The organism is Nonomuraea sp. NPDC050783 (assembly GCF_040802095.1).
In the GTDB taxonomy this organism is placed as follows: Bacteria; Actinomycetota; Actinomycetes; order Streptosporangiales; family Streptosporangiaceae; genus Nonomuraea.
Map to the genome: position 1 here is coordinate 1 of NZ_JBFAHK010000025.1, position 57,671 is coordinate 57,671.

51 protein-coding genes and 1 pseudogene (1 of these 52 running past the window's edge) are annotated in these 57,671 nt (G+C 69.8%); 32 read left to right on the forward strand and 20 right to left on the reverse strand.

All coding sequences use genetic code 11. The features are described from left to right. The 6 genes and pseudogenes from AB0H75_RS41870 to AB0H75_RS41895 form a co-directional block, all read right to left on the reverse strand. Positions 1-276 (reverse strand): annotated as a pseudogene (locus AB0H75_RS41870) (transposase); the annotation flags it as partial. 63 nt (positions 277-339) lie between these two features. Beyond that, positions 340-675, reverse strand: a complete 336-nt coding sequence (locus AB0H75_RS41875; RefSeq protein WP_367805986.1) for a hypothetical protein — start codon at positions 673-675, stop codon at positions 340-342. A 190-nt stretch (positions 676-865) separates the two neighbouring features. Continuing rightward, on the reverse strand, positions 866-1,174 hold the full coding sequence (locus AB0H75_RS41880; RefSeq protein ID WP_367806197.1) for a tyrosine-type recombinase/integrase: 309 nt from the start codon (positions 1,172-1,174) through the stop codon (positions 866-868). Then, a complete protein-coding gene (locus AB0H75_RS41885) occupies positions 1,087-1,725 on the reverse strand; it encodes a hypothetical protein (RefSeq protein WP_367806207.1) in 639 nt (212 codons plus the stop codon). The genes AB0H75_RS41880 and AB0H75_RS41885 overlap by 88 nt, the downstream gene beginning before the upstream one ends. A gap of 185 nt (positions 1,726-1,910) precedes the next feature. Next, positions 1,911-2,648, reverse strand: coding sequence for a hypothetical protein (locus tag AB0H75_RS41890; protein ID WP_367805988.1), 738 nt, complete (start codon positions 2,646-2,648; stop codon positions 1,911-1,913). A gap of 55 nt (positions 2,649-2,703) precedes the next feature. Continuing rightward, entirely contained in the window at positions 2,704-9,378 is a 6,675-nt protein-coding gene (locus tag AB0H75_RS41895) for a DNRLRE domain-containing protein (RefSeq protein ID WP_367806199.1), read from the reverse strand. Between the two features lie 342 nt (positions 9,379-9,720). Here AB0H75_RS41895 and AB0H75_RS41900 point away from each other — a divergent pair, with 342 nt between their 5' ends. After that, on the forward strand, positions 9,721-9,843 hold the full coding sequence (locus tag AB0H75_RS41900; protein ID WP_367805990.1) for a hypothetical protein: 123 nt from the start codon (positions 9,721-9,723) through the stop codon (positions 9,841-9,843). A gap of 382 nt (positions 9,844-10,225) precedes the next feature. On the opposite strand, the gene AB0H75_RS41905 is transcribed toward AB0H75_RS41900, so the two are convergent. From AB0H75_RS41905 to AB0H75_RS41920, 4 genes are all read right to left on the reverse strand, one after another. After that, entirely contained in the window at positions 10,226-12,343 is a 2,118-nt protein-coding gene (locus tag AB0H75_RS41905) for a transposase (RefSeq protein WP_367805992.1), read from the reverse strand. Further along, the gene (locus tag AB0H75_RS41910; RefSeq protein ID WP_367805994.1) at positions 12,324-13,163 is read right to left on the reverse strand and encodes a DUF4158 domain-containing protein; all 840 of its coding nucleotides are present in this window, start codon (positions 13,161-13,163) and stop codon (positions 12,324-12,326) included. The genes AB0H75_RS41905 and AB0H75_RS41910 overlap by 20 nt, the downstream gene beginning before the upstream one ends. Further along, entirely contained in the window at positions 13,163-13,306 is a 144-nt protein-coding gene (locus AB0H75_RS41915; protein WP_367805996.1) for a hypothetical protein, read from the reverse strand. Before AB0H75_RS41915 ends, AB0H75_RS41910 begins: the two co-directional genes overlap by 1 nt. An 830-nt stretch (positions 13,307-14,136) precedes the next feature. Beyond that, positions 14,137-15,435 carry a hypothetical protein gene (locus tag AB0H75_RS41920; protein ID WP_367805998.1) on the reverse strand — a complete coding sequence of 433 codons (1,299 nt, stop codon included), beginning with the start codon at positions 15,433-15,435 and terminating at the stop codon, positions 14,137-14,139. A 332-nt stretch (positions 15,436-15,767) separates the two neighbouring features. Between AB0H75_RS41920 and AB0H75_RS41925 the strand changes: the two genes are divergently transcribed. From AB0H75_RS41925 to AB0H75_RS41955, 7 genes are all read left to right on the forward strand, one after another. Continuing rightward, positions 15,768-16,814: a site-specific integrase gene (locus AB0H75_RS41925; RefSeq protein WP_367806000.1), complete on the forward strand. Its 1,047-nt coding sequence runs from the start codon at positions 15,768-15,770 to the stop codon at positions 16,812-16,814. A 384-nt stretch (positions 16,815-17,198) separates the two neighbouring features. Beyond that, positions 17,199-17,792 (forward strand): PadR family transcriptional regulator, encoded by a 594-nt coding sequence (locus tag AB0H75_RS41930; RefSeq protein ID WP_367806002.1) that lies wholly within the window; start codon positions 17,199-17,201, stop codon positions 17,790-17,792. Between the two features lie 102 nt (positions 17,793-17,894). Then, positions 17,895-18,860, forward strand: coding sequence for an ATP-binding cassette domain-containing protein (locus AB0H75_RS41935; protein ID WP_367806004.1), 966 nt, complete (start codon positions 17,895-17,897; stop codon positions 18,858-18,860). After that, a complete protein-coding gene (locus AB0H75_RS41940; protein ID WP_367806006.1) occupies positions 18,857-19,702 on the forward strand; it encodes an ABC transporter permease in 846 nt (281 codons plus the stop codon). Before AB0H75_RS41935 ends, AB0H75_RS41940 begins: the two co-directional genes overlap by 4 nt. Before the next feature lie 103 nt (positions 19,703-19,805). After that, positions 19,806-20,228 (forward strand): DoxX family protein, encoded by a 423-nt coding sequence (locus AB0H75_RS41945; protein ID WP_367806008.1) that lies wholly within the window; start codon positions 19,806-19,808, stop codon positions 20,226-20,228. Between the two features lie 27 nt (positions 20,229-20,255). Then, complete coding sequence (locus AB0H75_RS41950) at positions 20,256-21,089, forward strand: alpha/beta fold hydrolase (RefSeq protein ID WP_367806010.1); 834 nt, start codon at positions 20,256-20,258, stop codon at positions 21,087-21,089. Positions 21,090-21,588: 499 nt separating this feature from the next. Beyond that, positions 21,589-21,957 carry an NUDIX hydrolase gene (locus AB0H75_RS41955; protein ID WP_367806012.1) on the forward strand — a complete coding sequence of 123 codons (369 nt, stop codon included), beginning with the start codon at positions 21,589-21,591 and terminating at the stop codon, positions 21,955-21,957. 367 nt (positions 21,958-22,324) lie between these two features. Here the strand turns inward: AB0H75_RS41955 and AB0H75_RS41960 are convergent, their stop codons facing one another. Then, entirely contained in the window at positions 22,325-23,347 is a 1,023-nt protein-coding gene (locus AB0H75_RS41960) for an NAD(P)-dependent alcohol dehydrogenase (protein ID WP_367806014.1), read from the reverse strand. Between the two features lie 116 nt (positions 23,348-23,463). Between AB0H75_RS41960 and AB0H75_RS41965 the strand changes: the two genes are divergently transcribed. Next, positions 23,464-24,294, forward strand: coding sequence for a helix-turn-helix transcriptional regulator (locus AB0H75_RS41965; protein WP_367806016.1), 831 nt, complete (start codon positions 23,464-23,466; stop codon positions 24,292-24,294). 160 nt (positions 24,295-24,454) lie between these two features. Continuing rightward, the gene (locus AB0H75_RS41970) at positions 24,455-25,123 is read left to right on the forward strand and encodes a hypothetical protein (protein WP_367806018.1); all 669 of its coding nucleotides are present in this window, start codon (positions 24,455-24,457) and stop codon (positions 25,121-25,123) included. Positions 25,124-25,305: 182 nt separating this feature from the next. Here the strand turns inward: AB0H75_RS41970 and AB0H75_RS41975 are convergent, their stop codons facing one another. Together AB0H75_RS41975 and AB0H75_RS41980 are read right to left on the reverse strand one after the other, a co-directional pair. After that, on the reverse strand, positions 25,306-25,794 hold the full coding sequence (locus AB0H75_RS41975; protein WP_367806020.1) for a signal peptidase II: 489 nt from the start codon (positions 25,792-25,794) through the stop codon (positions 25,306-25,308). A 427-nt stretch (positions 25,795-26,221) separates the two neighbouring features. Next, positions 26,222-26,671 (reverse strand): hypothetical protein, encoded by a 450-nt coding sequence (locus AB0H75_RS41980; RefSeq protein WP_367806022.1) that lies wholly within the window; start codon positions 26,669-26,671, stop codon positions 26,222-26,224. Between the two features lie 626 nt (positions 26,672-27,297). Between AB0H75_RS41980 and AB0H75_RS41985 the strand changes: the two genes are divergently transcribed. The 3 genes from AB0H75_RS41985 (at position 27,298) to AB0H75_RS41995 (ending at position 29,944) form a co-directional block, all read left to right on the forward strand. After that, positions 27,298-28,740: an MBOAT family protein gene (locus AB0H75_RS41985; protein WP_367806024.1), complete on the forward strand. Its 1,443-nt coding sequence runs from the start codon at positions 27,298-27,300 to the stop codon at positions 28,738-28,740. A gap of 11 nt (positions 28,741-28,751) precedes the next feature. Beyond that, the gene (locus AB0H75_RS41990; RefSeq protein WP_367806026.1) at positions 28,752-28,964 is read left to right on the forward strand and encodes a hypothetical protein; all 213 of its coding nucleotides are present in this window, start codon (positions 28,752-28,754) and stop codon (positions 28,962-28,964) included. A gap of 125 nt (positions 28,965-29,089) precedes the next feature. Next, positions 29,090-29,944, forward strand: a complete 855-nt coding sequence (locus AB0H75_RS41995) for a hypothetical protein (protein ID WP_367806028.1) — start codon at positions 29,090-29,092, stop codon at positions 29,942-29,944. A gap of 32 nt (positions 29,945-29,976) precedes the next feature. Here AB0H75_RS41995 and AB0H75_RS42000 read toward each other — a convergent pair whose 3' ends face one another. After that, entirely contained in the window at positions 29,977-31,305 is a 1,329-nt protein-coding gene (locus AB0H75_RS42000; RefSeq protein ID WP_367806030.1) for an alpha/beta hydrolase, read from the reverse strand. Between the two features lie 67 nt (positions 31,306-31,372). On the opposite strand from AB0H75_RS42000, the gene AB0H75_RS42005 reads away from it, so the two are divergent. Next, positions 31,373-31,948: a TetR/AcrR family transcriptional regulator gene (locus AB0H75_RS42005; protein WP_367806032.1), complete on the forward strand. Its 576-nt coding sequence runs from the start codon at positions 31,373-31,375 to the stop codon at positions 31,946-31,948. Positions 31,949-32,209: 261 nt separating this feature from the next. Here AB0H75_RS42005 and AB0H75_RS42010 read toward each other — a convergent pair whose 3' ends face one another. After that, entirely contained in the window at positions 32,210-33,778 is a 1,569-nt protein-coding gene (locus AB0H75_RS42010) for an MFS transporter (protein WP_367806034.1), read from the reverse strand. 54 nt (positions 33,779-33,832) lie between these two features. On the opposite strand from AB0H75_RS42010, the gene soxR reads away from it, so the two are divergent. From soxR to AB0H75_RS42030, 4 genes are all read left to right on the forward strand, one after another. Beyond that, positions 33,833-34,324, forward strand: a complete 492-nt coding sequence (gene soxR, locus AB0H75_RS42015; RefSeq protein ID WP_367806036.1) for a redox-sensitive transcriptional activator SoxR — start codon at positions 33,833-33,835, stop codon at positions 34,322-34,324. Between the two features lie 207 nt (positions 34,325-34,531). Continuing rightward, positions 34,532-35,752, forward strand: coding sequence for a riboflavin synthase (locus AB0H75_RS42020; protein WP_367806038.1), 1,221 nt, complete (start codon positions 34,532-34,534; stop codon positions 35,750-35,752). 97 nt (positions 35,753-35,849) lie between these two features. After that, complete coding sequence (locus AB0H75_RS42025; protein ID WP_367806040.1) at positions 35,850-36,686, forward strand: class I SAM-dependent methyltransferase; 837 nt, start codon at positions 35,850-35,852, stop codon at positions 36,684-36,686. A gap of 219 nt (positions 36,687-36,905) precedes the next feature. Next, complete coding sequence (locus tag AB0H75_RS42030; RefSeq protein ID WP_367806042.1) at positions 36,906-37,031, forward strand: hypothetical protein; 126 nt, start codon at positions 36,906-36,908, stop codon at positions 37,029-37,031. Positions 37,032-37,228: 197 nt separating this feature from the next. Here AB0H75_RS42030 and AB0H75_RS42035 read toward each other — a convergent pair whose 3' ends face one another. Both AB0H75_RS42035 and AB0H75_RS42040 read right to left on the reverse strand, forming a co-directional pair. Next, positions 37,229-37,768 carry a DUF2268 domain-containing putative Zn-dependent protease gene (locus AB0H75_RS42035; protein WP_367806044.1) on the reverse strand — a complete coding sequence of 180 codons (540 nt, stop codon included), beginning with the start codon at positions 37,766-37,768 and terminating at the stop codon, positions 37,229-37,231. Between the two features lie 100 nt (positions 37,769-37,868). Beyond that, positions 37,869-38,909, reverse strand: a complete 1,041-nt coding sequence (locus AB0H75_RS42040) for a LacI family DNA-binding transcriptional regulator (RefSeq protein ID WP_367806046.1) — start codon at positions 38,907-38,909, stop codon at positions 37,869-37,871. Positions 38,910-39,150: 241 nt separating this feature from the next. Between AB0H75_RS42040 and AB0H75_RS42045 the strand changes: the two genes are divergently transcribed. The 7 genes from AB0H75_RS42045 to AB0H75_RS42075 all read left to right on the forward strand — a co-directional run bounded on the left by AB0H75_RS42045 (position 39,151) and on the right by AB0H75_RS42075 (position 47,297). Continuing rightward, positions 39,151-40,422 carry an extracellular solute-binding protein gene (locus AB0H75_RS42045; protein WP_367806048.1) on the forward strand — a complete coding sequence of 424 codons (1,272 nt, stop codon included), beginning with the start codon at positions 39,151-39,153 and terminating at the stop codon, positions 40,420-40,422. Between the two features lies 1 nt (position 40,423). Then, positions 40,424-41,371 (forward strand): carbohydrate ABC transporter permease, encoded by a 948-nt coding sequence (locus AB0H75_RS42050; RefSeq protein WP_367806050.1) that lies wholly within the window; start codon positions 40,424-40,426, stop codon positions 41,369-41,371. Beyond that, positions 41,368-42,195 (forward strand): carbohydrate ABC transporter permease, encoded by an 828-nt coding sequence (locus AB0H75_RS42055; RefSeq protein WP_367806052.1) that lies wholly within the window; start codon positions 41,368-41,370, stop codon positions 42,193-42,195. The genes AB0H75_RS42050 and AB0H75_RS42055 overlap by 4 nt, the downstream gene beginning before the upstream one ends. A 105-nt stretch (positions 42,196-42,300) precedes the next feature. Next, positions 42,301-44,532, forward strand: a complete 2,232-nt coding sequence (locus AB0H75_RS42060) for an alpha/beta hydrolase (protein WP_367806054.1) — start codon at positions 42,301-42,303, stop codon at positions 44,530-44,532. 104 nt (positions 44,533-44,636) lie between these two features. Then, positions 44,637-45,086, forward strand: coding sequence for a hypothetical protein (locus AB0H75_RS42065; protein ID WP_367806056.1), 450 nt, complete (start codon positions 44,637-44,639; stop codon positions 45,084-45,086). A gap of 167 nt (positions 45,087-45,253) precedes the next feature. Next, a complete protein-coding gene (locus AB0H75_RS42070; RefSeq protein WP_367806058.1) occupies positions 45,254-45,661 on the forward strand; it encodes a hypothetical protein in 408 nt (135 codons plus the stop codon). Then, complete coding sequence (locus AB0H75_RS42075; protein WP_367806060.1) at positions 45,654-47,297, forward strand: multicopper oxidase family protein; 1,644 nt, start codon at positions 45,654-45,656, stop codon at positions 47,295-47,297. Before AB0H75_RS42070 ends, AB0H75_RS42075 begins: the two co-directional genes overlap by 8 nt. On the opposite strand, the gene AB0H75_RS42080 is transcribed toward AB0H75_RS42075, so the two are convergent. The 3 genes from AB0H75_RS42080 to AB0H75_RS42090 all read right to left on the reverse strand — a co-directional run bounded on the left by AB0H75_RS42080 (position 47,294) and on the right by AB0H75_RS42090 (position 50,741). Next, on the reverse strand, positions 47,294-48,307 hold the full coding sequence (locus AB0H75_RS42080; RefSeq protein ID WP_367806062.1) for a hypothetical protein: 1,014 nt from the start codon (positions 48,305-48,307) through the stop codon (positions 47,294-47,296). The two genes, AB0H75_RS42075 and AB0H75_RS42080, sit on opposite strands and share 4 nt — an antisense overlap. A 68-nt stretch (positions 48,308-48,375) precedes the next feature. After that, the gene (locus AB0H75_RS42085; protein WP_367806064.1) at positions 48,376-49,764 is read right to left on the reverse strand and encodes an alpha/beta hydrolase family protein; all 1,389 of its coding nucleotides are present in this window, start codon (positions 49,762-49,764) and stop codon (positions 48,376-48,378) included. Then, complete coding sequence (locus AB0H75_RS42090) at positions 49,761-50,741, reverse strand: alpha/beta hydrolase family protein (protein ID WP_367806066.1); 981 nt, start codon at positions 50,739-50,741, stop codon at positions 49,761-49,763. The genes AB0H75_RS42085 and AB0H75_RS42090 overlap by 4 nt, the downstream gene beginning before the upstream one ends. A gap of 332 nt (positions 50,742-51,073) precedes the next feature. On the opposite strand from AB0H75_RS42090, the gene AB0H75_RS42095 reads away from it, so the two are divergent. The 7 genes from AB0H75_RS42095 to AB0H75_RS42125 form a co-directional block, all read left to right on the forward strand. Further along, on the forward strand, positions 51,074-51,997 hold the full coding sequence (locus tag AB0H75_RS42095) for a PaaX family transcriptional regulator C-terminal domain-containing protein (protein ID WP_367806068.1): 924 nt from the start codon (positions 51,074-51,076) through the stop codon (positions 51,995-51,997). A 121-nt stretch (positions 51,998-52,118) separates the two neighbouring features. Further along, positions 52,119-53,012 (forward strand): transporter substrate-binding domain-containing protein, encoded by an 894-nt coding sequence (locus AB0H75_RS42100; protein ID WP_367806070.1) that lies wholly within the window; start codon positions 52,119-52,121, stop codon positions 53,010-53,012. Further along, positions 53,009-53,854 (forward strand): amino acid ABC transporter permease, encoded by an 846-nt coding sequence (locus AB0H75_RS42105; protein WP_367806073.1) that lies wholly within the window; start codon positions 53,009-53,011, stop codon positions 53,852-53,854. Before AB0H75_RS42100 ends, AB0H75_RS42105 begins: the two co-directional genes overlap by 4 nt. Continuing rightward, positions 53,851-54,672, forward strand: a complete 822-nt coding sequence (locus tag AB0H75_RS42110; RefSeq protein WP_367806075.1) for an amino acid ABC transporter ATP-binding protein — start codon at positions 53,851-53,853, stop codon at positions 54,670-54,672. The genes AB0H75_RS42105 and AB0H75_RS42110 overlap by 4 nt, the downstream gene beginning before the upstream one ends. Then, positions 54,669-55,790, forward strand: coding sequence for a CapA family protein (locus tag AB0H75_RS42115; RefSeq protein WP_367806077.1), 1,122 nt, complete (start codon positions 54,669-54,671; stop codon positions 55,788-55,790). Before AB0H75_RS42110 ends, AB0H75_RS42115 begins: the two co-directional genes overlap by 4 nt. Continuing rightward, on the forward strand, positions 55,783-57,021 hold the full coding sequence (locus AB0H75_RS42120) for a CaiB/BaiF CoA transferase family protein (RefSeq protein WP_367806079.1): 1,239 nt from the start codon (positions 55,783-55,785) through the stop codon (positions 57,019-57,021). The genes AB0H75_RS42115 and AB0H75_RS42120 overlap by 8 nt, the downstream gene beginning before the upstream one ends. 1 nt (position 57,022) lies before the next feature. Further along, positions 57,023-57,671: the 5' portion of a 2-hydroxyacyl-CoA dehydratase gene (locus tag AB0H75_RS42125; RefSeq protein ID WP_367806081.1), read on the forward strand. It continues 440 nt past the right edge of the window; only the first 649 of its 1,089 coding nucleotides appear in the window; it begins with the start codon at positions 57,023-57,025; its stop codon lies beyond the right edge, outside the window.

Here is a 57,671-nt window from a genome sequence, read left to right on the forward strand (position 1 = left end):
AGCCAGTCCGGATAGTAGGAGCCCGACCGGAGTTTCGGGATGGCCAGCTCGATCGTTCCGGTGCGGGTGTCCCACTCGCGGATGCGGTAGCCGTTGCGAGAGTTGGTCCGTTCGCTGCTTCGCTCGCCATAACCGGCTCCGCACAGGCTGTCGGCCTCAGCCGACATCAACGCTTCGGCCATGGTCTCCCGCCATGGATCGCAACAGATCCGGGTCGTCGGTCTCGATCTGCCGCGCCAGCCACTGCCCGGGCGTCACACTGTTGTCTACGGCCATCGCCTGGTTCTCCTTCGATCTTGATCTTGCTACTCGAAGGATCACGCGATGGCCGTCTTCATTTCACGACGCCACGCCTGTGACCAGGTCAAACTCGTACACCACTCCCGTGGACGCAGCCACGGGTCCGAGCACTCGCTGCATCTCGGGTACGGTCGGCAGGGTCTGCCCTGGGCCGCCGAGGTCGGCCACCACGGTGCCGTCGGCGTCCTTGGCCGGAATCCAGGCGAAGGCCACGGAAATGCGTTCAGAGGAGAAGTTCTCCCAATCGAGGGGGACATCGACGCTGCCGTCGCAACGTGTGGTCGCGTTCGCACAGTCATGCAGACTGGTCGAAGAGGCCGGGATGCTGGGCAACACGGCTGCGGCCAGTGCTAATCCGAGGGCTTTTGTGATCATGCCTTAAGTTTCGCTTCGTACGCTCCGGGATTTCCTCGGCCTCGGGAAGGGTTCTCCACCGGAGCCTGCTCCCAGAGCCGTCTGCGACCGTGAGATGCTGGGGTCCAGCCGAGATACGGGTAAAACCGGCCATGAGTCGATCTTGACGCCCGTTTCCGCAGGCAGGCGGGCGGTCAGCGGTCAACCGTGATCAGCTTGAGGGCGTCTTCCTTGTCCTTGTCGGATGGCAAGCTGTACCGGCGAGTCGTCTCCAGGCGAGCGTGGCCAAGGATTTCGGCGACCAGGACAGGTCGGTTTTGCCGCGGACCAGCGTGGTGGCGAGCGTGTTGCGCAGAACGTGCGCCGTGGTGAGATCATCCAGCCCAGCCGTCTGGGCGATCTCGGCGATGATGCCGCCCGCAGCGCGGGCGGTTAGCCGCCCGCCCTTGGCGTTGAGGAACAGGGCTGGGTTGTCGCCGGCGCGGGGCCAGTGGGGGCGTTCATCCAGCCAGAGCCGCAGCTCGCTGCGGAGCTTGGGTGGATGTCGACCTCGCGGAACTTGCCGCCCGTGCCGTACAGGCGCAGCCGGCCCTTGCGGGCCGACAACTGGACATCGCCGACGTCGAGGCGGACGACTTTGCTGATGCGCGCGCCGGCGTAGTACGGGATCAGCGCGATGCACCGGCCCCGGGGCGGCAGATGCGCCCCCACGGCGCGCAGCCAGCGGACGCGGGCGCGCTCCTCCAGGGCGCGGGGTTGCGCTTTTGGGCAGGTCTTCGCGGGCGACGTCGGCCTTGCCCAGGCCTCGGCGGACGTGGAAGTCGTCCAGTGCGGTGAGGGCGAAGTTGACGTAGACGCGGCTGCGCTTGGCGGGGCGTCGCGCAGCAGCCACATGCGGTAGTCGCGCACCGCCCAGTCCCACGCCTGGCGATCGGCGAGGGGATCGGTGGAATAGGTGGCGGCGTGGTCGGCCAGCCAGGACAGGAACATGCGCACGCGCGAGCGGTAGGTGCGCCGGGTCTCGGCCGACAGCGGCGCGCGCTCCAGCGCCGCGGCGTACTCGCCGAGCACCGCGTCGTAAGCGGGCGGCAGCCGAGTGGGGCGAGCACCCTGACGGCGCTTCGTAATCTCGGAAGCGGCTCCCGGCATTTGCGAGGGGTTGGAGCGCGCGATCTCGGAAGTATGGAGAAGACGGCCGGGTTGGTCGGACCACCAGTACCCTCCCGCCCGCGACTGCTGCCTCCCGATGCCTGAGCTCAGCCGTTGTGACTGGTCATCAGAAAACGGGTGTGGATTCCCCTCATCCAGCTCTCGTCCAGCTCTCGCCCTGTCACGCGTCCGACGAGAGTCAGCGCCGAGGTGACGGCAGTGGCCAGTGGCGGACTGTACCCGTTGATGGCAAGTGCCTGCAGATCCCACCACTCCGGCCGCATGTCCTCATAGTCGTCGTCGGACATGTCGCCTTCCCCACGTGCCTCCTCCCAGGCGGTGTATTCCATCCAGCCCTCCGGTAGGGCTGGATCGTTCTCCCAAGAGGAATCCTGGACGTCGAACAGCAGCCCTTCCGCGTACGCGTCGAGCGCGTCGGGCTGGGAGCCGCCACGCCGGTTCGGCCGGGTCACGCTGAAAAAGGTGGCGTAGGCACCGTCGACCGCGTACACGAGATCCCCGACCCCCTCGACGCTCCAGCCCAAGGACAGAGCCTGGCCACGACCAGCGGACAGTTGCGGCAAGGCGTCGGGGACGTCGGCACCTCGGTGGATGACTTGCAGCCATTCGTCGTTGAGGCGGCCGATCCAGACAACGCCCGCCCCGCCACTGACATCCACCCCTTTCAGCAGGTCGGCCCAGGCGCAGTCCCTGCCGGTCGCAGTGTCGGCACCCAATCGGACGGCGGTTTCCTCAATCCCCAAATTTCGCACCCACATGCCCATGAACGATTCGCCCATGCCATAGTCATATGCCAAATGCCACAGCCGCTCTACGTGCCTCATCGCAGTCTCCTGGTGTGCGCGCGGGCGCCGCCGGGGCGGCGCCCGCGCGGGCCTGTTACTTCACCGCAACCCAGAACGGGTTGCCGGACAGCACACGGTATCTCGCGTAGAAGACACCGAGGTCGTTCCCGGCACTCGTGTTCTGGCTGCCCAGAATGCTGAGCACGGAGAAGTTGTTCTTGCCGTAGGTGGGATCCTGGTAAGCGGCTCCCTGCTTCGTGGACGCGAACGGGAACTCATCACACTGTTCCCACTTCGCCTTGTCGGGTTCTCCTGTCACCTGTCGGGGGCGCTGGTCGAAGAACTCGTCGCATACCGCGTCCTTCGCCTTGACGTTCTGTTCGTGTCTGTTCGTGTTGGTGTAGATCCGCTCGAGCGGCTTCCCTTCCGGAGTGGAGTGGCTGGCGTTCCAGTTCCCCGGAATGTGTTTGGCGCCGTCCGTCTTGAAGGGCACGGTGTCCTGTGGTTTTGTAAATGCCAGGTTGATGTGCCTGGCCACGGCTCCGTTGTTCAAGTCGGTGGTGGACATGCGGTAAACACGGCTGGAGCCGTAGAAGACGCAGCCGCCGGCGTAGTTTCCGGCCACGGATCCCATCGGGATGTTGTCGCAGCGCACCCGCGGTGCGCTGTCTCGCAACTGCTGGTTTCCGGTGGTGAGCCAGGTACCCTCGCCCCAGCCCGCGACCACTTGCTGATCGCTGTTTCCCGGTGTCAGCGGGTTGTTGTAGATGAGCCACGGCATGATGGTGCAGCGACTTGGGCTTCCGTTCTCCGAGTGGAAGATGAAGACGTCGTCCCCATCGTCTATCCACTTCTTCATCCTCGCGGTACGGGTGAGCCCGCCGTTGTCCCCGGAGGAGTAGATGGTTGAACAGGCGGTCGACCCGCCGGTGACCTCGAGTTCGAGCTTGAGCGTGTTGTCGAGGTCTTCGGGGTCGGTGTTGTCGAGGCCGAGAAGCGAGTTGAAGAAATCGTCGTCTTCGGTCCAGAAGTTGTCGACTCTGGTCCACACCTTGATGTCCCGGGGACCTCGCCCGCTGCCGGCTCCGCCCACGACCGATAGGCCGCTGCTGTCACCGAGATAACTATGCATGACGACGGTCATGTCAAAGTTCAGGAAGTCATCGACATTTTCCACGGTGACCTTGCAGTTGCACGTCTTGTCGCGTTTCTCCGTCTTCTCGTAGATAACGAACAGCATATGGCGGCTCCAGCAACCTCCATACGGTACGAGCTTGTCCCAGCCTTTGCCGGTGTTCCACGTCCCGCTTTCCCCGACCCGATTGTCGCGTTCGGCCTCGCACTGTTCGAGCGTCATGTGTTCGTAGTCAAAGTCTGCCGCCTGTGCCGTGGAAGCCCGAGCGTCGGCCTTGGCCGGTGTCTCGGTGGGTTGCGGGTTCACCAGTTCGTTCACTTGTGCCGCGGTCAGCGCCTGCTGGTAGACGCGCGTCTCGTCGAGATCTCCGCGCATGGTGGCGCCGAGGCTCATCGCCGAGTCGCTGCTCCAGGCCGCTGAGCTGATCGGCGCTGAACCCACGAGTTGGCCGTTGAGATACAGGGAAGCGACCTTGCTGTCGGCGTCATAGACGCCCGCAAGGTGGAACCAGTCGTTAACCGGCGGTGGAACCTCAGAGAGCACACCTTCGCTCACCGCGTTCGCGGTGTCGCTATTGGTCAGTGTGAAGACCAGACCGTGATCCGGAGTATTGCCGAGGCGGAACGGTGACTGATAGGCACCCCTTTGCTCGATGACGCTGTAGTCCCCGTCGTGATCGGACCACCGTAGCCAGGCCGCGACGGTGAAGCTCTGATCGGTGTGGATCACCGGGCCTTCTGTGATCGCCAGTGCCTCCTCGCCTGGCTCGACGAGGTCAACGGTGACCAACTGCCAGTCGGACCAGGGTGAGGAGGACTCGCCCGCGACGGCGCGTGCACGCCAGCGGACCTTCCACCCGTTGGAGAGCTTCCCCTCGGGAAGAACGATGCTCGCCTGACCACCGTGCGCGACGTCATCGACGCCGCCGGTCCAGATTTGGCCGCTGCCCTGCCCGGCCGCGGCTGGATCGTGCTCGACCTCGAACTCCGCCCGGACGGGCTGGCCGGCCGGATTCGTCACCGTCGTCTTCAGCGTCGGCGTGAGCGTGTCGGTCACCGTCACGCCGTCCACCACCTTGGACGGAGTGATGGTCAGGCCGGTTGCGGTGGGCTTGGGCAAGCTGACGGTGAAGGACTGCCAGTCCGACCAGGCGGAGGCGGCGGTGGATGAGACCGCGCGGGCCCGCCAGCGCACCTTCCACCCGTCGGCCAGTTTGCCCGCCGGGATAGCGATGCTCGCCTGCGTGCCGACGGGTACGTTGTCGGCGCCGCCGGTCCAGATCTGGCCGCTGCCCTGCCCGGCCGCGGCCGGGTCGTGCTCGATCTCAGCCTCGGCCCGTAGTGGCTTGCCTGCCGGGTCGCTTATCTGGGCCAGCAGGGCTGGGGTGAGCGTGGGGGTGACGGTGGTGCCGTCCACCTGCTCGGACGGGGTGACCTGCAGCGCGCCGACGGCCGGTTCGGATACCGGGTCCGGCACGTCGATGGTCAAGGCCTGCCAGTCCGACCACGGCGAGCCGACAGTGGTGGCGGTGTTGATGGCCCGGACCCGCCAGCGCACCTTCCACCCATCGCTCAGCTTCCCGTCGGGAACGGTCGCCGAGGCCTGCGCGCCGGAGGCGACGCCGCCCACGGCGCCGGTCCAGATCTGGCCGCTGCCCTGCCCGGACGTGGCCGGGTCGTGCTCCACCTCGAACTCCGCCCGCACTGGCTGTGCGGCCGGATCGATGACCGTGGCACGCAGGGCCGGGGTCAGGCTGGTGGCTACGGTGATGCCATCCACCACCTGGGAGGGGGTGACCTGGAAGGCGCCGACGGTCGGGTTGGGTACGTCGACGGTGGCCGTCTGCCAGTCCGACCACGCCGAGGTGGTGGCGGCGGCGGCGTTGGCGGCGCGGGCTCGCCAGCGGACCTTCCAGCCGTCGGTCAGCTTCCCTGCGGGAATCGTCACCGTGGCCTGGCCGCCGGACGTGACCGCCAGCGAGGCGCTAGCCCAGATCTGGCCGGTGCCCTGCCCGGTGACTGCCGGGTCGTGCTCGACCTCGAACTCCCCGGTCAGATTGCCGCCGACCGTGTCGGTGACGGTGGCGGCCAGTTGCGGCGTGAGTGAGCTGGTCACGGTGACGCCGCCGACGTTCTGAGCCGGAGTGATGGCCGGGGCGGTGACGGTCGGGGCGGATGCCGGGCCGGAACTGGTGATGGTCAGTTTCGGCGGAATGTTAAAGTCGGGGTCCTCTGAGGCGGTGAACACCCGGTAGTTGTTGACGTTGGTCTCGGATGGGGACTGCAGCACCAGGCCGTGGTTGGCGGCTCCGGCGGCCCAGTCCTGGGCGATCCCGGTGACGTTCCACTCCATGGCGTCCGGCCATGTGGCGCAGTCCTGGTTGATGCCTTTGGTGTTGGTCGAGGCGTCTTCGGTGGTGGAGGCGGGCTTGTTGGCCCAGTAGACGTTGTTCGGGTCCCAGGCCCCGGTCAGGCGGCGCACCTGGATGCCGGCACCGACCGCAGTGCCGCAGGAGGGCGCGTCCAAGGTGTTCATCGATAGCCTGGCGTCGGTCACCGTGCTGCCCGCCAGGCCGGCGGTTTCGAACTTCAGGTGCACCCGATACTTGTAGCCGCCGGTTTGCGTGCCGGCCAGCATGGTCCAGCCGGAGGGGTAGGCGGGCCAGTCGGCGGTGCTGGCGCTGTCCACCCCGACGTCCGCGCTGAGCGGCAAGGTGACCGTCGGATCCACCCTCACCGGATAGATGGTGCCCGGGTCGGTGAGGAACTTGTGGTTGGGCTTGAGCACCAGCTCGGTGCGGCCGTCCTTGGTGACGAGGTCGGTGTCGACCTTGGCGCTCTTGGCCGGCGGAAGGTGACCCTTGGCGCTGCCATCCCACATCAGAGGCTGCGGCGCCGAGGCGACCAGCTTCTTGCCCCGGTCCTTCAGCAGCAGTTGTCCGCCCTTGCCCTCGGTCAGGGTAAGACCGTCGTTTTCTACGCCGATGCGCAGTTCGAGTGGTTTGGAGGGCTGGTGCCGCAGCACCACGTCGTGCCGGAAGCCGGTCGGCAGCACCGTCACCACCAGGTCAGCCCCAACACCGGCGGCGTCGGTGTATGTGGCGACGCTGCCCTTGACGGTCGGCTTGGGCAACGGTGTTGGCCAGCGCAGCGCGTAAGATTTCCCATCGGTGGTCATCTTGACGAAGGGATCCGTCCCCCCGGCCGAGAGCTCCACAACGGCGTCCTCGGCGAGCGCCTTGGGACGCAGCTTTTCGCCCTGCTCGGCAAGAGTGGTGTCGATCGGGACCCAGGTGCTGCCCTGCTTAGTACGCACCGGACCCGCGGCGATCTCCGTCTTGAACGTCTTCCCGTCGGGCTTGGCGAACGTGATGCTGGTCGCGGTCGTCTCCTCGACGACCTCAACGGCCTTTCCTTGGCGTGCCGCCTCGCGCGAGGCGACGGCGAGCGCCTGGGCAGGTGTGTTGGAGATGCCGTTGCTGGTCTTTCCGGCGATCCAGGACGCCGTCTTGTTGAGCGTCGCGGTGTGGCCATTGCCGGAAGAGTCGGCGGCTGAGGTTCCGGTTCCTTCGTCGAACGTCCAACTCGCCAACAGGCCGCCGACGGCGAAAGACCACGCGTGCTCGTCCATGCGGTTGTAGGAGGCGTCTCTTCCGTCGCGGACTTCAGCCCTGTACGTGCCCCCGACCCTCAAAAGCTGGCCGGGAGTGAAGGTCAAGGTCTTGCCGGTGGTGTCCATCTTGGCAGTGCCCTGGACAGGAGCACCGCTCGAGTCCTCGACCGAGATCACCGCGCCGGTGACGGGCTCGTCGAATGTGACCGTCACCTTCGTCGAGGCCGATGCGTCGGTCGCGCCCTCCGCCGGGGTGACAGATACCACCTGAGGCGCCTGCTCGTCCCCGAGCGGATCCGGGTGACTCCAGTCTTCTCCCTCTAGTGGCTGAAGCTGCTCAGGCCCGATCTCGTAGGGACGCCCACGCTCAATTTCCAGCCGGATGGCCTCGTCGTCGCTGATCGCAGGGATACTCGGCACATTCGGGTAGTGGTTCTGCGCGAGCGACAGCGCCTCTTGGGGGGACGGTGCCGAAGTCCGTGGTGGGCCGCTTTCCGACCAGTACAACAGCTCTCTCGTGGTCACGGACGGCGCGAAGTCCACGCTGAGCCTGGGCGCGTGCGCCGGGTACGGGTAGGTGGACTCCCGGGTGCGGTAACGCCGCCAGTTCGTGACGTCGGACTCGCTGCCCGCTGTGAGCTGAATGCCGTAGTTAGGCTCCCCGTCGGCCCATGCCTGCACGATGCCGTTGACCGAATGGATGAGATCCCACTCATAGTTGAACGACCCGGTGCAGTTGGCGCTGTTGTACCCGCCGTACTCGGTGTCCGCGCCCACGCTGGTGACCGACGGCTGGTTGGACCACGTCATCTCCAGTTCGTCCCAGTCGGAGATGACGCGGCGGGCGGTGATGCCTGACCCGACACGGAGCCCGCAGTCGTTGGACAGGTGGTTCCACAGCGTCAGGTCCGCGTTCTGGATCGTCGAGCCCCAGAACGGGTTGCTCTTGGCGGGCAGTGGGAACTGGATGTAGCTGCGCCAGCGCACGCTGCCGCTGTTGGACTTGCCGACCAGGATCCGGTCGAGGTTGAAGTTGGACCAGCTGTCGGGGTAGTCCGCGTTGTTGACGAAGGTGTCCATCGGCTCGCCGTCGTACGGCGAACTCACCCCGCCGGGGCAGTACGTGCTGGACGGCGTGTCGATCTCACACTCATACCAGTCGTCATCAACGGCGGCCATGGTCACCGGGTACGCCGTCGCCGGGTCGGCGAGGAACGCCGGGTCCGGCCTGTACACCAGAGTCGAATCGTCCAGAGCGACGGCCGCCCTGCCGACCTTGGCAGCATCGAGGTCGCCGCTGGGGTCGGCGGCGACCGCGTCCAGCAGCGGCGCCGGCCGGATGTCGAGGAACGGCTTGCCGTCCGCGCTCTTCAGCGTCGGCCGACCGCTGTCGCCCTTGCCGAATGAGAGCCCCTTGGGCAGATCCACAGGGATGCGGAAGGTCACCGGCCCGGCCGGGCGCTCCCGGATGACAATTTGCTGCCGAAACCCAGTCGGGGTGGCGCTGACCACGAGGTCGATGCCCTTGCCGTACGCCGACGGGTACGTGGCGGTGCTGCCCTTGAGAATCGGCTTGGGCAGCTCACGGATCGCATCGACGCGTAAGGTGGCCTTGGAGTCCTTGCTTTTGATCGCCGTCCTGTCGCCGCCTGCCGACAGTGTCAGGTCGCCCTTGGCCGCCTCGGGTTTGATGACGCCACCGGTTTCGACGAGGGTGGTGTCGATTGGGGTGAAGCCGTCGCCGTTGGCGTTCTTGACCCGGACGGGCTCAAGGTTCAGCTCTATGCGGAGCGTCTTACCGTCCGGATTGGCGTACAGAGTGGCGGTTTCGGTGTTACGTTCCGAGATCTCTACCCGCTTGCCCGACTTAGCCGCCTTGGCCTTGGCGGCCTCGAGGACCTTATCGACGGCCCTTTTCTCGCTGCCGGAAGGCTCCGGGGTGGTATCAGCGCTTGAGGACGGCTGGGGGGTCGGGGTGAGCTCCTCCGCCCACGAGGGAATAGCGGCGAGACTGACGACCATGGTGGTCACCACGCCGACGGTCGCGAGGCGGCTGCGTAAGCCGGCGCGTGGTGTGCGCGGCAGGCTAAGGGGTAAGCCTCGCTGCCAAGGATCCGGTGTCACCTAGCGTTTCTCCTTTTTGCAGGCATGGCAAGTAGACCCACACATAAGGTGCGCAGGCTGCAATAGGTGGCATATCGGACAGGAAGGTATCAGTAAAGATCACTTAAAAAAAGAGTAAGTTGAAAAGGTGATCCGACATGTAGTCGCGATCACCTGCATGTCCACGTGGCGCTCCGGGCGGTCGACCACGGCCTGCCGTTCCCGTGGGTGGCTCCAAGGACGAGTTCTGGGATCTGGCGCTTGGAATCAACCGAACCAACCGAGGTCTTCCGGCCCGACATGGGCGTGCACCTCCTTCTCGTCCGCGACGGCACGGTCCTGCTGCTGCTACGCGCCAGCACCCGCTTCGCCGATGGCTTCTGATCGGTGCCCGGCGGCTTGCCTAGACGCCGGCAAACCGGCGGCCCCCGAAGCCCGCAAGGAACTCGGCATCATCATCGACCCCGCCGACCTGGCCGTCGCGCACCTGTGCCACCACGCCGGCCCCGACGGGCAGTCCCGCATCGGCGTCTTCTTCGCCGCCACCCGCTGGACCGGGGAGCCCGTCAACGCCGAGCCCGGCAAAATGCGACAAACTCGATTGGTTCGGCCTCGACAACTTGCCCGACGACGTCGTCACCTACATCCGCACCGGCCTGGACACCTACAGCCACGGTCACGCCTTCAGCCTCGGCGGCTGGCCCGCCGGGCACAACGCCTGATACCAGGGCCGGGGGGCGCGCGGCGGCGCGCAGACAGGCTCGTGTCAGGCAGCCGCCTCCTCCCCGAGATCGAGATGGACCTCCATGCCCTCCAGCGGCGCGTTCAGGTCGTAGATGTAGTCGCCGAAGCGGCGTACGTTGTCTTCCTGGTAGGGCGACATGATGGCGACGTCGGCGCGATGCACCGTCTCGCCCTCGCTGCGCAGCTGGTTGAGCACCAGCGACATGTCCAGCGTGGTCTGATACATGACCAGGTCGGCGACCAGGGTGTTGAACTTGATCGCCTTCTCCTGCTCCTCCGGTTCGTTCTCGGCGATCACTCCGTTGTTGCCGAACCCGATCCACTTGGAGAAGTTGTTGTAGGACTCGACCATGTTGGTGGCCCGGGTGATGTTCTCCCGCAGCGTGGCGTCGGAGACGTACCGAAGAAGCACCATGGTGCGGATCACGCGGCCCAGCTCGCGGAAGGCGCGGTAGATCTTGTTGCGCTTGGAGTCGTGCCGCAGTCGCCGCAGCAGCGTGATCGACGACAGTTCGCCCTCGCGGATGGAGATGGCCACCTTCATCAGATCCTGCCAGTGGTTCTCGATCAGCTGCCAGTTGATCGGCTCGCCGAACAGCGCGTTGATATGCCGGTAGCGCACGCCCGGCTCGGGCCGGTGGAAGATCAGGTCCCGGAAGTTGCGGATACGCGGCAGCAGCTCGAACCCGAACAGGTGCGCCAGGCCGAAGACCGGGAACGACTGGCCTTGCGTGTCGGCGTGGATCTCCTTGGGGGCTGCCTCGCTCTCCTGCTCCAGCAGCCCTTCAATGATGTAGACCGCCTCCCACACCCCGCACGGCACGAATCTTAAGAACAGCGCGATGTAGTTGTCGGCGATGTGGTGATAGGCGACGCCGCCGTAGCCTCCGTACCGGATGTGGAACTCGGCGATCAGGTTGTCCACGTAGATGTCGTACTTGGTGCCGTCGGCGGCCACCGCGTTGCCCTCCCCCCACACCTTGGGCAGGTCGAGCCGCAGGTAGGCGTGGACCACATCGGCGACCGCCTTGTTCAAACTGGTCAGCGTGACGTGCTTGCGCACGGTGTAGGACAGCTCGTGCGCGCTGACGCGGCCGCCCAGATGCCGGGCGGCTTGAGCGGCGCCCAGGTTGCAGCCGTAGGCGAAGGCGACCAGCAGGTAGCGCTCCAGCGGGTCGGTCAGCTTGGCCTCCGATCCCGACAGCGGCCCAAAGTGCCGGAACCAGCGCAGGTGCCGGGTGGTCCGGGTCAGGATCTCCAGCCGGGAACGTTCCGGCAGCCGGTCTTTGACGGCCGTGGCCAGCTTGAGCGCCTCCGCGCTGTACCCGGCGGACTTGCGGGCCTTGAGCGAGGGCCCGCCCTGCTCGTCGATGAGAAGGTCGGCGTTGTCCGGGTAGCCCGCGTCCACGGTCGCGGCCACGTTCTTCATACGGGTCTTCAATTGCGCCACGAACTCCGAGGCCGTCGTGGGCAGGCCGACCTCGGCGCAGTAGGTGGCCAGGTGCGGCTGGCAGTCCTGCCAGCTCAGCAGTTGGGATTGCCAGTTGGCGTAGGCCTCTGAGCCGACCGCCACCACATCCCCGCGCACCAGCTCGTCCGCCAGGCAGGAGAAGACGCAGATTTCGAAGTGCCGGCGCACCAACTTGCCGGGGCGCCGCTTGTCGGCGATCACCTTCTGCCATGCCTCCGGCGCGAAGGAGACGTCAACGTGCTTGCGCACCGTCACAGTGGAGACCTCGCCGGTCGACTCATCGACGACCTCCTCCTCGGCGGTGTACTCGTCGCCGATGAACTCGCTGGTGCGGGTGGCATTGGCGCGTACGAACTCCAGCCCCTCCAGCAGCCTGCGGTCCGTGCTGGCCAGCTCCAGCACCAGTACGCCTGCCAGGCGCAGCAGCAGCCCGCGGTGTGAGCGGTAGAAGCGGTCCAGCAGCGGCAGGTAGTTGTCGCCGTGGAAGGCGGCCAGCGCCTCGTGCTCGGCCACCAGGCCGGTCAGGCCGCCGTTGATCTCGATCGTCTCCAGCACCGCCCGGCCGGTCTCATGGCGGCGCCGCACCGCCGTCCACGGGTTCGCCGCGTTCCGAGCCGCCAGATCGACCTCCTTGGCCGCGCTCAGCAGGTCACCGAGCACCGCCAGCATCCGCTCGTTGCGCTGACGCTGCCTCGGCCCGGATGGTCTCAAGCAGCTCGCGGGCCTTGTTGTGCATGGTGTTCATCCGCTTGCACAACATGGTCACCAGGTCATCACGGGCCCTCACCCGCGCCTGGTGCAGCAGACACGCCTCCAGCACGATTCGCTTGACCTCGCCGTAATCGCGCATCTCGGCAGCGTCCAGCGCCCGCGCCTCGGCCGCGAAATGCGCGATCTTGAAAGCGGGGACCCCCTTGAGCCACGCGTCGCTGGCCCCAGCCATGCCATCCAGCCAGGCCAGATGGTCCAGCTGCAGGCGCAGCTTGGTCACCGTGGCCCGCGGCGCGCTCTTCTTGGCCCGGTCATGGCCGCTGCGGCCGGTGGTCGGATCCACCTCCAGCATCGCCAGCAGGCGCGCATGGTCATCGAAGCTCATCCGGCCGTAGGCCAGGGTGAAGATGGCGCCGTTGACCTCCGAGCGCACCTGAGAGGCCAGGTCGTCCAGGGTGGAAAACGCCGGGAACTCGCAGCTGTTCTTGGCCAGATCCTCCAGCGCCACGTTGATCAGATCGGCAGGGTGGTCCTTGGTCTTGGCCGCCTGCCGGATCGCCTGCTCGGCCAGCTTGCGCGCAGCGGCCTGATCGCCGTCCAGCCCCAACCGGGCCCGCACCAGCGCCTTGTGGTTGCGTCCCGTCCGATCGGCCACATCCGTCATGACGACCTGCTCCGGCAGACCCAGCTCGCTCCGTACATGCTCGATCACCTGAGCCGGGATCTCGGCCAGCCGCGGGAACCGTCCCAGCCGCTGACAGCACTTCAGCCACACCATCAGCGACAGCCGAGTCTCGTCGCGTCGGTCATCTCCCGCGCCCAGTCCATCTCCGCCAAGCTCGGCGAGTACGCCGCGCGCAGTTCGCGCTCGGAGATGGTCCGCTTGAACCGCGGGTAGGCGGTCTTGTCGATCGAGGCCATCAGGCACAGCCTTCCCCAGCAGCCCCGATCACCACAGAACGGGTCGTACTGTAGCCGACCGAACACAATGCGCGAGACGGAACGCGGAATCTAGAATCGGCATTCCTCTACCGAGAAGCGGCGTCCGAGATTGCGCACCATCCGTCACGGAAGGTTCGCGCCGGTATCGAGCGCCCCAACCCCGGACGCGCAGCAGGCATGCCCTGACGTTCTCAAGATCGGCTCATGGCCGGTTTTACCCGTATCTCGGCTGGATCCGATGATCGGCCTTCGGGGAGGATTAGACCGGGTTTTGGCGCTCCGCGAGAAGGGCCTCATTCGGTACCTAGGTACCGAGGCCAGGGGCAGGGCATGCGCGATAAAGATCTGTTATCACGTACATAGCGCTTATGGTGGCGCGGCGACGCTCGCCGAGTCGTGGGGCGAGAGCGCGCCGGCGACCTGGACCGCAACCGCGCCACCGTGACACCTTCTGGCTGGCCTGGTGCCGCACCAAGAAGCACGGGCCGCCCCCTTGGTCCCGGCTGAGGCCGAACGCCGCGAGGAGAGCGCTGATGAGACCCGCCCGGGTCGCCAAGACCACCATTCCTCGGCTGCTGTCACGCCGCGACATCCCGCTGCGGGGGAAGGCCCTGAGGCGGATGCTGTCCGAAACGGCCCGCCCGGGTCGCGGAGATCCTGGCGCTGAACGTCGAGGACCTCGACCTGGAGCACCGCCGCGTCCCTGTCCGGCCCAAGGCCGGCGCGGCGGCGTTTGACCTGGATGGATTGGCGTCGGCCGCCCGGTGGTCAGCGGCACCACGCCGGCTGGAGCGTCGGAGGTGAGGCGGTCACCTGGAGCGCAGTTCCGCCGCCACCGCCCGCTCCCGTAGCTGTGCCGCCTCCGCGCGGGCGTTCTCCAGCTCCGCTCGCAGGTCCTCCAGGCGTACCCGCTCCAGCCGCAGCTCCGCCCGCGCCTGGTCCAGCTCCTTGGCCGCGGCCTCGGCCCGGGCCTTCTCCCGTGCTGCGGCCTTCCGCTCCCTGGCCAGTGCCGCCGCCCCCTTGGCCTCGGCCTCGGCGAGCTTCCCGGTGAGCAGTTGCACTTCGGCCGCGGCCTTCTCGGCCTCCTGGACCGCCGCGTCCCGGTCGCGGCCGGCCTCCGCCGCCGCCCGCTCGGCCGCGACGGCCCGTTCCAGGGCCCGCTCGCGCTCCTGCGCCGCGGCCTCCTCCCGCGCCCGGGCCGCGATCAGCTCGCGCTCGGCCCGCTCCTGTTCCCGAGCGGCCGCCGCGGCCTCCTGCCGTGCCCGGTCCCGCTCCTCGCGGGCCTGTCCGGCCTCCTCCCGAGCCCGGCCGACCTCGGCCCGTGCCGTCTCCTCGGCCTGCGCGACCTGTACGCGGGCCTCCTCCTTGGCCCGCTCCACCTCGGCCCGGGCGTCCTCCTGGGCCTGGGCCACCTCCGCCCGGGCCTCCGCCGCCAGCCGGTCGGCCAGCTCCACGCGCTCGGCCAGCTCCCGGACGGCCTGGTCGCGGGCCTGCTCGGCCAGCTCGGCCTGCCGCGCCGCCTCCGCGGCCCGCCGCTCGGCGAGCTTCGCCCGCCGCTGCGCGTCCGCGGCCGTCTGCAACGCCTGCCGCTCGGTGCTGGCCGCCTCCCGCAGCGCGGCCAGGGCCTGCTCCCGTGCCCGTTCGGCGTCGCCGAGCGCGGTCTCCTTCTCGCTCTCGGCCTCCTCAAGCCGGACCCGCATCTCGGCCGTCTGCCTGCGGGCGTGCTCGGCCGCCTCGCGTGCCAGTCGTACCTGCTCGAACGCCTGCTCCCGCTCCGTACGCGCGATGGCCACCCGGGTGTGCGCCTCGGCCTGCACCGCGCTGAGCTTCGCCTCCACCCCCGCCGGGCTCAGCTCCTCGGCCAGCGCCCGCGCGAGCGGCTCGATGGCCGCAGCCAGCCCGCTCTCCATGCGGTCGTACAGCTGCTCGGCCCTGGCCAGCGCCCCCTCCAGGCCGGGGGTCGCCCGCCGCAGCTCCCGCTCGCGCTTCGCCGCCGCCTGACAGTCCTTCTCGGGACAGTACGCCTTGGGCCGCCCGCGCCCCCGGCGCTGCTCGATCGGCGCTCCACAGTGCTTACAGGGCGTCACATAACTGGTCTCGGCAGTCACGTGCTCACCCTACCATTTTTGATTTTCCAGAAAATACAAATCAGAAAATCAAGTTCGTTGCGCGGCCGGGAGTGTGAAGTAACTTGCGAGAAGGAAAGATTCCCGCAAGTAGCTGACGAGGCCGGTTCGTTCAAGGGCTCAGGAGCCGAGAGGTGTGACTGGTCATTTCGTTGAACTGGGGTTTTGTCACTGGTGTCAGTCTGTTGGTCACCCGATGTCAGTGCCCAAGATCCGCCTGCGCCCTTCCTGCTGTCGAGCGCCTGGCTCATGTCGACTACATCGGAAGGGTTGAGTATCGATAACCTTCCTTATCGCTAACCAGAGAGTTGATCATGGAAAACCCTATGGACGCCCCCGAACGACTACCGGAACGCACCCCCGCGCCGCCCGCCCCGCAGGAGCACCTTCTGGAGGGCCGCACGGCCCGGCTGGTCGAAGAGGGCCTGGCCGCCAACACCCGCCTCGCCTACGCCCGCGACTTCGGCGCCTACGCCACCTGGTGCGCATCCACCGGCCGCACCCTGCTGCCCGCCACCCCCGCGACCCTGGCCAACTACGTCGCCCACCTGGCCGCCCAGCACTACGCCCCCTCCACCATCGACCGCGCGCTGGCTTGCGTGCTGGCCGCCCACGACCACGCCCAGCTCGCCAAACCCGCCACCACCGCGGCCCGGCTGGCCCTGCGCGCCTACCGCCGCGAGCGCGCCCAGCAGGGCCACCGCCCCCGCAAGTCCCCGCCGATCACCATCGACCGGCTGCGCGCGATGGTCGAGGCCCTGCCCGCCGGCACCCCCACGGGACGGCGTGACCATGCCGTCCTGGTGCTCGGCTTCGCCCTGATGGGCCGCCGCTCGGAGATCACCGACATCGACCTCGACGACCTCACCTTCACCGCCGACGGCCTGGAACTGTACCTCCCGTTCAGCAAGACCGACCAGGACGCCCACGGCGAGAGCGTCGCCATCCCCTACGGCCAGCACCCGCAGACCTGCCCCGTGCGGGTGACCCGCGCCTGGCTCACCGACCTGACCGGCGCCGGCGTGACAGCCGGGCCGCTGTTCCGCCCGATCGACCGCCACGGCCGCATCGCCGCCCGCGCCCATCCGGCCGCCGGGCGCGGCCGCCGCGAACGGCTGACCCCGCAGACCATCAACCTGATCGTCAAACGCGCCGCCGAGGCCGCCGGCCTCGAGGACGCCGCGGCCTACACCGCCCACGGCCTGCGCGCCGGCGGCGCCACCTCCGCCGCCAAGGCGGGCGCGCCGATGTCCGCGATCACCCGCCACGGACGCTGGGCCGACGGCTCGCCCGTCGTCGCCGGCTACATCCGCCAGGCCGACAAGTGGACCGACAACCCCCTGCGCGGCATCGGGCTGTAGAGGCGATGCCGGGAGGGTCACACCATTGCGGTGGTGGGCTCCCGGACCGCTTCTCGTGAATCTGCAGCAGGGGCTGGAGGGGCGAGGAGATCCGCGAAATCTTTGGATGGCGCTGAGGCCCGGCCGCCTCCAACGCCATGGCCATCGGCACCGAACTGGCCGGATCGAACGACGCGCCCTCAGAGGGACCCCATGTCGAGTCGCAGGGTGTGCAGGGAGTTCGGTGACAACAGGTTGGCTTTGGAGGTCTCCACCAGCACCGTTTGTAGGTCAGTGCTGACACCACCCGAACCAGGAGGGCACCCTAGTGTTGGTGGGAGTTGACACGACCCTGGCGGGCGCGCAAGCGGAGCGAGTCCGAGCAGGTTGAGCGAAGGTGGGCGCATGTCGGCGACGAAGCTCCTGGTACTCGGTATCGTGCACCTCTCCGGCGGCGCGCATGGCTACCAGGTGCGGTCCGAACTGCAGAGCTGGCGTGCGGAGATTTGGGCCAAGATCAAGCCCGGCTCGATTTATCACGCGCTGAAGAAGGCGGCGGCTGATGGCCTCCTCACCGAGCACGCCGAGCCGGGCAACTCCGGTCCGGAGCGCGTTCTGTACCGCGCGACAGCTCGGGGACGTGACGAGATAGTCGAACTGGTCCGCGACGGTCTGCGGCGCACCCATGACCCCACCATGCTCGACGCGGCCATCGCCATGTTGCCCATGCTGACCAGGACAGATGCCATCGCGCACGTCAACGAGCGGGTCGCGCGCCTGGAAGCGGAGCTCGTAGAACAGGCCAAGTGGCGGGAGAACCCGAACCCCGACATTCCCGAACACGTCCGCGATCAGGCCGAACTGTGGGCGGGACACGCACGCACCGAACTGGAGTGGGCGAAGAGCCTGAGCAAACGACTGTCTGAGGGCGCCTACACCATGGCCGATGATCCGGGTTCGTGGCGAACGGTCCCCGATCCCCTCAAGATGCGCTTCTAGTCAACCTTTACTAGTCGTTCCTCCTCGTGTACTTTGGCCAAGTAGTCAAACTTGACTAGTTGAATCAATCCGATCGCAACACCGAGAGAAGGAATCGAACCCATGGGAAAGCTCGCGATCGAGACGAGAGGGTTGAAGAAGAGCTTCGGCAAGACCCACGCGGTCGCCGGTGTGGACCTGGCCGTGAGCGCCGGGGGCGTGTACGGCGTGCTCGGTCCGAACGGGGCGGGCAAGACCACGACGATCCGGATGCTGGCCACGCTGTTGCGCCCGGACGCCGGGGAGGCGCGGGTGCTCGGCTACGACGTCGTGCGTGACGCCCGGGCGGTGCGGAGCAGGGTGGGCCTCACCGGGCAGTTCGCGTCGGTCGATGAGGATCTCACCGGTGTGGAGAACCTGTTGCTGCTCGCCAGGCTGCTCGGCTACTCGCGCCGCCGAGGCAGGGAGCGGGCGGCCGACCTGCTCGACGCGTTCGGTCTTGCCGAGGCGGCCGACCGGCAGGTGAAGAAGTACTCCGGCGGGATGCGCCGGCGCATCGACATCGCGGCGAGCCTGGTCGTCCCCCCGGAACTGATCTTCCTCGACGAGCCCACGACCGGGCTCGACCCGCGCAGCAGGAACCAGGTCTGGGAGATCGTCAGGGGCATGGTCGCCGAAGGCACCACCGTGTTGCTGACCACGCAGTACCTCGACGAGGCCGACCAGCTGGCCGACCGCATCGCGGTGATCGACCACGGGAAGGTGATCGCCGAGGGCTCGAGTGGCGAGCTCAAGGCATCGGTCGGTGCCGGCTCGCTGCACGTACGGCTACGTGCGCCCGAGCAGCGGGCCGAGGCCGAGCGGGTCCTCGCCGGCGTCCTCGAGGTGCCGGCCGAGCCGTCCGTTGACCCGGCCGCGCTGTCCGCAAGGATCTCCAACCCCGAGCGGGTCGCCCGGTCCCTGGCCGAGCTGTCCCGCAGCGGCATTGACGTCACCGAGTTCGCGCTCGGTCAGCCGAGCCTGGACGAGGTGTTCCTCGCCCTGACCGGACACGCCGCCGAGGAGACACCCCATGAGGATGCCGCATGAATGCCACGTCCGCCGAGCAGGCGTCGGCGCCGGTCACCGAGGACGCGCTGCGCAGTGTGCTGTTGGCCGGCGAGCGGCCGTCCAGCCCCGGCCCGGTGCTCACCTCGTTGACATTCGGCTGGCGCGCTTTGCTGAAGATCAAACACGTGCCCGAGCAGCTCGTTGACGTGACCATCTTCCCGATCATGTTCACGCTGATGTTCACCTACCTGTTCGGCGGCGCGCTCGCCGGGTCGACACAGGAATACCTGCAGTTCCTGTTGCCCGGCATCCTGGTGCAGGCGAACGTCATGATCACCATGAACACCGGCATAACGCTGAACACCGACATCCAGAAGGGGGTGTTCGACAGGTTCAGGTCACTTCCGGTGTGGCGACCGTCGCCGCTGGTCGGCGCCCTGCTCGGCGATGTGATGCGCTACTCGATCGGGTCGGCGATCGTGATCACGCTCGGACTGGTCCTAGGGTTCCGGCCGGAGGGTGGCGCCGTCGGCGTGGTGCTCTCGGTGGTGCTGCTGCTGGTGTTCTCGTTCTGCCTGTCGTGGCTGTGGACGATGCTCAGCCTGATCCTGCGCACGCCGAACTCGGTGGCGGGGATCAGCATGATGGTGATGTTCCCGCTGACGTTCGTGAGCAACATCTTCGTGGACCCGAAGACGATGCCCGGGTGGATGCAGGCGGTCGTCGAGGTCAACCCGATCACCCACCTGGCGACCGTGGTACGCGGCCTGATGGACGGCTCGGTGCCCGCCGGGGAAATCGGCTGGGTTCTCGTCTCGTCCGTACTTCTCGTCGCGGTCTTCGGTCCCATCACCATGGTCCTCTACCGCAACAAGAAGTAGATGCCGCTACCGCGAGCACTTGGTCGACATCAACTCCGACAACCCGGCCCACTCGGCCAACGCCATCACCGGTACCAGGCCCGGACACGACAAGGAGAGCCGCATGAGCACCATCCCCAAGAACAACTCGGAAACCGTTGCGCACACGCCCGGGCGGGCGAGCAGCATCGGGGTCTGGATTCTGCAAGTCGTGCTGGCGGCGATAATCGGCGGCGGCGGAATCTCGAAGCTCGCCGGCGACCCGGTCATGGTGGACATGTTCGCCGACATCGGGGCTGGCCAGTGGCTCCGGTACCTGGTCGGAGCGCTGGAGGTCGCGGGAGGGGTTGGACTTCTGATCCCGGCTCTGGCGGGCCTGGCCAGTCTCGGGTTGGCGGCATTGCTGACCGGTGCTGTCATCACCGATCAGTTCGTGCTCGAGCAGAGCCCTTGGCTGCCGCTCGCCCTTGTCGTCGTGGCGGCCGTGATCGCAAGGGCGCGGTGGTCGCGCACCGAGGCCGTCGTCGGCACGCTGCTCAGGCGCTGAGACAAACCTCTCGAACGGAGATGTGAGATGAACGAGATGGCCTTTCGCGTGACATCAAACGATGGCACCACCATCGCCTACGACCGGAAGGGAAGCGGCCCGGCTGTCGTCCTGGTAGGCGGCGGACTGGACGACGGAGCCGAGAACGCTCCCTTGGTACCTGCTCTCGCCGAGCACTTCACGGTTTACAACTATGCCCGTCGGGGACGCGGCGCGAGCGGCTTCACCGAGCCCTACGCCGTGGAAAGGGAGATCGAGGACCTGGATGCGTTGATCGCTGAGGCGGGCGGCTCGGCACACCTGTTCGGGGCGTCCTCTGGTGGCGCGCTGGCGCTGGAAGCCGCCGCGGCCGGGTCAGCCATCGACACGATCGCCGTGTGGGAGGTGCCCTATGCGGTCGGGGACGACATACGCCCGCGATTCGAGGAGTACATCGCGGACACCCGACGCGCCTTCGACGCCGGGCGAGACGAGGAGGTTCTCGAACTGTTCATGCGCGTGACCGGCGCCTCCGACGACAACATCGCGGCCAGGAAAGCGGCAGGCAAGCAGACGGCGCATTGGGCGGATTCGGTCGCCCTCGCGCCCACGCTGGTCCACGACAGCGTCTTCCTCAACCGCTACCAATTGCCGGCCGATCGACTGGCAACGGTCACCCAACCGGTCCTGGTCACCACCGGAGGACCGATCACGGTCCCCTACATGGCAGGCCTGCCCTCGGACTTCTTCGACCGCGCGGCCGACGAGCTCGCAGACCTCCTACCCCACGCTCAACGGGAGACCCTTGAGGTGCCGGATCACGTCGTCGACCCACAGACCGTCGGCCCGCTGTTGCTACGGTTCTTCAGCAGCGAACGCTGAGGGGCCCGCGAGGTGTTGCGGGAAGACCGATTAGGCACCGCGCAAGCAGATCTTCGTCGCGCCAGGGACACGGGGCGGACAGGTGGTGTCGAGGTTGATGTCGTCGGCGGCATCACAGGCCTGATCCTGGGCGTGCTCGTCACCAACGTCTTCGTCACGCAAGGTCGGGCCGTCGTACTGACCTGGGCTTCAGTGGGACTCGACCTGGCCTACTCGCGGCTCATCGGCTCCGTCGTCGGTCGTACCCCGCACTCCGGGCCGCCTCAGTACCGCCCACCGAAGCCCTGCGCAGCACATGACCAGGCACCTCGGTAGGGCCAGTGATTCCGGGCTGTGGTCGCATGCGGTCACCGTTCCCGGGCGGTGACCGGCGCTGAGTGCAGGGAGGACGAGAGATGGGCGATGTTCTCGCCGCCGATGAAGCCGGAAACCTTCTGACCAGTTTCCATGCGGTCGCGGAGGAGACGCGCTTCGAGGACGGCCCACGCCACTGGCGCTGGTGGCGGTGTGGAACGACGAGCGGCTGCTGCTGGCCTTCCATCACCTACGCCAGTGCTGGGAACTGCCCGGCGGCATGGTCGACCCAGGCGAGACACCACGCCAAGCGGCCATGCGAGAGCTGCGGGAAGAGACCGGCCTGGATGTCACCAGCCTCGTGTTCGCCGGACATGCACGCTTCGTCCTCGGCCCGGGGCGGCGCGTCGAGTACGCGGCCCTCTACACCGCGCACGTCGGCGCGCACCCGGACTTCACCCCCGACGAGGAGATCAGCGCGATCTGCTGGTGGGACGGCATCCAGCCCCTCACCGCCCGCGTCCAGCCGCTGGACGCCTATCTGGGGAAGCTGTCCAGGGCCAGGCGGCCCTGAACGCGCGGTCCCAGAACGTCAGTGAGGCAGCTTCACCGCGATGGCGGTCTCTCATCCAATGTGAGGCGCCACAGGTCAGGGCGCTCTTTGCCTCGTGATCGATGTGCTGTTCCGCTGCGACGGCGGGCGGCGACCGGACACCAGGGCCGGATCTTCACCGGCGGCCTCGGTCATCAGGCGGTCCGCCTCTTCATAAGGGTGAGACCGGAATACGAACGAAGCGTGCCATCCGGGTCTGAAGCGTCGAGGAAAACGAGAGCCGTCTCCCAGCGACGGTGCACGGCTCTGGTGACGCTGAGTGAAGTGGTGGCGGCGTTCACCCACCAGTGCGGGGCCGGATACAGGCGGATGCGCGGAGGTCGGGGGGTCAGGTGATGGTGATCACGACCTTGCCGAAGGCGCCGCGTTCGAGGTGGTCGAGGGCGGAGGAGAGGTCGTGCAGGGCGTATTCAGCCGCGATCACAGGGTGCAGGGCGATGTGGTCGGCGGCGCGGACGAGGTCCTCCAGCGCCCGCCGGTGGCCGACCTGCAGGCCGTCGATGCGGAGCTTCTTGCGGGCCAGATGGGCGACAGGGCCGGAGATCTCGTATCCCCCGAGAACGCCGATGAGCGAGATGTGGCCGCCGACCGCTGCCGCCTCGATCGAGCGGGCGAGGTGGTGCGCGCCGATGGTCTCCAGGATGTGGTCGGCCCCGCGGTCGTGAGTGGCTGTGTAGACGGCCTCGACCCAGTCCCGGGTCGTCCTGTTGATCTGATGGGTGGCACCCAGGTCCTTGGCGCGGGCGAGTTTGGCGTCGTCGCCGGAGACCACGATGACCTCGGCGCCGTGCGCTGCGGCGATCTGCAGGCCGAACAGGGCGACCCCGCCCGTGCCCAGCACGACCACCGTCTGGCCCGCGTGCACTCGCCCCTGCTCCACCAGGGCGGTCCAGGCCGACAGGCCGGCCATCGGCAGCGTGCTCGCCTCGGCGTCGCTGAGGCCGGCGGGTGCCTGTACGGCCCACTCCTGGTCGAGGGCGACGTACTCGGACAAGACCCCGGGGTAGTAACCGCTCCCGAGAGCCTCCGGGCCGCCCATCCGGGCATTGCCCGGGCCCGGCCCGTCGAGCCAGCCTGGCAGGCAGACGGAGATGACGCGATCCCCGGGCGCGAAGCGGTCGGTTCCTGCCCCCACGGCGACGACCTCGCCCGCCAGGTCGGAGCCGGGCACGAACGGGCCGTTGTCGGGGAAGGTCATGGTCAGGCCCTCGTCGATGGCGAGCCTGTCGCGGTAGTTGAGCGCGACCGACGAAACCCTGACCAGGATCTCGCCGGGCGCGGGATCCGGGATGGGGGCCTCGGTGAGCTCCAGGTCGGCCCGGCCGGTCGTCTTCATCGTCCATTGCTTCATGGCGTCCAGGTTCGCCACCGCGCGCGGTTGCTTCCAGACCCGGGCGTGGGTGGCCAGCGGCTGCCTGGCACCGGCAGGGTCAGGCAGCAGGGTGGCCTGCGGGGCACTATAAGAACATGGCAGACACCACGACGCTCGGGGAGTTTCTGCGCCTCCGGCGCGGCAGGCTCAAACCGCAGGACGTAGGCATCGCCTCATATGGCGAGCGCCGGGTGCCCGGGCTGCGCCGTGAGGAGCTGGCCCAGCTCGCGGGAGTGAGCGTCACCTACTACACACGACTGGAGCAGGGCCAAAGCCACCGCGCATCGGAATCGGTCATCGAGGCGCTCGCCCGGGCGCTGGAGCTCAGCGACGACGAGCGCATCTACCTGCACAATCTCGCCAGACCTAGAACGCCACGCCCGCACACCCCCACACCCGCGACCGTACGCCGCGCCACTCGGCAACTCATCGACTCCCTGCAGTGGCCCGCCGTCATGACCGGACCGCGCACCGAGGTGCTGGCCTGGAATCCTCCGGGCCACCGGCTCCTGGCCGGGCACCTCGACCAGGACGCGCCCGATCGCGTTGAACGGCGCCCCAACCTGACCAGGATGCTGTTCCTGGATGCCCACCATCGCGACCTCTACCCCCACTGGGACACCTCGGCATCCTGTGCCGTCGCATCGCTGAGACTCACCGTCAGCCGGCATCCCGACGACACCGAACTGGCCGCCCTGACCGGAGAACTGATCATCAAGAGCGAGGAGTTCGCCGCGCTGTGGTCCGCACACCCGGTCGCCGAACACGCCTCTGGACCTCGTCACCTTCAGCATCCCGAGATCGGCGAGCTGGATCTGGAGCTGGAGACACTGGTGCCGGCCGACGAGCCCGACCATCGCCTGCTCATCTTCAGCGCCGCGGAGGGAAGCTCATCCCAGGCCGCGCTGCGGCTGCTGTGGGTCTGAACCAAGGACGTGGGCCCGGTGGCCGGTTCCGGCCTTGCACGTGGTGAACACATCAGGGGGCTTCGGCATCTCACCTAACCGAGTGATGTCATCATCAGGAGGAACGTCAGTGGGTGCCCGGCGGGGAAGTCAAGGGTGGCCTGGCCCGGCTCGTAAGGCCGTGGCGCTGCCGACCGCCGTGATCGCCTTGACGACCGTGATCGGTTTGGCCACGCCTGCACACCCGGAGAACCAGACGCCGGCTGCGGCGAGCGTGGCTGTGGGCGCGGCCGTGGGGACGGCCATCCCCAAGGGTTTCCTGCTGTATGAGAGCAGGGCGGCGCGGAAGAGGCTGGAGAAGAAGGTCGTCCGCACACGCATGCGGTGGAAGGCCAGTGACCGCCTGGGGGAGCCGCTGCTGATCGACCCTTGTGCCACGGGGAAGCAGGCCGACAAGAGCCGCCAGGCCGCACGTACCATCACGGGGCGTTCGGTTCTGTGGGACGGTGATTACTCCGAACAGGTGATCGTCTATCGGAACGAGACGGCTGCACGCGCGGCCGTGAAGGGCCTGCGTTCGGATCTGCGTCGATGCGCCAGGCGAAACCGCTACCACTTCACCTACCGGGTGAAGGACACGCGCATCGGGGACGAGGCGTTCATGGTGAATATGGTTGAAGTCGCCTCAATGGATGGAGCAACCGTCATGCGAAAAGGCAGGACCGTGGCCATCTACGCCCTTCCGAACGACGGTGACTTGCCGGACGATCCTCCGGAGTGGCGGGAGGCGGAGTACGGAGGAGCCGAGGCCAGGAAGATGGCGAAGAAGCTCGCTGACACCCCTCTTTGAGTTCATCGCCATCAGGCGGGTGAGGCGCCGAACAGGACGCGCGGTTCCAGGTCCGGTCGGGCGGCGGGCACCTGCACGGCGTGGGTGGCGCCGGTGATGCCACAGGCGTTGGAGCAGATGACGCAGCAGCGTCACCGACGCCACCCGACCTTCCCGGATTGGGACGAACTGGCAAAGTACTGCTAGGCGGACTTCTCGCCCGGCACCTTGGCGAGCGGCACACCGCGCAGGCTGATCAATATCATCGCCACGCATCCGCAGGTGAGTGCGATGTCGGCGACGTTGCCCACGAACAAGCCGTAATCGATGAAGTCCACGACGTGCCCACGGGCGAAGCCGGGCTCGCGGAAGAGCCGATCGCCCAGGTGGGACAGCGCCCCGCCGAGCAGCGCGCCCAGCACGAGCGCCCAGCCGGGTGAGGCCAGCCGGCGCGCGGCGTAGAGGATGCCGGCCACCGCGGCTGCCGCCACCAGGGCGAACACCCAGGTCGCGCCGGCGCCCATCGAGAACGCGGCGCCGGCGTTGTACAGCAGCCGGAAGTGGATCAGAGGGGGGATCACGGCGACGCGCTCGCCGTCGGACAGCGCGGAGACCGCCCAGAGCTTGGTGAGCTGGTCCACGACAAGGACCGCCGCTGCCAGCACGAGCATCATGCCGTACAACCGGCTCAAGCCCCGCTCCGACCGCGCCATTCATGACCTCCGTGCCGCCCGTCCGACCGACCTTTCCCTGAGACTACTAAGGACCGTACGAGGGTGAGGAGGCCACGGTGGCGCGGCAGGCCGATCGCGCGGATGCGGATGCTGCATCCGCAGCTCAGCTTGGGCTGGGGTGACAACGCCTATGCCGGGACGCTGGCGGACTGGGCCCGGCGGTGGATCGTCGAGCGGTCGCTGTCGTGGCTGATGAGCTCCCGCCACAATGTGATCGATCAGGGGAACGTTGCCGTAGGCGACAGCGATGGGCGGCGGCAGTGCCCGCCGCCGGGTTCGGTCGGATGTCGGAAAGAGCCCGGCGCCCCCACTCCACTTCCGGCGGCGGGGATCGTTCGACGTTGAGCCGTACGGTCCCCGCCGTTTCACCCGCGGGCGCCGGTGCTCAGACCGCGCTCACCCAGTGCGCCATGACTCCGGTGCGCCCATCGCCTCCGCTTTCGATGACGGCTTCGCCGGTCCCGTTGCGGTAGGCGTGAAGCGTCACGACGTCTCCGGCGGCGAAGGTCTGCAAGAGCGTCTGCCCGCCGGTGGCGCGCAGTGTTGCATTCACGCCGGCGAGGCCGCTGTGAGCCTCGCTGCCGGGAATGAGCACGCCGTTGATGAACAGTGCTGTGTGGACATACAGATGCGGCGACACCACAGCCAGCGCGTGGAGGGCGTGATAGGAGACCTCCCACACGCCGGGGAAGGGGATCTGCAGGTCCGGGACTTCGGAGACCTTCTCGTGAACGCGGTCGGCGCCCTTGAGGGAATGGGCGAAGGCGAGCGGGCCTGTCTGGAGCCATACTTTCGAGGTTCCCTGCTGGGGGGACGCGGTGTTGGGTGTGGTCATACCTGGCACCTTCCGGATGGGGGGACGTTCCGCCCTGCTGGGACGAGGTCGCCGAACGAGCCGGCACTCGCCTCGACGTGTCTCCACGAGTATCCGTTCAACTACTGGGCGCATTCGAGCGAGAGGTCGCTGTCTCCCTGGCCACATAAGTGCCACCAGCCTCACCACGGCCGGGCTCCTGGACGGTCCGGCGCAGAAGCTGTGAGCGAGCCACCCGCCCGATCTGTGTAGTAGGCGCATGCCCATGCTGGTCGGCGCCATGAAGAATGCCGGCCTGGCGCGGTAAGTACAGGCGACCACATACGCCAGGAAAGGCCCGCACGCATCATGCGCCGCTCCTGCACCGCTACGTGACCAGGCCGATCGCGACGCGCCGGCCATCCCGCCGGGGACCGTCGCCTCGCGACCCGGCCGAGCCCGTCTCCAGATCCGTCAAGCCCTCAGCAGACAAGGAGAATGACCGTGGACGCACTCAAGGCCATGTGGCAGACCGTCCCCCCGGCCACCGCGGACGAACTCGCCGGGGTACGGCAGCGACTACTCGACGGGATGCATCTCCGACGGCGCGTCAGAGATTGACGAGCGTCGGGACGAGAGCCGTCAATCGACAGATCGGCTGGACCTCGATGTCGTTCGCCTCCCCCTTGTTCCTGTGGTTTTTCATGCCGGCCACACTGCTGGCCTACTGGGCGCTCCCGCGGCGTCATCGCAACGCGGTCGTCGCTGCGGCCAGCCTGCTCTTCTACACCTGGGGTGCCGGGCCGCACACCCCGCAGCTGCTGTCGGCCATCGCCGTCAACTACGGGGCGGGCCTTGTTCTGGGCTCGACGCGGCTGCGGGATCGGCCCCGGGCGCGCCGCGGTGTGCTGCTGGCGACCGCAGGGTGGAATCTGGCGATGCTCGCGGTGTGGAAGTACGCCGGCTTCGCCACCGAGCAGATCGACGCCCTGACGGGCGCGCTGGGACTGGGCGACAGCCCGATCGTGAGCCTGGCGCTGCCGATCGGGATATCGTTCTTCACCTTTCACCACCTGTCGTACGTGGTGGACGTCTATCGCGGCAGCACGCCTGCCCAGCGAAGCTTCGTCCGGTTCGTCACCTACATCGCGATGTTCCCCCAGCTCATCGCCGGGCCGATCGTCCGTTACCACGAGATCGCCGGGCAGCTCGGCGACACCCGCCGGGACCGTCTCGGTGACCTCGCCGCGGGCTTCCCCCGCTTCGCCCTGGGCCTGGCCAAGAAGGTGATCGTCGCCGACTCGCTCGCATCCGTCGTGGACGCCGCGTTCGCGCACGCCGGCGGCCCGATCACCACTGCGACGGCGTGGCTGGGGGCGTCGGCCTACGCGTTGCAGATCTACTTCGACTTCTCCGGCTACTCGGACATGGCCGTCGGCCTGGGCCTGATGTTCGGGTTCCGGCTTCCGGAGAACTTCGACCGGCCGTACTCGGCGTACTCCGTCACCGACTTCTGGCGGCGCTGGCACGTGTCGCTGTCTCGTTGGTTCCGTGACTACGTCTACCTCCCGCTCGGTGGCAATCGCGGCGGTGCGGCGAAGACCTACCGCAACCTACTGATCATCTTCGTGCTCTGCGGCTTCTGGCACGGCGCCGACTGGACCTTCCTGGTGTGGGGCCTGTACCACGGCGCCCTGCTGGTGGCCGAACGGCTGCTCGGCTGGGATCGCCCGCCAGGCACCGCCTGGGCCCTGGCGCTGCGTCGCGGGATGACGCTCCTGCTGGTCGTCGTCGGCTGGGTGTTCTTCCGTGCGGAGAGCATGACCGGGGCATGGGGCATGCTGCACGCGATGGTCATCTGGCAGCCGGGCGAACTCGATGAGTTCGCCGCCTTCGCCGCCGGCCACCAACGAATGATCATCTTTGCGCTGGCACTGGTCGTGGTGGCGCTGCCCGCCTCGTCGCCCGCGCTCGGCCCGCTGATCCAAGCGGACCAAGGGCCCGCGGCGGTGCGGCTGGCACGCGCCGCGGTGACGTGGGTGGCCGCCCCCTACGCGGCGGTACTGGTCGCTGCCGGCACGTTCAGTCCGTTCCTGTACTACCAGTTCTGATGAGGACACCGATGACCATCGTGCGGACCGGACCGGCACCACGCGCAGCCGGGGGCCGCCGCTCGCCGGCGCGGCGAGCGATGACCATGCTCGCGGCGGCGCTGTTCTTCTGCGGGCCCGCGTCGGCCTTCGCCGCGGGCGCCCGGGCGGTGGAGATCGAGAACCGCCGGTTGCCGGAGTTCCCGGCACTGTCGCGCGCGGCTGGAAGGTCATACCGGACATAGAGGCGTGGGCATCGGCTCACCTGCCGCTGCGGCAGTACGCCGTCCGCGGCAACGCCGCCCTGTCGGACCTCCTGTTCAAGGAGGCGCCGTCGTACGGCAGGGCGGGCCCCCCGGGCTATCCCCGGGTGATCGAGGGGCGTGCCGGCTGGCTCTACTTCGGTGACGACGTCACCGAGGCGTGCCGGCCGCGCTGGTCCGTCACCGAGACCCTGCGACGCGTACGCCGCCTGGCGGAGATCGTGCGAGGGTCCGGCAGGCGGTTCCTGTTCACCGTGGCCCCCGACAAGACCACGGTCCACCCGGACCGACTGCCGGAACGTTTCCCCGGTCAGACCTGCCTCCGGCAGCGCAAGGAGGAGTTCTGGACCGCGCTGCGGGCGGCGAGTCCGCCCGGCTACATAGATCTTCGGGACCGGCTGGAGCGGGCGCAGCGAGAGTCCGGCACGCCGGCCTACTGGCGGACCGACAGTCACTGGACCGAGCACTCCGCCGGCCTGTACGGCACGGAGCTGGCCCGGGCTCTCCAGCCCGGCCTGTCCCGGGACACCCGGTTGGTCAGGGCCGGGCAGGGGCCGCGAAACGGCGACCTGGGCGGGCTGCTGGGCGTACCCGTCGAGGAGACCATCGACCGGTGGCGACTGGTCCGGGACGGCGTGCGGCTGGTCCGGCAGGACGAACACGAACTGCCCCTGTCCTTCCATACCGCCAACGCCTCCGACCGGGCGCCGCTCTACCGGCCCCAGACCCTGCTCATCGGCGACTCGTTCACGCGCAACTCGCTGCCTTGGGTACTGCCGTATTTCGCCGATGTCACCTACTTACGCAGTGACGCGCCCGCCAAGGCGGGGCCGGACGACATCGCGGAAAGGGTGGCCCGGAGTGAGATGGTGGTCTTCGAGATCGTGGAGCGCTATCTCGTCGGCGGGCACGCCGAGATGCTGGACGACGCCGTGCTCGCCGCCCTCGACCGGGCGCTCTGAAAACGACCGACGTGACCGACGCTCCGCAAGCCTTACCTGTGGTCGCGGAGGAAAGCGGGGATGCCGGTGCGGGTCGGGTAGTCGGGCAGGGGCGACGGCTCGCTCTGGAGGAACGCTGTGATGACGGCGGCGGCGCGCTCGTTGTTGTCGTCGAGGCCGTTCCACATGCGGTGCCCGACGCCGGGCATGTATTGGGTCCGCTCGATGGCGGGGTCGGCGGCGAGGATGCCGGTCTGCCATTGGCGGGTCTGTGAGGAGCATTCGGCGATCATCAGCATGGCGGGGGTCCGGGAGCGGCTCAGCCCGGGGGCGATGGAGGGCGAGTCTTTGATCGTCTGCTGGATCCGCAGGCTGGCGGCGGCGTTGAAGGAGAAGTTCTCCGCGGTGTCCTCGGTGGGGATGCGGCCGGCGTCGCGCGCGCAGTAGGCGGAGGCGGTGTCGCTGCCGAGATCGGCGGCCTTGAAGGCGTTGACGCCTTCGGCCTGCGTGATCAGGCCGGTGTCGGGCGGCAGGAGCCCGAGCTGGATGAGGCCGAGCGCGACGGCGTACCGGGGGACGTGCGTCGCCCGCGCTCCGGTGGGGGCCGGGGCGAGGCCCCGCGCGGACGGTCTGCCCGGTTGCCCGCTGGTGAGGGCGGTGGGGCCGTCCATGGGGCCGGGTTCGGCGATGATCGCCCGATGTACGCGGGCGGCGGTGTCCGGGTCGGCCAGGGTCCGGGTGAGCACGATCGCGCCCGCGGAGAATCCGAGGACGTCGGCCGGGCCCTTGTTCAGGCGGTCGATGAAGGCGGCGAGGTCGCGTACGGACCTGGAAATCGTGTACTGCTCCATGGGCAGCAGGTCACTCCGCCCGCCGCCGGGGTGCTCGTAGGCGTACACGTCGTAGCCCTGTCCGGCCAGGAGCCGCAGGAACCGGTGGTCGAGCACGGAGATGGAGCGGACGGGCCCGCCATGAAGGTAGACGAGCGGCGTGGGACGGCGGGGGGCGCCGGCGGCGGGGGGATAGTGATAGACGGCGACCCGGCTTCCCGTGCTCAGGCTCCACCGTTTCGTCGCGACGAAGGGCAGGTCGGGCGGGTACTGCCGGGTGGTGGGAACGGTGGGGACGCACACCGACGCGGTGAGCGCGGCGGCGGCGACCACCGGGACGAAGGGCCACAGCCGGCCCCGCCAGGCACGGCCCCGGCCTCGCCACAGTGCGGCGATGACGCCGACGGCGAGGGCGCTCAGCCAGGCGGCGAGCCCGGAGCGCGCGCCGTCCGTCAGAACGACCAGGGCGAGGAACAGCCCGGCCAGCCCCACGACGGCGAGCAGGGCCAGGACGAGACGGCCGAGGAGGCGGAGGGGAACGGGAAGAGACATACGAGTTTCCAAACGCTGTTTCAAAACGACGTTTGGAAACGCTACCAGATCGGCTAGGCTGGTCGGCGTGGGAAGGCCGAGAACGAACGACGACAGCGTCAAGGACCGCCTCATCGAGTCCGCGACCGAGATGTTCGCCACCCGCCCACGAGAGTCGATCACCATCCGCGCCCTGGCCGCCGCGGCCGGGGTCGCGACCGCCGCGGTCTACTCGCTGTTCGACGGCAAGGACGGGCTGATCGCCGAAGTACGCAACAGAGCGGTCGCCGGGCTGTCCCGGGAATTGTCGGCGACGCCGACCTCCGATGACCCCCTCGCCGACCTCTGTGCGCTCGCAGTCGCGTACCGGCGATGGGGGCGCGAGCACCGCCACCTCTACACGGTGTTGTTCGGCGGCGTGCAGAGCTTCGACCCGTCCGGCGAAGTGGGCGCCGCGGATCCCGTCAGGCCGCTCATCGAGGCGATAGACCGCGCTCGATCGGCCTCCGCACTCTCGGGCGACACGACCTCGATCGCGCTCTCCCTCTGGGTGACCCTGCACGGTCTGGTGACGCTCGAACTGGCCGGGGCCCTCGACGCCGCCACCGCCGAGGCCACCTTCCGCTCGGCGATCCCCGCCGCGCTGCGCGGCTGGGCAGCCTGACCTCATGCCGGCGCCTCGTCCCGGCCTGATCGGTCACCCACGACCGCCGGCGACCAGGACAACCCTCCGCCGGGACGGCCAGCGGATCCGGGCGGCGAATGCGCGCACCAGTGGCGAGTCGTACATCCCGTCGGGTGCGGATCGGCCCTCCCGGACGCTGCCGATGATCACCGCACGTTCGAGCCGATGATCACCGCAAGGTCGAGACGTTCCGAGTTCATGAGGGATCGTGCCTTCGCGCAGGTGGAGGCGGATGTCCGCTCAACGTCGGGCGGTCGGCTCGGCGCCCGCCCGGCCACGCCTCAGCATGACCGCGACCGTGATGGCCATGCCTGCCACGCTCGCGGCGCTGGCCACAGCGCTCAGCTGAAACCCTGTGGTGAACGCTTCGCGGGCGGTGCTGAGCAGCACGGCCCCGGGCGGGTCGGGAAGGTTGTGACTGGCCGTCACGGCGCCGCCCAGGCTCTTCCTCGCGGCGGACACGGCCTCTGAGGGCAGGCCCGCAACGTCAGCGGAGCCCATTTCGCTTCGGTACACCGCGGTGATGGCGCTGCCGAGGAGCGCGATGCCGAGTGCACCGCCGAGTTGAGGCGCGGTCGAGGAGATCGCCGAGGCGGCGCCGGCCTGCTCGGGGGGTGCGGTACCGACGATCATGTCGGTGGCCAGCGCCATCATCGGGCCGAGTCCCGCGGACACGATGACGGCCCCGGTGACCAGGAGGGCCAGGGTACTTGTCCCGGCGGTCGTGCCCGCCTGGGCGACCACGGCGAAGCCGACGGCGGCCAGGGCCAGTCCGGTCGCGATGACCGGTCCCGGGGCTGTCCAGCGTACGATTCTGGAGGCCAGCGTCGATCCGACGATCACCCCGACAGCCGAAGGCGCCGTCCACAGACCGGCCTCCAGCGGCGAGAGCCCGCGCACCAACTGCAGATATTGGGCGAAGGCGTAGTTGAACCCCCACAACACGAAGATACCGAGCGCCAGCGTGGCCACAGCGGTGCTGAACGCCCGATTCGCAAACAGTCGCAGGTCGATCAGCGGGTGCCGCAACGCGCGCTGCCTGCGCAGGAAGACGACGGCCAGCAGCAGCCCCAGAGCGACGGAGAGCACGGGCAACCCGCCGGGACCGTCGGCGGCGATCTGCTTGAGACCGTAGACCGCCGGCAACACCGCGGCCAGCGACAGCGCGGCGCTGATCGGGTCCAGCCGCCCTGCCCCCGCGTCGCGGTGCTCGGGCAGCAGGACCGGCCCCAGCGCCAGGATCGGCGCCATCACCGGCACGCCGAGCAGGAACACCGACCCCCACCAGAAACGCTCCAGCAACCACCCGCCCACGAGAGGGCCGATCGCGGTGCCGGCGGACACGCTGGCGATGACGGCCCCGACGGCGACGGTGCGTTGCCGCGGATCCCGGAACATGGCGACGGTCAGGGAGAGCACGGACGGCATCAACGTAGCGCCGGAGATTCCGAGTAACGCGCGGACCGCGATGAGCGCGCCCGCGCTGGGAGCGTAGGCCGCGAGCACGGATGCGACGCCGTACGCGGCCGCGCCGATCAGCAGGAGGCGTCGGCGGCCGATCCGATCGCCCAGCGTACCCATGGTGATCAGCGATCCGGCGAGCAGAAAGGCATAAACATCCACGATCCACAGCAGCTCAGCGCTGTCGGCCGCCAGCGCTCTGCCGATGGCGGGCAGCGCCAGGTGAGTCACGGTCAGTTCGAGGGAGGCAAGGAGGGCGGGAAGGGCCAGAACGGCGAGCCCGATCCATTCCCGCCGCCCAGCGCGGCCGGTGGTGGGCGGGGTGGTGCCCGCAGGAGATCTCGTCACCCGGCAAGCATGAAACCTCGACTATGGACGAGGTCAAGCTCTAGCCTGAGAGGCATGACGAAACCCCCTTTTGACGCCAAGGAGCTCACTGTCGGGCAGCTCGCCGCCCGTGCCGGTGTCGCGGTGACCGCCTTGCACTTTTACGAAGAGAAAGGCCTGATCCGCAGCCGCAGGACCGCGGGAAACCAACGACGCTACCCCCGCGACACCCTGCGCAGGGTGGCCTTCATCCGGGTGGCGCAGCGAGTCGGCATTCCGCTGCGCATGGTGGGCGAGGCGCTGGCCGGCCTTCCGGAGGAGCGCACGCCGAACAGGGAGGACTGGGCCCGCCTGTCCGCCTCATGGCGAGCCGAGCTCGACACCCGCATCGAGCAGCTCACCCGCCTGCGCGACAGGTTGTCCGACTGCATCGGCTGCGGATGCCTGTCCATCGATCGGTGCGTGCTGCGCAATCCCGACGATCGTCTCGGAGACGAGGGCACCGGCCCACGCCGCCTGCTGAGCCGTCGGCTGGCAGAGGAAAGCCGCTTCCCGGCGGAACATTGATCGTGACGACTGGTGGGTAATATAGGGGAATTGGTGCGATTCCAAGGTGCGGCGGTGACAGCCCGCCGGTTCCGCTGATCGCGGCGGGACGACTCGGTGTGATTCCGGGCCACGCGGTGACACCCCGCCACCTCTCGGGCCTCGCTCACGGCCCCTGATTCTTCGTGCGGCGAGGACCGTCCTGCCGCTGTCGAGAGGTGGTGTCGGATGTTCACCGGACGCATCCATGAAGTCGGCACAGTGGTGGCCGTCGATCAGACGCGGATCGCGGTCAGAGCGCCCAAGGCCGCCGCGAGCGCGCTGGGTTCGATCTGCCTGAACGGCGTCGGGCTGAGCGTCGTCCGGACCGGGGACGAGACGGACGTACTGGAAGCCAGGCTCACGGCCGAGACCCGCCGCAGGTCGACCCTCGACCAGATCCAGCCCGGCACGCGGGTCAACGTGGAGACGCCGTTGGCGCTGGGCGAGCCGCTGGGTGGTCACCTGGTCCAGGGCGCGGTGGATGCCGTCGGCAAGGTGGTGAGAACCGCCGACGAGGGTGCCGCACGGCGGTTGTGGATCAAGCCGCCTGAGCGTTTCCTCCCGCTGGTGGTGGCGAAGGGGCAGATCGCGGTGGACGGCGTCAGCCTGACCGTCGCCGAGGTGGCCCGCGATCGGTTCTCGGTGGCGCTGATCCCCATGACGTTGCAGGCCACCGCACTGGCGGAGCTGTCGGTCGGCGACCGCGTGAACCTGGAGCCCGACCTGCTCACCCGCCTGGTACAGCGCTGGCCGGCCGACCCGGGGCAGGCGGTGACCGAGGTGGTCGCCGCGCTGCCCTGGGCGGGACGGGTCTCGGGCGGGCAGGGCGTACAGAAGTCGCTGGCGCAGCTCGCGTCCGGCGGAGCGGTGGTGATCTGGGACCCCGACCGGGAGGGCGAGGGCGATGTGGTGTTCGCGGGGGCGCGGTTGCGCCCGGAGGCGTTCACCTTCCTGCTCACTCAGGTCTGCGGTCATCCGACCGTGCCGTGCGCGCCCGAGGTCCTCGAGCGTCTGCAGATCGGGCCCATCCCCGGACCCGGTGACCGGCACGGCACCCGGCCGCACGTCCCGGTGGATCTGGCCGCCGGAAGGGGCACCGGGGTGTCGGCGACCGAACGCGCCGCGACCGTACGCCGCCTGGCCCGTCCCGAGGCCAGGCCGGGCGACTTCCTGCGGCCCGGACACGTCTTCCCGCTCGCCGCGCGGCCTGGAGGTCTCGCCGAGCGCGCCGGTCACACCGAGGCCACCGTGGCCATGTGCACGGCCGCCGGGCTGCCTCCCGTCGGCGTGTGCTGCGAGGTCATGAACCCCGACGGGACCATGGCGAACGCCGCCGAGTTAGAGGTCGTGGCGCTGCGCTGGGGTCTGCCCCTGCTGGATGTGGACGACCTGAGGAAGCACCTGTGATCAGGGCGGGCCGTGACCTCCACGACGATCCGCGTTGCTTCGAGGGCTACCGCCGGCCCGCTCGCCGCTGCCCCGTCGATCCCGCGAAGGACGTTTCATGAACGGCAACCCGTACGAGACGATCGGCCTCGGCTACTCCCACCACCGCCGACCCGACCCCCGCATCGCCGCCCAGATCGAGCAAGCCCTGGGCTCCGCCACAACAGTGATCAATGTAGGTGCCGGAACCGGCTCCTACGAGCCCCGCGATCGGCAGGTCACCGCCGTGGAGCCGGCCACGGTGATGATGCGCCAGCGTCCTCCCGGTTCGGCGCCGGTCATCCAGGGATACGCCGAGTCGCTGCCCTTCCCTGACAAGTCGTTCGACGCCGCGATGGCCATCCTCACCGTCCACCACTGGACCGACCCGGCCGCCGGACTCGCCGAGCTGCGCCGGGTGTCCGCCCGGCAGATCATCCTCACCTGGGACCCCGCCGTCACCGCGCGATTCTGGCTGGTCGAGGAGTACCTCCCGCAGATTTTCGAAGCCGAAGCCGGACTCGCCTCCCTCGACCTGGTCCAGACCTGGTTACGGCACGACGGCGCGCAGGTGAGCGTCGTCCCCGTGCCGGTCGCCGCCGACTGCACCGATGGATTCCTGGGCGCGTACTGGCGACGCCCGCACCGCTACCTCGACCCGCGAGTCCGCGCCGCCATCTCCGCCCTGGCGAACCTCGACCAGCGTCTCGTCGAGCGCGCGATGCGACGCCTTGAGATCGATCTCACCACCGGACACTGGCACGAGCACCACCGCGATCTCCTCGACAACGACACCCTCGACCTCGGCTACCGCCTCGTCACGGCCGCCCCTCCCGCCGGCGCCGATCCGTCGGACGTCCCTGCCGTACGAAGGGCCGCCGAGGCCCCGCACCGCCCGGCCAGGCGACGGACCTGATCCGGCTGCTGACCAGCTTCGACCTGCTGCATACGGGACAGGGCCCAGGATGCCGCCTCCCTACTCGGGGGCTTTCGCTCCAAAAGGTCGTCGGCTGAGCGCATACTGGTAGCAATGAGGCCTACTCAAGCCGCGGCCCGGCGACGACTGTCTACCAGCCCCTTCAACGTTCCCGACGTGCCTCCACCTCCTGTCGAGCAGTTCGTGACAGGAGACCAGGTGAGCCACGACAAATACGGCCTCGGCCGAGTCATCGCCGTCGAGCAGAACGTCACCGTTCTTGTTGACTTCGGCGCGGAGAAGTACCGCATTCCCGCGCCGTACGCCAAGCTCGTGAAGCTGTGACGACCGCCCATCCGGCCCTGGCGGGGAACACCGGCGGAGGTTCGCCGACGACGATGTGACCCGAGGACCAACGTCTGAAACCTCCTCACGCCCCATGAGTTCGGCATGCGCCCCGTGGCCACACTGGAGCCGTTCTGTTCCTTCCGCATGCAGCGGATGCCGAGCCATGGAGAGGGCACACCTGGCGTGATCGCCGGTCACCCGCGCGGCGTGGCGGCGATGACCTCCGCGCTGCCGGCGTGCAGGGCCTGCGCCGCCGTCTGGCCGGTCGCCGCCAGGTAGGCGTCGGCCAGGCCCTCGGCGACGATCTGGTCGCCGACCGTCACGGTCGCCGGGTCCCACACCACCCCGCCCGGGGCGAAGCGCAGGTTGTGGTGGAGCTCGTGCGCGGCGGTGGGCTCCAGCCGCGCCAGGTTCTCCGGGTAGGGCCAGAACGTGATCGTGATGTAGCCGGTGATCCCCCCGAACGCGGTCATTCCCTGACAAGGACCCATGAAGTGCTCGTCCTCCGGGTCGCCGAGCACCAGCGCCACGGTGAGGTCCGGGGCCCGCATCTCCGGCTTGGCCTCCAGCAGGACGCCGAGCGCCCGGTCGAGGGGGCGCTGCAACCGCTCCCAGGCGCCGGCCGCCTCCAGGGTGTCGAGCGCGTCGCGGCCGAGGGGGAACCCGGAGGTCTGCTGGTGCACCAGCAGGATCCGCCGCATGGCGGAGCGGGTGTCAGGAACGGTGATCGACATGGGCCCCGATGCTAGAAGTTGACACAACGTCAACGGCGAACCGGCGATCGTTCACGGGCTTGCAGGCCCTTCCTTTCGGATGGGGTATCGGTAACTTTCGTTACCGCTTGGCGGGGGCGGTGCTCTCGCGGACGACCAGCTCGGTGCCCAGCTCCACGCGGTGCCGCGCGGGGAGCCCGCCTCGCGCCATCCTGAGCAGCAGGTCCGTGGCGGTGGCGGCCATGTCGGTGAGCGGCTGGCGGACGGTGGTCAGGGGCGGGTTCATCCAGCGCGCGGCGGGCAGGTCGTCGAAGCCCACCACGCTGAGGTCGTCCGGGATGCGCAGGCCGAGCCGGTGGGCGGCGAGGTAGACGCCCGTGGCCTGCCCGTCGTCGCAGGTGAAGACGGCCGTCGGCCGATCGGGCAGCCGCAGCAGGCGCTCGGCCTCGGCCAGCCCTCCCTCGATGAGGAAGCCGCCCCGGCCGATCAGCCCGGGGTCGGCGGGGACGCCGGCCATGTCGAGGGCGCTGCGGTAGCCGTCGAGGCGGGCCCGGCTGGGCAGGGCGTGGTCCGGCCCGGCGACGGCGGCGATGCGCCGGTGCCCGAGGCCGAGCAGGTGGCGGGTGGCCACGAGCCCGCCGTTCCAGTTGTTCGCGCCCACCGAGGGCACGCCGGGCGGCGGGTCGTCCACGGGGTCGAGCAGGACGAGGGGGATGCCGCGGGTGGCGAGCTGCCTGCGCTGCGCCTCGGTCGGGGTGGACAGCACGGTGATCACGCCGGTGGGGCGGCGGCTCAGCACGCCCTCGATCCAGCCGCGGCCGGCGGTGTCGGGGCGCGGCGGGCGCGACAGCACCACGGCCAGGCGGTGCTCGCGGGCCACCCGCTCGACGCCTCTGGCGATCTCGGTGGGGTACTCGCCTTCCAGCGCGTGGAAGACCAGCTCCACCAGGGGAGCGGCGGCGGCGCGGCGGCGCGGCCGGTAGCCGTGCTCGCGGATGAGCCCTTCTATCAGGGCGCGGGTCCCCGCGCCCACCTCGGCGCGGCCGTTGACGACCTTCGACACGGTGGCGGTGGAGACCTGGGCCAGCTCGGCGAGCTGAGCGATGGTCAGCGGCCGGGACGCGGGGGCGCCGTCGTCGGAGGAGCCTTCGGCCATGCTCATGGCGGCAGTCTAGTCAGCAACGTTCCGGCGCTGGCTGATGAGGTTTCGACGATCTTCCAGTCAAGTTCTTGACGAGTTTCCAAGTACGCACATATGGTCCGGCATTAACGATCGTAATGATTCCCGAAAGTTTCGGAGCTGCGGGCACCTCTCTAAGGAGCGCAGCATGACGTCGTCCCTGAGCCCCACGTGCCGCCCGCCACGTCATCACCCCCTCTTGAACACCAGGAAGAGACCACCTGTGAAGTTCCGTGCCACTACCTCAGCCGTGCTCGCCGCGGCCCTCACCCTGACCGCCGCCGCCTGCGGAGGCGGCGGCTCGGCCCAGCCGTCAGGCGACGGCAAGTCGTTCGAGTTCTGGTCGTTCACCGGGATCAACCAGAAGCAGTCCGTCGAGGAGTACAAGAAGATCAACCCGAGCATGCAGGTGAAGCTCACCGAGGTGGGCGGCTCGACGGAGACCGCGCAGGCGCTGACCACGGCGCTGGCCGGGGGCAAGGTGCCCGACCTGGTCCTCATCCAGGGCGACGACCTGCCGAAGTTCGTCCAGCAGCCGCAGAACTTCCAGGACCTGCGGCAGTACGGCGCGGACAAGATCAAGGGCGACTACCTGGACTGGGTGATCAGCCAGTCCACGGCCAAGAGCGGCGAGATCATCGGCATCCCCACCGACGTCGGCGGCATGGCCGTGGCCTACCGCACCGACCTGTTCAAGCAGGCCGGGCTGCCCACCGACCGCGAGGAGGTGAGCAAGCTCTGGCCGACCTGGGACGCCTTCATCGAGACCGGCAAGAAGTACACCGCCGCCACCGGCAAGGCGTTCGTCGACAACGCCGCCACCAGCGTCTTCTACCAGGCCGTCAACCAGGGCCCGCAGAAGTACTACGACCCCTCGGGCAACGTCGTCTACGCCACCAGCCCCCAGGTCAAGACGGCGTTCGACCTGGCGCTCAAGGCGGCCCAGGCCGGCATCACCGCCAAGCAGAGCTCCTTCGAGGACGGCTGGAGCGCGGCGATGGGCAAGGGTGACTACGCGGTCATCTCCGCACCGTCGTGGCTGCTCGGCCAGATCCGCGACAACGCCCCGGCCACCAAGGGCAAGTGGGACATCGCCCGGATCCCCGGCGGCGCCGGCAACTGGGGCGGCAGCTACCTGGCCATCCCCAAGGGCGCGGCCAACCCGAAGGCGGCCTGGGACTACATCTCCAAGATGCAGTCGCCGCAGAGCCAGCTCGCGCACTTCCTCAACTCCGGCTCGCTGCCCACCACCCCGTCCGTCTACCAGGACCCGAAGCTCCTCAGCGAGAAGGACCCGTTCTTCTCTGACGCGCCCATCGGGAAGATCTACACCGACTCGCTGCTGGGGCTCAAGCCGTTCCTCATCGGGCCGGACAGCGCCGCCATCGGCCAGGAGTTCCTGAACGCGATCACCAACGTCGAGCAGGGCAAGGGCGATCCGGCCAAGGCATGGGACACGGCGCTGGCCAACATCAAGACCGCGATCGGCAAGTGAGGTGACCGCGACGCTCAGCCCGCCCCGGGCGCTGCCCGAGGCCACGGGGCGGGTGCGGCAGAGCCTGGCCGAGCGGCTGGCCCCGTACGCCTACATCGCCCCGTTCTTCCTGCTCTTCGCGGTCTTCGGGCTCATCCCGCTGCTGTTCACGTTCTACGTCGCGCTGTTCGACTGGAATCCCATCGGCGAGCACGTCTTCATCGGCCTGGACAACTTCACCCGGCTGGTCGGCGACACCCGGTTCTGGAACGCGGTCTGGAACACGATCAGCATCTGGCTGCTGTCCACCGTGCCGCAGCTCCTGGTGGCGCTGGTGCTGGCGCACCTGCTCAACCACGCGCGGCTGCGGCTGGCGGTGTTCTGGCGGATGTCGATGCTGGTGCCGTACATCACCTCGGTGGCGGCCACCACGATCGTCTTCGCCCAGATGTTCGACCGGGACTACGGCCTGCTCAACTGGCTGCTCGGCCTGGTCGGTGTGGGGCCGATCGACTTCATGCAGGCGGGGTGGGGGAGCCACGTCGTGATCGCCGTGATGGTGGCCTGGCGCTGGTTCGGTTACACCACGCTGCTCTACCTGGCCTCGTTGCAGGCCGTGCCCAAGACGATCTACGAGGCCGCGGCGGTGGACGGCGCGGGCGCCTGGAAGCAGTTCCGGCACATCTCCATCCCGTCGCTGCGGCCGGTCATCGTGTTCACGGTCGTCACCTCCACCATCGGCGGCCTGCAGATCTTCACCGAGCCGCTGCTCGTCGCCCGGACCTCCCCGCTCACCTGCGGCCCGGTCCGGCAGTGCCAGACGCTCACGCTCTTCCTGTACGAGCAGGGCTTCGGCCAGTTCGAGTTCGGCTACGGCTCCGCCATCGGCGTGGCCCTGTTCGTCCTGATCATCGCCGTCGCGTCGCTCAACTACGTCCTGTCCACCCGCATCCGCCCGGAGCGCTCATGAAGAAGGCCGACCGGGTCCGGTGGTGGACCTACCTGCTGCTCGGAGCGGCCGCGCTGGCCTGCCTGTTCCCGCTGTACTGGATGTTCGTGGTGGCCACGACGGACACGGCGACCGCCCACAAGCTGCCGCCGGAGATCGTCCCCGGCGGGAACTTCTTCCACCTGGCCGGGCTCGTCTTCTCGACGGTGCCGTTCGTCCGCTCGATCGTCAACAGCCTGGTCGTGGCCGGCTCGATCGGGGTGGGGCACGCCGTGTTGTGCTCGCTGGCCGGGTTCGCCTTCGCCAAGCTGCGCTTTCCCGGCCGCAACGCGTTGTTCCTCGTCGTCGTGCTGACCATGACGGTGCCGACCCAGCTCGCCGTCATCCCGCAGTACATGATCATCTCTTCGCTGGGATGGGTGGACACCCTGCAGGCGCTCATCGTCCCTGGGCTGGCCAGCGCGTTCGGCATCTTCTGGATGCGCCAGCACCTGGCCACCACCATCAGCGACGAGATCCTGCAGGCCGCCCGCATCGACGGGGCCGGCACCTGGCAGATCTTCTGGCGGATCGCGTTCCCGCTGGTGCGGCCGGCCGCGTTCGTGCTCGGGCTGCTCGGGTTCGTCAGCGCGTGGAACGACTTCCTGTGGCCGTTCATCGTGCTGAAGTCGCCCGAGATGTACACCGCGCAGATCGCCATCAAGGCGCTGCAGAACAGCTACTCGATCGATCTCGGCCTGGCCATGTCGGGCTCGTTCCTGGCCACCCTGCCGCTGCTCGTGCTGTTCGTCTTCGTCGGCAGGCGCATGGTCGCCGGGATCATGGACGGTGCTTTCAAGGGCTGAGCCCGCGACGGACGGAGGTGCGGACACCGGGACCCGCGAACCACCCACCACTCGATCAGGCCGGCCGGTCGCCGACCGCGGCCGGCCCGTCAAGGGAGTTCTCGTATGTTCTTGTTACCCCATCACTCCAGCTCGCGCCGCCGCGGCGGGCGCCGGCTCCCCACGGCGGTCGCCGCCGGGATCATGGCGATCGCGGCGGCGATGCTCGCGCCGCTGCCGGCCACGGGAGCGGCCACGGCGGGCACAACGACGGACACAGCAGCGGGCACAACGGCTGACACAACGGCGGACGCGCCGTGGCTGACCGTCTCCGAGGACGGCTTCCTGTCGTTCAGCGTCCCGGCGGCCGCCGTCGAGGCCGCCGTGGGCCAGGTGTCGCAGCTCAACGTGGAGGGCAACTTCGGCCCCTCCTTCGCCTGGGCGGACTACGGCCTGACCCGCCGGGGTGACCTCTGGACGGGGACGATCGGCCCGTTCAAGCCGGGGCTGTACTCGTACCAGATCACCGGCGACGACACCAAGGGACTCAAGGACCCCACCAACAGCACCACCGTGGCCTCCAAGCCGCTCTGGAGCACCTTCGTCGTGCCCGGCGACGCGGCGCGTCCGCTGATGGACGTGCCCCAGGGGCAGGGCGGCAAGGTCGAGACCCTGACCTACCGGACCGGGGGCGAGGAGCGCTCGGCCCGGGTGTGGACGCCACCGGGGTACGCGGCCAAGGGCCCCAAGGGCTATCCGGTGCTGTTCCTGCAGTCCGGCGACGGCTGGAGCGCCACCGACTGGCTCGACCTCGGCCGGGCCGGGCAGATCCTCGACAACCTGTCGCTCCAGAGGGCCGTCGAGCCGATGGTGGTCGTGATCAGCGACGGTGACGGCAAGGACCTGCGGGATCTCCGGAACGCGGTGGCGGCCCGCTACCGCGTCCTGCGCGACCCGGCGCACCAGGCGATCGCCGGTGTGGCGGAGAGCGGGACGCGGGCCGTGCGCGCCGCTCTGTCCCGCCCGGACGAGTTCGGCTACGTCGGCTCGTTCTCGGGCCTCCTGACGGACGGCGCCGCCCGGCCGGATGTGAACGCTATCAACCGTCACCTCAAGCTGCTGCGCCTGTACACGGGGAACGTGACGGACCCGGCGTACAACGCGACCGTCCGCCTGACCAGGGCGCTGGACCGGGCCCGGATCAGGTACGAGTTCGACGGGGTCAACCCCGACGCCGGAGCGAACTGGAACGCCTGGCGGGAGAACCTCATCGACTTCGCGCCGCGGCTGTTCCGCAAGGTGGCGGACCACGGCCCGAGCGCCGGTCACGGGCGGCTGAAGGGCGAGTTCAATCCGCCGGCGCCCGGCACCACCCCGACGCCGTTCGTGTCCAGGGACGGCTTCGTCACCTTCGAGACCACGGCGGACTTCAAGGACGCCCAGCACGTCAAGGTGTGGGCGAACTGGGCGCCCAACGGGAGCTGGCTGCGCATCCCGATGACCCGCGCGGGCGACCGGTGGCGGCTGACCGTGGGCCCGCTCGACCCGTGGTTCTACTACTACCAGTGGATCGTGGACGGGGTCGCGGCCAAGGACGTGTCGAACCCGACGAAGATCACCACGGAGCCGAACTGGAGCAGCTTCCTCATCGCCGGGGCGCGCTCGCGCCTGCTCTCGGACGTCCCGGCCGGCCGGGGCGGCAAGATCGAGAGCCTGACCTACCGGAGCAACGTCGTCAACCAGGACCGGACCGCGCTGGTGTGGACCCCGCCGGGCTACGACCCGGACCGCGCGCAGCCGTACCCGGTCTTCTACCTCCAGCACGGCGGCGGCCAGAGCTACACGGACTGGGTCGAGATGGGACGCGCCAAGCAGATCCTCGACCACCGTTTCCTCGACGGTGACCTGGTGCCGATGGTGGTCGTGATGGGCAACGGCAACGTGCCCGACTTCAACAAGGAACTGCTGGAGAACCTCGACCCGGCCGTCCGCGCCCGCTACCACGTCTCCGACGACCCGGCGCGGCAGGCCCTGGCCGGCCTGTCGATGGGCGGCGGGCAGACGTTCGGGATGCTCAAGGCGCACCCGGGCCGGTTCGCCTACGTGGCGGCGTTCTCCGCCGGGTTCGGCAGCGCCGCGGGGGTCGACGCGGCGGCGATCAACAGCGGGACCAAGCTGCTGCGCCTGTACGTCGGCGACCGGACCGACTTCGTCAACCCGTCGTTCATGGCGTCCCTGGCCACGCTGGACAGCCTCGGGATCCGCTACGAGTTCGACGGGGTCACCCCGGGGCCGCACGGCTGGGACGTGTGGCAGAAGAACCTCATCGACCTGGCGCCCCGCCTGTTCCGGCGCTAGGCGGGCCCTCCGGCCGCGGCGGGCCCCGGGTGCCGGGGCCCGCCGCGCGCACGGTGCAGTACGATCACGCCAGTTCGTGATCTTCTCCGGGAAAGGGACTCCCCTTGACGCTTCGCAGGAAACTGTCCGTCGTGCTGGCGGCGTGCAGCATGGCGATCCCGCTGTCGGCCGTGGCGGCGCAGCCCGCCCTGGCCACCGGCGGCAGTTGCGGGTCCGGGTACACCTTCTTGTCGTCGTACCCGTTGCGCGCCTACGGCACCGTCGGCGGCTACCTGAGCCTCTACTACAACCCGTCGAACGGCTACAACTGCGCCATCACGCGGGTCAAGGCGGCCTGGGACGGCGCGGCGAGCCACATCTCGGCCTTCCTGAGCGACGGCGACTCCCGCATCGTCAGGGACCCGAAGCTCGACAGCGGCGTCAACTACCACTACTACGCGGGCCCGGTCCGGCTGTACCTGAAGGGCCAGTGCGTCTACGCGAGCGGGTCGCTGAAGTACGGCGGCGACACCTACACCACCGGCGACGCCGCGCTCGGAGTCCACTGCGGTTGAGCCGCCCGCGTCAGGGTCCGAGGCCGGTCGCGCCCCTACAGGCCGGCCGGCTCCGTCATGACCGCCGCGACATAACGTCATAGCAATATTGATCTTAGACGGCATAGCTCACGAGCAATAGTCTCGCCCTCGTTCGCACTACGAGAACGCAACGAGGAGGGATCTCCATGCTCGCCGTGGCCGTGCCCCGGACGGCACCCGTGGGATGGGTGCTGCGGGCCGTCGTCAGCGCCCACCTGGTGGCGATCGCCGGGCAACCGGTGTTCGCCGGGGTGTACCTGACCGGTGACTACGCCGGTCTGAGCCTGCACTCGACCGGCGCCGACGTCGTCACCTCCATCGGTTACCTCCAGGTGGCCGTCGCGATCGCGGTGTGGGTCCGGCTGCGCCGCGCCTGGCCGTTCCTCGCCACGGCGGCCGTGGTGGCGGCCGAGACGGCGCAGTACTTCGCCGGGCTGGACGGAGCGCTGTGGCTGCACCTCCCGCTGGGCGTGACGACCGTCGCCGCGGTCGTGGTGCAGTTCATCGACGTGTGGCGGCGGCCGCTGCCGCGCCGGGGAGGCGACGATGCGTGACCACCGCGGCGTGACCAGGCGGCGGGCGCTGGGCATCGGGGGAGTGCTCGGGCTGACGGCGGCCACCGGGATGACGGGCGCGGCCGCGATGGCCCGCCGCCCCTCGGTCACCGGTGCCGAGCTGCGCAGCGCCGTGCCGCTCCCGGCCCCGTTCCAGGTGCCGCTGCCGGTTCCCGCCGTGCTGAAGCCGGTGAGCACCTCCGGCGGCGCCGACCGTTACGAGATCATCCAGCGCGAGGTGGACGCGGAGATCCTGCCCGGGGTCACGACGCCGCTGTGGACGTACGGCGGGACCTTCCCCGGGCCGACGATCGAGTCGCGCCGCGGCCGGCCGGTCACCGTGTCGCACCGCAACGAGCTGCCCGTGCCGACGGTCGTGCACCTGCACGGCGGCCGGACCCCGGCGGCCTCCGACGGGTACCCGACCGACCTGGTGTTGCCCGCGGGTTGGCAGGAGCACGCCACGCACCCGGGGCACGGCACGGGGGACGGCAGCGGGCACGGCGCGGGACACGGCACGGGGCACATGACCGGGCACGGCATGCGCGACCCGAGGGCCGTGGTGACCGAGCTGACGAGGGACTACACCTTCCCGCTGGACCAGCGGCCGGCGTTGTTGTGGTACCACGACCACCGGATGGACTTCACCGCTCCCGCGATCTGGCGCGGCCTGGCCGGGCTGCACATCGTGCGCGACGACGCCGAGGACGCCCTCGGCCTGCCCGCCGGGCCGCGCGAGCTGCCCCTCGTGATCGCCGACCGGGCGTTCGCCGCCGACGGCGCCCTCGCCTACCCCGCGCTCGACCCCGCCCTGCGCGCCCGGCCGGGCGTCCGGGAGCCGTACCTGGCCGGGGTGCTCGGCGACGTCATCCTGGTCAACGGCGCCCCGTGGCCGGTCCACGAGGTCGACGCGGCCCGTTACCGGCTGCGCGTCCTCAACGCCTCCAACGCCCGCCACTACGAGCTGGAGGCGGTCACCGCCGACGGGCGCCGGCTCGACCTCGTCCAGGTCGGCGCCGACCAGGGGCTCCTCGCCGCCCCGGTCGTCCACACCGCGCTGCCGGTCGCGCCCGCCGAGCGCTACGACGTGGTGGCCGACTTCGCCGGCCTCCCGGTCGGCTCTCTGGTCAGGCTCGTCAACAGGCTCGGCACCGGGCGGACCCGCGACGTGATGGCCTTCCGGATCGCCCGCAGGGCCGCCGACGACAGCCGCGTCCCCCGCGCCCTGTCCACCGACCTGCCGGCCTGGCGGCGCCAGGACGCCGTCCGCGAGCGTGACCTCGCCTTCCGCTCCGGGCGCACGCACGCGGGCCACGGCTGGCTCATCGGCGGCCTGCCGTTCGACCCGGCCCGCACCGACGTCACCGTCCGGCTCGGGGACGTCGAGGTCTGGCGGCTGGTCGCCGACCTCCACCATCCCGTCCACCTGCACCTGGCGGCCTTCCGGATCCTCTCCCGCAGGGGCCGGCCGCCGCTGGCCCACGACGCGGGCCTCAAGGACACCGTGTCGCTGCGGCCCGGCGAGGCAGTGGAGATCATCACCCGGTTCGACGGCTACCGCGGCCGGTACCTCTTCCACTGCCACAACGCCGAGCACGAGGACATGGGCATGATGGCCAACCTGGAGGTCGTCTAGTAGTCGATGAACGCGTACAGCGCCCGGTGGTTGGACCTCGTGCCGCTCACCGTGTGATCGACGGCCGACGGGCGCACGGCACCCTTGACGAACAGGTAGTCGATCTTCCTGGTGCCCATCGTCGGCTGCGAGCCGTGGCCGGTCATGCCGAAGCCGCCGAGCGTGGCGGGGGCGATGCCGGTGCGGTTGGCGTCGATGCCGACCAGGCGGATGGTGGAGGCGTTCAGCAGGCTCGTGGCGTCGGCGCCGAGGCGGATGCCGGTGCCGCCGATGCCCCGGTCACCCGCGCCCGCGCAGGCGTTGGCGCCGTTCTGCTCCGGCAGGTGCATGGTGGCGGCGAAGACGGTCGTGCCCGTCGCGCGGATCGTGAACCTGGCCGCGATGGCGCTGGTGCGCTTCCACTTGTACTGGTTGGTGGCGCCCTCGTCGTTGTCCGGCGGCTTGTAGAGGGTGCATCCGGCTCCGCCGCCGTACGGCGTGCCGGGCTTGAGCCAGCCCGCGCTCCAGTACTTGGAGACGTCGCCGGCGGCCAGGCTCAGGGTCCTGGTGTTGTAGACGAGCGCGTTGGTCTGCTTCTTCTTCAGGTCGCCGAGCGCCGGGTCGTCGCAGTGGTGCGTGCCGCCCCACGCCTCGGGGTCGGTCCAGGCCACGATCGCCCGGTACGTGCCCGCGGGGTAGCCGAACTTGGCCGAGAGCTGGTCGGCGTAGGCGCCGGCCTGGCCGGCGCCGCGTACCTGCTGGACGATGAGCAGGTCGGGGGCCGCCACGCCGGAGGTGCCCGGCCGGCCGTCGGCGTCCACCAGGATGGACGCCAGGTGCTGCGGGCCGGTGACGCGGGTGCACGAGCCGTCGGCGTTGTTGGTCACCAGGTTCTCGACGTTGTTGCTGTAGACCCGTAAGACGCGCTCCGCCACGGCCGTGCGGTGTGCCTGCGCGGGGGGCGTGGCGGTCAGGACGGCCGCCGCCGTCACGAGCGCCGCCACGGCGGATGATCGCCGGATGAGAGACATCACCGAAGAGTAGCGATCATCCGGCCGCTCCCGCTCCCCTTCGGCGAGCGGCCGGGCGATCGTGCGGCTCAGTCCGGGTAGGGCCGGTTGAACCGGGGCGGGGTGAACGGGACGTACCGCGGGGCGGGGTCGGCGCCCAGCGCCGCCGCGCGGGCGTTCATCGCCGGGGCGGAGGTCGCGGGCCAGTGGCCGCTCCGCAGCCGGTCGAGCATCGTCACCAGCGCCGCCTGCTGCTCAGTCGGGGAGAAGTCGCAGTGGCCGGCGGTCTCGGTGTACGTCTGGCGCAGCAGGGAGCCGGCTCCCGCGCGGCGCGCCTTCTCCTCGTACGACTGCTGCTGGGCGACGGTGGAGATCTGGTCACCGGTGCCGGACAGGGTCAGCACGGGGATCCGCAGCCGGCCGTCCAGGACGATGCCGCGGGAGAACCGCTCGACGGCGCCCGGGTCGGCCGCGATGCGCGGCGCGGCGGCCAGGCTCCTCAGGTCGGCCGCGAGCTCCAGGCCCGCCGCCGCGTACAGGTCGCCGACGGCCCGCCGGAGCGCCGGGTCGGCCAGGCGCAGGTGCCTGGCGTAGTCCACGCCGGTGTTCCAGGACGGGTTCCCGCCGACCACCGCCATGATCTGGCGCCGGCTGCTCATGGCCTGCCCGACGTAGGGCAGGGGCCCGCCGGCGAGCGCGAGGTAGGCGCCCTGCTCCAGGGCGGCGGCGTCCCCGCGGTCCGGGGGCGGCGGCGTGGTGCCGTCGGGGTTGCGGCCCCAGGCCGGTAGCTGGCCGATCGCGGCGGCCAGGGCGATCCTGGCCCGGCCCTCGGGGGTGCGCTGCGCCGCGGCGAGGGCGTCGAGCCACGCCTTCCTGGCCGACTCGACGTCCTCGGGGATGTCGATGACGGGCAGTCCGGGCGCGATCAGGCGCTCCAGCACGAAGAGCGTGTCGAGCTTCTGGTTCCACTGGGCGACGGACCCGCTCAGCCCGCCGCACATCGGGACGGCCGCGTCGAAGGTGCCGGGGTGGACCTGGGCGACGCCGGCGGCGACGAAGCCTCCCATCGAGGTCCCGGAGGCGATCGCCCGGCGGGCCGGGCCGTAGGCCCGTTCGAAGCGGGCCAGCGCCTCGGCCTGGTTGTCGATGGCGGAGCGGATGTCCCAGCCGGTGACGGCCCGGCTCGTCCCGCCGCGGGCCACGCCGTCGGCCAGCAGCCGCGCGGTCAGGGGCTCGCTCGGGCCGGGGCCGGCGAAGTCGAGGGCGACCACCACGGTGCCGTTCCAGCGGGCCGGGACGACGAACTCGTAGGGCGTGCCGTCGTCGAGGGTGCCGCTGACGCAGGTGGGGCGGGCGGGGGAGCCCGGCAGGCACGGCGTGCCCCCGGGAGGCCCGGCGGAGGCGCCGGCGGTGGCGGTTCCGCCGAGGGCGGTCACCACCGCGACGGCCAGGCACGCGATCGTCTTCCCGCGGGTCACAGCGGCAGTCCCTTCGACTCGACGGTCCAGCCGTCCTGGGAGCACAGCCCGCAGTCGGGGCCGATGAAACGTGCCCCGGCGGCCCGGTCCCCACGCAGGACGTAGTCGAACCAGTCCGCGGCCACCTGCCAGCCCTCGGTCGTCTCCAGGCCCGCGATCAGGCCGACGTGGCCGGCCGCGGCGTCGGAGGCCAGGACGGCGGGGACGTCGAGCAGGGCGTAGTTCTCGACGCTGTTCTGGTACGCCACGTCGTCAGGACCGCCGTTGACCAGCAGCGTCGGCGTGTGCAGGCCGGCCAGCCGGTCGCGCCCGTAGCCGCCGAAGCTCGGCTCCGCGAAGTACCCGGTGTTGAACCCGGCGACCGCGTCGATCATGGGATCGGTCCCGGCGGCCAGGGCCTCGATGCCGCCGCAGCTGTGGCCGAGCACGCCGACCCGCGTCGGGTCCACGCGCCCGTCGAACTGCTTGCGGGCCTGCTTCGACCCGGTGGCCCAGCGGGCGGCCGCGAGGAGCGCCTCGGGGTGCGCCGTCGTCCGGTCGGGGGTGCTGGGGACGGGGAACTCGTCCAGCCCGCCGTTGGCCACGACGACGTATCCCTGGGAGGCCAGGCCGGTGAGGAACGCCATGCCTTCGAGGTTGCTCGTCGCGCAGGCGCCGTTGCCGTGGACGATCACCGGCAGGCTGCCTTTCGGCAGGGCCTTGAGGTCGGCCGGGCGGTAGACGGTGTGGCCGGGCAGCCCGTCGGCGGCCTCCCGGACCGTGGCCAGCACGGCCGGCGCCGGGGCACCGGCGGCGGGAGGCTTCGGGGACGGCGGACTCTGGGCGGGCGACGCGGGCGACGCGGGCGACGTGGGTGACTCGGGCGGCGCGGACGACGCCGCGGCGCCGCCGGAGCCGGCGAGGACGACCGCCGCCACGGTCGCCGCCAGCAGGGAGCGGGCGGTCAGGGAACGGGCGGTCAGGGAACGGGCGAACACGATGCGTTGCCTCCACGGGTGAGAGACGGGCAGGGGGTGTTGGCTGGGGCCCGGCGAGGCGGCCCGGCGGGATGGCCCGGCGGGATGGCCCGGCGGGGTCCGTGCATGGCCGGCGGGGCGCCCGGAAGCCGTCGTGAGGCATATGTCAGTCGCCAACGGAGACGATCGTTCAACTTTATGTCACCGATGTCAATCCCCTGATTACCCTCCCGGTCGCGCGACGGAAGGCGTAGGATGCGCACGACCCACCTCGGCGGGCGATCGGGCCGGCGCCAGAAGCATGACACTTCAGTTACGAGCGCATTCGTAAGCGTTGTCAATATACTCGTGTTGTGAATGATCGTGAGCTGTCCGAGGCAGGGGACGTCGACTTTCCGCGCTTCCAGGTGGGCGCGCCCCCGCAGCACCTGATTACGACGCTTCTCGGCGACTACTGGATCAGCCGCCCCGAGCAACTGCCGTCCGCGGCCCTGGTGCGGCTGACCGAGGAGTTCGGGGTCTCCGCCGTCGCGGCGCGGGCCGCGCTCAGCCGCCTGGCCAAGCGCAACCTGCTGGAGTCGTCCAAGAGCGGCCGGCGCACCTACTACCGGCTGACCGACCGGGCCGCCGCGGTGATGCTGGAGGGCAGGCAGCGGATCATGTCCTTCGGCCTGGAGCGGGGCGCGTGGGACCGGACCTGGGTGATGGCGGCGTTCTCCATCTCCGAGGAGCAGCGCGACCTGCGCCACGCGCTGCGCGCGCGGCTGCGCTGGCTCGGCTTCGCCCCGCTCTACGACGGGCTGTGGGTCTCGCCCACGGCCGACGCCGACAGGGCGGCGGCGGTGCTCACCGAGCTGGGGATCCCCACGTCCACGGTCTTCCGCGCCGAGGCCCTGGACCTGCCGGGCCTGCGCGCCCCGCAGGAGGCGTGGGACTTCGACGAGCTGCGGCGCACCTACGAGGAGTTCGTGACCCGGTACGCGCCCCTCCTGGAGCGGGTCCGCAAGGGCGCGGTCGGCGCGTCGGAGGCGCTGGTGGCGCGTTCGGGGATCATGGACACCTGGCGGACGTTCCCCAACCACGACCCCGACCTGCCGGCCGAGCTGCTGCCCGCCGACTGGCCGCGCGCCGCCGCCCGCGACCTGTTCGTGGAGATCTACGACACCCTCGGGCCGCTCGCGGAGTTCCGGGTCAGGCAGATCGTCGCGGAGTTCGAGCCGGAGCTGGCCGAGCTGGTCGCCCACCACCGGACCGGCTCCATCCTCGCGCTCACCTGACCGCCGGCCCCGCGTCCGCGCTGCACAGCCGCCTCTTGACAGGTGTGCACCCTTAGGTGTGACACTTATCCCAACGACCGCAAGAACAACTGCATCGTTAACCGGTCGCGGAAGGACCACCATGAGATTCCCCAGGACCATTCTCGCGGGTGTGGCGGTTTTAACTCTCGCCGGCGCCGCCGCTTGCGGCGGAGACAGCGGCGAGAGGCAGCGGCCGGCCGGTGCGACGGCTCTGTACGACGCCCTGCCCGATGGCATCAAGGAAACGGGCGTCATCCGATTTGCCGGGGATTCCCACCCGCCCTACCGGATCGTCGCCAACGACGGCAAGACCGTCACCGGCATCGACAAGGAGCTGCAGGACGCCCTCGGCAAGGTGCTGGGAGTCCGCACCGAGATCTCGATCGTCAGCGGCCTGCCCGCGGCGCTGTCCGGCATGCTCGCCTCCAGGTACGACGCCTTCAACGGGCCGGTCAAGGACAGCGCCGAGCGCGAGAAGCAGTTCGACGCGATCGTGTGGATGGTCACCCGCACCTCCTACCTGATCCCCAAGTCCGGCTCCTCGGCCATCAAGAGCTCGGCCGACCTGTGCGGCAAGCGCGTCGCGGGCACCGCGGGCAGCATCGTGGAGGACCAGGCCAAGCGCCTGACCGAGTGGTGCGCCAAGCAGGGCAGGAAGGGCATCGACTTCGTCGGCTTCGCCGACACCAACGGCACCATCCTGGCCGCCAAGTCCGGCCGCGCCGACGCGGCCGGCATGACCGAGAGCGCGGCCCTCGACGTGATGGGCAAGGAGAAGGACGCCTTCACCTACGTGACGCAGACCGACGAGCAGGGCGCCGGCGTCGACCAGCTCGCGATGCTCGTGCCCAAGTCCAGCGGCCTCGGCCCGGTCATGCTCGACGCGTTCGAGGAGATCTTCAAGAACGGCGAGTACAAGAAGATCATGGACAAGTACGGGCTCCAGAACGTGGCGGTGAAGGAGCCCAGGATGAACACCGCGGCGACGCCATGAGCGTGCCGCCCGGCGCCGTGGACGTCGCCTCGGCCCGCCCCCGCGTCCGCCCGCTGCGCTGGGTGGCCGGAGCCGTGCTGCTCGTGCTCCTCGCGCAGTTCGCCTGGTTCCTGCTCACCAACCCGCGGTTCGAGTGGCCGGTGGCCGGCAAATACCTGTTCGACCCGAACATCCTGCGCGGCCTCGGCATGTCGCTGCTGCTCACCGTCATCGGGATGGTGCTGGGCAGCGCGCTGGGGGTGCTCCTCGCGGCGGGCAGGCTGAGCGGCTTCGCGCCGATGGCCTGGGCCTGCGGCGTCTACGTCGCGGTCTTCCGCGGCATCCCGCCCCTGGTGCAGCTCATCTTCTGGTTCAACCTCGGCTACCTGCTGCCGCGGATCTCGCTGGGCGTGCCGTTCGGGCCGACCTTCGTCTCGTGGCCGACCAACTCCGTGATCAGCTCGCTGACCGCCGCCATCATCGGGCTCACCCTTCACGAGGCCGCGTACATGGCCGAGATCGTCCGGGCCGGCATCCTGGCCGTGGACGGCGGGCAGCGCGACGCGGCCCGCGCGATGGGCTTCACGGCCGGGCAGAGCTTCGTCAAGGTCGTGCTCCCGCAGGCGATGCGGGTGATCGTCCCGCCCACCGGCAGCCAGTTCATCAGCCTGCTCAAGGGCACCTCGCTGGTCAGCGTGATCGCGATGGCCGACCTGCTGTACTCGGTGCAGGTGATCTACAACAGGACCTACGAGATCGTGCCGCTGCTGATCGTCGCCTGTGCCTGGTACCTGGCGGTGGTCACCGTGCTGTCGCTCGGCCAGCGGCGCCTGGAGCGGCACTTCGGAAAGGGGCAGCGGTGAGCGACACGCCGGTCCTGCGCGTCCGTGGCGTGCGCAAGCGGTTCGGCGACCACCAGGCCCTCGACGGGGTGGACCTGGACGTGCACGAGGGCGAGGTCGTCACCGTCATCGGCCCGTCCGGGTCGGGCAAGTCCACCCTGGTCCGCTGCGTCCACCAGCTGGAGAGCATCGACGGCGGGGCCATGTACCTTGACGGCGAGCTGCTCGGCTACGAGATGCACCGGGGCCACCTGCGCCCCCTGCCGGACCGCCGCGTGGCCGCCCAGCGCGGCCGCATGGGCATGGTCTTCCAGCAGTTCAACCTGTTCCCGCACTGGAGCGTGCTGCGCAACGTCGTCGAGGCGCAGGTGGCGGTGCACCGTCGCCGGCCGGGGGAGGCGCGCGAGGAGGCGCTGCGGCTGCTGGACCGGGTGGGGCTCGCCGGCAAGGCGGACGCCCACCCCCGGACGCTCTCCGGCGGCCAGCAGCAGCGCGTCGCCATCGCCAGGGCCCTGGCCACCCGTCCGCGGATCATGTTGTTCGACGAGCCCACCAGCGCGCTGGACCCCGAGCTGGTGGACGAGGTGCTGAGCGTCGTGCTCGACCTGGCCCGCGGCGGCATGACCATGATCATCGTGACGCACGAGATGAGCTTCGCCCGCGAGGTGGCCGATCGTTGCGTCTTCATGGAGCAGGGCCGGGTGGCCGAGGTCGGCACCCCCGAGGAGATCTTCGACAACCCGGCCTCGCCCCGCCTGCGCGCCTTCCTGTCGCGCTTCTCCGGGCGCGCCGCGCAGGCCGCCGACGAACGCATGCTTGAGGAGGAGACCACCTCGTGAGTCTCACGGTAATGGCCGTCGGCGACCTCGTCGTCGACGAGCCCGACCCCGCGTCCTTCTTCGCCCCGGCCAGGGAGACGCTGGGCCGGGGCGACGTGGTGATCGGCCACGTCGAGGTGCCCCACAGCACGTCCACGGCCCAGGTCAGCACCGACGTCCCCGCGCCGCCCGCAGATCCGGCCGCGCTCTCCGCGGTCGCCGAGGCCGGCTTCCACGTGGTGACGCTCGCGGGCAACCACGTCTACGACGCCGGCGACCAGGGGGTGGCCGACACGATCACGTACGCCTCCGAGGCCGGGCTGGCCACCGCGGGCGCCGGCCCGAGCCTCGACCAGGCCCGCCGCCCCGCCGTCGTGGAGCGCGACGGGCTGCGCGTCGGCGTGCTCAGCTACAACTGCGTCGGCCCGCGCGAGTCGTGGGCCACCAGCCGCAAGCCCGGCTGCGCGTACGTCAAGGTGCTGACCCACTACGAGCTGGACCACGCCAGCCCCGGCGGGCCGCCCGCCGTCTACACCTTCGCCGACCCCGCCTCCCTGGAGCGGATGGCCGAGGACGTGGCGGCCCTGGCCGCCGAGGCCGACATCGTGCTGGTGTCGCTGCACAAGGGCGTCGGGCACACGCCCGCCGTCCTGGCGATGTACGAGCGGCCCGTGGCCCACGCCGCCGTGGACGCCGGCGCGCACGCGGTGTTCGCCCACCACGCCCACATCATGCGGGGCGTCGAGATGTACCGCGGCAGGCCGATCTACCACGGGCTGGGCAACTTCGTGACCGTCACCCGCGCGCTGACGCCCGCGGCCGGCGACGAGGGCGAGCGGGCCGCGTGGGCGCGCCGCAGGGTCGAGCTGTACGGCTTCGCCCCTGACCCGGACATGCCGTACTACCCCTTCCACCCCGAGAGCCGGAACACCGCGATCGCGCTGTGCCGCTTCGACCGCGACGGCCTGGTCTCGGCCGGGCTGGTGCCCTGCTGGATCGACGACGCCGGCCGGCCGGTGCCGCTCGGGAACGACGAGGAGGGCCGGCGGGTCGTGGCGTACATCGAGGACATCACCCGGCGGGCCGGGCTGCGGACGGAGTTCCGCTGGGAGGGCGAGGAGGTGGTGCTGCGTGGCTGAGCGCCCGCTCGCCGGCCGCACGGTGATCGACCTGACCACCGCGCTGTCCGGGCCGTACGCCACCCTGCTGCTCGCCGGGCTCGGCGCCCGCGTGATCAAGGTGGAGAACCCGCTGACCGGCGGCGACAGCTCCCGCAACAACGCCCCCTACCTCGGCGCCGACGGGCTGACGCTGGCCCGCCGCGAGGACGACGACATGTCCGTGTCGATGCTCCTGCGCGGCCGCGGCAAGCAGAGCGTCACGCTCAACCTGAAGCATCCCAAGGCCCGCGACGTCCTGGCCGAGCTGGTCCGGGTGTCGGACATCATGATCGACAACTACAGCGCGGGGGTCACGGCGCGGCTCGGCATCGGCCACGACTGGGCCAGCACGATCAACCCGCGCATCGTGTGCACCTCGATCAGCGGTTTCGGCGCGCAGGGCGGCCCCGGCTCGGGCAAGGCGATGGACACGATCATCCAGGCGCTCAGCGGCGTGATGATGACCGCGGGCGCGCCCGGCGAGCCGCCGGTCCGCTTCGGGCTGCCGGTGGGCGACCTGGTCGCGCCGCTGTACGCGGTGATCGGCACGCTCGCCGCGGTCCTGCGGGCCGACGCGACCGGCCAGGGCCAGCACGTGGACGTGTCCATGCTGGGGGCGCTCACCTCGCTGGTGGCGTGCGAGCCGTTCGACGCCTACGAGAAGCTGGGCCTGCCCATGCGCACGGGGACGACCGTGCCCAGGCTGGCGCCGTTCGGAACGTTCCCGGCCGCGGACGGCTGGTTCGCGCTGTGCGGCCCCACCGACGCCTTCGCCCGCGGCCTGTTCGCGGCGATGGGACGCGACGACCTGGCCGCCGACCCGCGCTTCGCCTCCCGGGACGCGCGCGTGGCCAACGCCGGGGAGCTGCACGAGCTGGTGGGCTCGTGGGCGGCGCGGCGCCCGCTCGCCTCGGTCCTCGACCTGCTCACCCGGCACGGCGTGCCCGCCGCCGAGGTGCGCGAGCCCGGCGACGCCGTACGCGACCCGCTCGTGCTGGAGCGCGAGGAGGTCGTGCCGCTGGAGCACCCGCGCCACGGCCGCCGCGCGGACCTGTACGGGACCGGCGTGCCGATCCGCTTCTCCGCCTCGGAGGCGGCGCTCGACGGGCCGGCGCCCGGCCTCGGCGAGCACAACGCCGAGGTCTACGGCGGGCTGCTCGGCTACTCCGACGACGAGCTGAAGGCGCTGGCCGGGGAAGGGGTGATCTGACGTGCCCACGGCGCTGGCCGCGCTGGAGGAGGCGTACGCCCGGCGCGGCGCGCCCCCGGCGGAGCGGACCGGCGGGGCCCCGGTCGTCGGCTACGTCGGGGCGGACCTGCCGGTGGAGCTGCTGACCGCCGCCGGAGTCCACGCCCTCCGCCTGACGGGCGACCCGGACTCCGACTCCGCGCCCGGCGACCGGTACCTGGGCCGCGGGGTGGACCCGGCGGCCCGCTCGGTGCTCGCCCGGCTGCTCGACGGGTCCTTCGGCGCGCTGGAGCGCGTCGTGGTCACGCACGACTGCGAGGCGTCCCTGCGCCTGTTCTACGCGCTGCGCGAGCTGGGCCGCGTGGAGCCGGGCGCGGGCGTGCCCCAGGCGTACCTGGTGGACCTGCTGCACCTGCCGCACCGCACGACCGCCCGCTACAACCGCCGCAGGATCGGCGAGTTCGCCGCCCGGCTGGAAGCCTGGACCGGCCGCCCCCTCGACCTGGCCGGCGCGGTGGCGGCGCACGACGAGCGGCGCCGGCTGCTGGCCGCCGCCGCCGAGCTGCGCAGGGCCGTGCCCGCCCGGCTCACCGGGCGGCAGTTCCTCGCGGTGGCCAACGCGGCCCTGCCTGTGGCCGAGCACGTCGCGCTGCTGGAGCGGCTGCTGGCCG

Excerpts from the sequence above, each read along its gene's own strand:
- AB0H75_RS41950 (WP_367806010.1), top strand. The coding sequence starts at position 20,256 with ATGAACGAGATGGCCTTTCGCGTGACATCAAACGATGGCACCACCATC.
- AB0H75_RS41935 (WP_367806004.1), top strand. The coding sequence starts at position 17,895 with ATGGGAAAGCTCGCGATCGAGACGAGAGGGTTGAAGAAGAGCTTCGGC.
- soxR (WP_367806036.1), top strand. The coding sequence starts at position 33,833 with ATGACGAAACCCCCTTTTGACGCCAAGGAGCTCACTGTCGGGCAGCTC.
- AB0H75_RS42025 (WP_367806040.1), top strand. The coding sequence starts at position 35,850 with ATGAACGGCAACCCGTACGAGACGATCGGCCTCGGCTACTCCCACCAC.
- AB0H75_RS42070 (WP_367806058.1), top strand. The coding sequence starts at position 45,254 with ATGCTCGCCGTGGCCGTGCCCCGGACGGCACCCGTGGGATGGGTGCTG.
- AB0H75_RS42040 (WP_367806046.1), bottom strand. The coding sequence starts at position 38,909 with ATGAGCATGGCCGAAGGCTCCTCCGACGACGGCGCCCCCGCGTCCCGG.
- AB0H75_RS42105 (WP_367806073.1), top strand. The coding sequence starts at position 53,009 with ATGAGCGTGCCGCCCGGCGCCGTGGACGTCGCCTCGGCCCGCCCCCGC.
- AB0H75_RS41965 (WP_367806016.1), top strand. The coding sequence starts at position 23,464 with ATGGCAGACACCACGACGCTCGGGGAGTTTCTGCGCCTCCGGCGCGGC.
- AB0H75_RS42000 (WP_367806030.1), bottom strand. The coding sequence starts at position 31,305 with ATGTCTCTTCCCGTTCCCCTCCGCCTCCTCGGCCGTCTCGTCCTGGCC.
- AB0H75_RS41990 (WP_367806026.1), top strand. The coding sequence starts at position 28,752 with ATGACCATCGTGCGGACCGGACCGGCACCACGCGCAGCCGGGGGCCGC.
- AB0H75_RS42075 (WP_367806060.1), top strand. The coding sequence starts at position 45,654 with ATGCGTGACCACCGCGGCGTGACCAGGCGGCGGGCGCTGGGCATCGGG.
- AB0H75_RS41980 (WP_367806022.1), bottom strand. The coding sequence starts at position 26,671 with ATGACCACACCCAACACCGCGTCCCCCCAGCAGGGAACCTCGAAAGTA.
- AB0H75_RS42060 (WP_367806054.1), top strand. The coding sequence starts at position 42,301 with ATGTTCTTGTTACCCCATCACTCCAGCTCGCGCCGCCGCGGCGGGCGC.
- AB0H75_RS41930 (WP_367806002.1), top strand. The coding sequence starts at position 17,199 with ATGTCGGCGACGAAGCTCCTGGTACTCGGTATCGTGCACCTCTCCGGC.
- AB0H75_RS41915 (WP_367805996.1), bottom strand. The coding sequence starts at position 13,306 with ATGGCCTCGATCGACAAGACCGCCTACCCGCGGTTCAAGCGGACCATC.
- AB0H75_RS41940 (WP_367806006.1), top strand. The coding sequence starts at position 18,857 with ATGAATGCCACGTCCGCCGAGCAGGCGTCGGCGCCGGTCACCGAGGAC.
- AB0H75_RS42035 (WP_367806044.1), bottom strand. The coding sequence starts at position 37,768 with ATGTCGATCACCGTTCCTGACACCCGCTCCGCCATGCGGCGGATCCTG.
- AB0H75_RS42020 (WP_367806038.1), top strand. The coding sequence starts at position 34,532 with ATGTTCACCGGACGCATCCATGAAGTCGGCACAGTGGTGGCCGTCGAT.
- AB0H75_RS41905 (WP_367805992.1), bottom strand. The coding sequence starts at position 12,343 with ATGCTGGCGGTGCTCGGTGACCTGCTGAGCGCGGCCAAGGAGGTCGAT.
- AB0H75_RS41945 (WP_367806008.1), top strand. The coding sequence starts at position 19,806 with ATGAGCACCATCCCCAAGAACAACTCGGAAACCGTTGCGCACACGCCC.
- AB0H75_RS41895 (WP_367806199.1), bottom strand. The coding sequence starts at position 9,378 with ATGGTCGTCAGTCTCGCCGCTATTCCCTCGTGGGCGGAGGAGCTCACC.
- AB0H75_RS42100 (WP_367806070.1), top strand. The coding sequence starts at position 52,119 with ATGAGATTCCCCAGGACCATTCTCGCGGGTGTGGCGGTTTTAACTCTC.
- AB0H75_RS41890 (WP_367805988.1), bottom strand. The coding sequence starts at position 2,648 with ATGAGGCACGTAGAGCGGCTGTGGCATTTGGCATATGACTATGGCATG.
- AB0H75_RS42080 (WP_367806062.1), bottom strand. The coding sequence starts at position 48,307 with ATGTCTCTCATCCGGCGATCATCCGCCGTGGCGGCGCTCGTGACGGCG.
- AB0H75_RS41985 (WP_367806024.1), top strand. The coding sequence starts at position 27,298 with ATGTCGTTCGCCTCCCCCTTGTTCCTGTGGTTTTTCATGCCGGCCACA.
- AB0H75_RS41875 (WP_367805986.1), bottom strand. The coding sequence starts at position 675 with ATGATCACAAAAGCCCTCGGATTAGCACTGGCCGCAGCCGTGTTGCCC.
- AB0H75_RS41960 (WP_367806014.1), bottom strand. The coding sequence starts at position 23,347 with ATGAAGCAATGGACGATGAAGACGACCGGCCGGGCCGACCTGGAGCTC.
- AB0H75_RS41910 (WP_367805994.1), bottom strand. The coding sequence starts at position 13,163 with ATGGTGTGGCTGAAGTGCTGTCAGCGGCTGGGACGGTTCCCGCGGCTG.
- AB0H75_RS42055 (WP_367806052.1), top strand. The coding sequence starts at position 41,368 with ATGAAGAAGGCCGACCGGGTCCGGTGGTGGACCTACCTGCTGCTCGGA.
- AB0H75_RS41925 (WP_367806000.1), top strand. The coding sequence starts at position 15,768 with ATGGAAAACCCTATGGACGCCCCCGAACGACTACCGGAACGCACCCCC.